This window comes from Streptomyces antioxidans (assembly GCF_000968685.2).
GTDB classification, from domain to species: Bacteria; Actinomycetota; Actinomycetes; order Streptomycetales; family Streptomycetaceae; genus Streptomyces; species Streptomyces antioxidans.
On record NZ_LAKD02000058.1, the window covers coordinates 57,672 to 115,342 of the forward strand.

At 73.4% G+C, this 57,671-nt stretch carries 45 protein-coding genes (2 of these 45 cut by a window edge); 19 read left to right on the top strand and 26 right to left on the bottom strand.

Annotated elements, in window-relative coordinates:
- Positions 1–1,964, top strand: partial view of a 1-deoxy-D-xylulose-5-phosphate synthase gene (gene dxs, locus VT50_RS23345; protein ID WP_046089279.1) — the 3' portion only. Its footprint begins 10 nt before the window's first position; only the last 1,964 of its 1,974 coding nucleotides appear in the window; its start codon lies beyond the left edge, outside the window; it ends in the stop codon at positions 1,962–1,964.
- Positions 1,965–2,197: 233 nt separating this feature from the next.
- Positions 2,198–3,724 carry an amino acid permease gene (locus tag VT50_RS23350; RefSeq protein WP_240529275.1) on the top strand — a complete coding sequence of 509 codons (1,527 nt, stop codon included), beginning with the start codon at positions 2,198–2,200 and terminating at the stop codon, positions 3,722–3,724.
- A 139-nt stretch (positions 3,725–3,863) separates the two neighbouring features.
- Here VT50_RS23350 and VT50_RS23355 read toward each other — a convergent pair whose 3' ends face one another.
- Positions 3,864–4,274, bottom strand: a complete 411-nt coding sequence (locus VT50_RS23355) for a PIN domain-containing protein (RefSeq protein WP_046089280.1) — start codon at positions 4,272–4,274, stop codon at positions 3,864–3,866.
- A gap of 70 nt (positions 4,275–4,344) precedes the next feature.
- Here VT50_RS23355 and VT50_RS23360 point away from each other — a divergent pair, with 70 nt between their 5' ends.
- Complete coding sequence (locus VT50_RS23360) at positions 4,345–5,400, top strand: PLL family lectin (protein ID WP_053048761.1); 1,056 nt, start codon at positions 4,345–4,347, stop codon at positions 5,398–5,400.
- A gap of 162 nt (positions 5,401–5,562) precedes the next feature.
- On the opposite strand, the gene VT50_RS23365 is transcribed toward VT50_RS23360, so the two are convergent.
- The 5 genes from VT50_RS23365 to VT50_RS23385 form a co-directional block, all read right to left on the bottom strand.
- Complete coding sequence (locus VT50_RS23365; RefSeq protein ID WP_046089281.1) at positions 5,563–7,701, bottom strand: 3-hydroxyacyl-CoA dehydrogenase NAD-binding domain-containing protein; 2,139 nt, start codon at positions 7,699–7,701, stop codon at positions 5,563–5,565.
- Complete coding sequence (locus tag VT50_RS23370) at positions 7,698–8,915, bottom strand: thiolase family protein (RefSeq protein ID WP_046089282.1); 1,218 nt, start codon at positions 8,913–8,915, stop codon at positions 7,698–7,700. Before VT50_RS23370 ends, VT50_RS23365 begins: the two co-directional genes overlap by 4 nt.
- A gap of 168 nt (positions 8,916–9,083) precedes the next feature.
- A complete protein-coding gene (locus tag VT50_RS23375) occupies positions 9,084–10,361 on the bottom strand; it encodes a ribonuclease D (RefSeq protein WP_046089283.1) in 1,278 nt (425 codons plus the stop codon).
- Between the two features lie 113 nt (positions 10,362–10,474).
- Positions 10,475–11,134, bottom strand: a complete 660-nt coding sequence (locus VT50_RS23380) for a response regulator transcription factor (RefSeq protein ID WP_014175686.1) — start codon at positions 11,132–11,134, stop codon at positions 10,475–10,477.
- Positions 11,135–11,373: 239 nt separating this feature from the next.
- On the bottom strand, positions 11,374–12,105 hold the full coding sequence (locus VT50_RS23385) for a DUF3000 domain-containing protein (protein ID WP_046089284.1): 732 nt from the start codon (positions 12,103–12,105) through the stop codon (positions 11,374–11,376).
- Positions 12,106–12,196: 91 nt separating this feature from the next.
- On the opposite strand from VT50_RS23385, the gene hemE reads away from it, so the two are divergent.
- The gene (gene hemE / locus VT50_RS23390) at positions 12,197–13,303 is read left to right on the top strand and encodes a uroporphyrinogen decarboxylase (protein WP_046089285.1); all 1,107 of its coding nucleotides are present in this window, start codon (positions 12,197–12,199) and stop codon (positions 13,301–13,303) included.
- Positions 13,304–13,346: 43 nt separating this feature from the next.
- Positions 13,347–14,894 (top strand): hypothetical protein, encoded by a 1,548-nt coding sequence (locus VT50_RS23395; protein WP_078840923.1) that lies wholly within the window; start codon positions 13,347–13,349, stop codon positions 14,892–14,894.
- A gap of 254 nt (positions 14,895–15,148) precedes the next feature.
- Here VT50_RS23395 and VT50_RS23400 read toward each other — a convergent pair whose 3' ends face one another.
- The 4 genes from VT50_RS23400 to VT50_RS23415 all read right to left on the bottom strand — a co-directional run bounded on the left by VT50_RS23400 (position 15,149) and on the right by VT50_RS23415 (position 20,164).
- Entirely contained in the window at positions 15,149–16,543 is a 1,395-nt protein-coding gene (locus VT50_RS23400) for an FAD-dependent oxidoreductase (protein WP_046089237.1), read from the bottom strand.
- Between the two features lie 44 nt (positions 16,544–16,587).
- The gene (locus tag VT50_RS23405) at positions 16,588–18,039 is read right to left on the bottom strand and encodes an MFS transporter (protein WP_046089238.1); all 1,452 of its coding nucleotides are present in this window, start codon (positions 18,037–18,039) and stop codon (positions 16,588–16,590) included.
- Positions 18,040–18,146: 107 nt separating this feature from the next.
- On the bottom strand, positions 18,147–18,986 hold the full coding sequence (locus VT50_RS23410) for an IclR family transcriptional regulator (protein ID WP_046089239.1): 840 nt from the start codon (positions 18,984–18,986) through the stop codon (positions 18,147–18,149).
- The gene (locus VT50_RS23415; RefSeq protein WP_046089240.1) at positions 18,983–20,164 is read right to left on the bottom strand and encodes a 4-hydroxybenzoate 3-monooxygenase; all 1,182 of its coding nucleotides are present in this window, start codon (positions 20,162–20,164) and stop codon (positions 18,983–18,985) included. The genes VT50_RS23410 and VT50_RS23415 overlap by 4 nt, the downstream gene beginning before the upstream one ends.
- A 145-nt stretch (positions 20,165–20,309) precedes the next feature.
- On the opposite strand from VT50_RS23415, the gene VT50_RS23420 reads away from it, so the two are divergent.
- Genes VT50_RS23420 through hemQ form a run of 3 tightly spaced genes read left to right on the top strand, consistent with a single transcriptional unit; the run spans position 20,310 to position 24,710 of the window.
- Positions 20,310–22,247 (top strand): IclR family transcriptional regulator domain-containing protein, encoded by a 1,938-nt coding sequence (locus VT50_RS23420; RefSeq protein ID WP_046089241.1) that lies wholly within the window; start codon positions 20,310–20,312, stop codon positions 22,245–22,247.
- Positions 22,244–23,989, top strand: coding sequence for a protoporphyrinogen oxidase (hemG, locus tag VT50_RS40550; protein WP_046089242.1), 1,746 nt, complete (start codon positions 22,244–22,246; stop codon positions 23,987–23,989). Before VT50_RS23420 ends, hemG begins: the two co-directional genes overlap by 4 nt.
- Before the next feature lie 4 nt (positions 23,990–23,993).
- Complete coding sequence (gene hemQ, locus VT50_RS23435) at positions 23,994–24,710, top strand: hydrogen peroxide-dependent heme synthase (RefSeq protein ID WP_020867857.1); 717 nt, start codon at positions 23,994–23,996, stop codon at positions 24,708–24,710.
- Positions 24,711–24,819: 109 nt separating this feature from the next.
- Here hemQ and VT50_RS23440 read toward each other — a convergent pair whose 3' ends face one another.
- From VT50_RS23440 to VT50_RS23455, 4 genes are all read right to left on the bottom strand, one after another.
- Positions 24,820–26,634, bottom strand: a complete 1,815-nt coding sequence (locus VT50_RS23440; protein WP_046089243.1) for an alpha/beta hydrolase — start codon at positions 26,632–26,634, stop codon at positions 24,820–24,822.
- A 118-nt stretch (positions 26,635–26,752) separates the two neighbouring features.
- Positions 26,753–27,559: a TIGR04222 domain-containing membrane protein gene (locus tag VT50_RS23445; RefSeq protein WP_046089244.1), complete on the bottom strand. Its 807-nt coding sequence runs from the start codon at positions 27,557–27,559 to the stop codon at positions 26,753–26,755.
- 1,255 nt (positions 27,560–28,814) lie between these two features.
- Positions 28,815–29,810, bottom strand: a complete 996-nt coding sequence (locus tag VT50_RS23450) for a TIGR04222 domain-containing membrane protein (RefSeq protein ID WP_053048760.1) — start codon at positions 29,808–29,810, stop codon at positions 28,815–28,817.
- Positions 29,811–29,815: 5 nt separating this feature from the next.
- Positions 29,816–31,141, bottom strand: a complete 1,326-nt coding sequence (locus VT50_RS23455; RefSeq protein ID WP_206269470.1) for an MbnB/TglH/ChrH family RiPP precursor modification enzyme — start codon at positions 31,139–31,141, stop codon at positions 29,816–29,818.
- 434 nt (positions 31,142–31,575) lie between these two features.
- Between VT50_RS23455 and VT50_RS23460 the strand changes: the two genes are divergently transcribed.
- Positions 31,576–33,558, top strand: coding sequence for a transglycosylase domain-containing protein (locus VT50_RS23460; RefSeq protein WP_046089245.1), 1,983 nt, complete (start codon positions 31,576–31,578; stop codon positions 33,556–33,558).
- An 84-nt stretch (positions 33,559–33,642) separates the two neighbouring features.
- Here the strand turns inward: VT50_RS23460 and VT50_RS23465 are convergent, their stop codons facing one another.
- Together VT50_RS23465 and VT50_RS23470 are read right to left on the bottom strand one after the other, a co-directional pair.
- Complete coding sequence (locus VT50_RS23465; protein WP_240529276.1) at positions 33,643–34,893, bottom strand: polysaccharide deacetylase family protein; 1,251 nt, start codon at positions 34,891–34,893, stop codon at positions 33,643–33,645.
- A 141-nt stretch (positions 34,894–35,034) separates the two neighbouring features.
- The gene (locus VT50_RS23470; RefSeq protein WP_053048759.1) at positions 35,035–36,459 is read right to left on the bottom strand and encodes a hypothetical protein; all 1,425 of its coding nucleotides are present in this window, start codon (positions 36,457–36,459) and stop codon (positions 35,035–35,037) included.
- Positions 36,460–36,612: 153 nt separating this feature from the next.
- Here VT50_RS23470 and VT50_RS23475 point away from each other — a divergent pair, with 153 nt between their 5' ends.
- Both VT50_RS23475 and VT50_RS23480 read left to right on the top strand, forming a co-directional pair.
- Positions 36,613–37,896, top strand: coding sequence for a molybdopterin-dependent oxidoreductase (locus VT50_RS23475; protein ID WP_046089247.1), 1,284 nt, complete (start codon positions 36,613–36,615; stop codon positions 37,894–37,896).
- Positions 37,897–37,922: 26 nt separating this feature from the next.
- Positions 37,923–38,534 carry a hypothetical protein gene (locus VT50_RS23480; protein ID WP_420822215.1) on the top strand — a complete coding sequence of 204 codons (612 nt, stop codon included), beginning with the start codon at positions 37,923–37,925 and terminating at the stop codon, positions 38,532–38,534.
- Here the strand turns inward: VT50_RS23480 and VT50_RS23485 are convergent.
- The 4 genes from VT50_RS23485 to VT50_RS23500 all read right to left on the bottom strand — a co-directional run bounded on the left by VT50_RS23485 (position 38,431) and on the right by VT50_RS23500 (position 43,135).
- A complete protein-coding gene (locus tag VT50_RS23485; RefSeq protein WP_063893264.1) occupies positions 38,431–40,086 on the bottom strand; it encodes a glycosyltransferase 87 family protein in 1,656 nt (551 codons plus the stop codon). The genes VT50_RS23480 and VT50_RS23485 overlap by 104 nt on opposite strands.
- Positions 40,087–40,770: 684 nt before the next feature.
- Entirely contained in the window at positions 40,771–41,580 is an 810-nt protein-coding gene (locus tag VT50_RS23490) for a methyltransferase domain-containing protein (RefSeq protein WP_063893265.1), read from the bottom strand.
- Positions 41,577–42,203: a TIGR04282 family arsenosugar biosynthesis glycosyltransferase gene (locus VT50_RS23495; protein WP_046089270.1), complete on the bottom strand. Its 627-nt coding sequence runs from the start codon at positions 42,201–42,203 to the stop codon at positions 41,577–41,579. Before VT50_RS23495 ends, VT50_RS23490 begins: the two co-directional genes overlap by 4 nt.
- 209 nt (positions 42,204–42,412) lie before the next feature.
- Positions 42,413–43,135 (bottom strand): glycosyltransferase family 2 protein, encoded by a 723-nt coding sequence (locus VT50_RS23500; RefSeq protein WP_046089248.1) that lies wholly within the window; start codon positions 43,133–43,135, stop codon positions 42,413–42,415.
- A gap of 116 nt (positions 43,136–43,251) precedes the next feature.
- On the opposite strand from VT50_RS23500, the gene VT50_RS23505 reads away from it, so the two are divergent.
- Both VT50_RS23505 and VT50_RS23510 read left to right on the top strand, forming a co-directional pair.
- Entirely contained in the window at positions 43,252–44,070 is an 819-nt protein-coding gene (locus VT50_RS23505; protein WP_046089249.1) for a response regulator transcription factor, read from the top strand.
- A complete protein-coding gene (locus tag VT50_RS23510) occupies positions 44,063–45,178 on the top strand; it encodes a sensor histidine kinase (RefSeq protein ID WP_046089250.1) in 1,116 nt (371 codons plus the stop codon). The genes VT50_RS23505 and VT50_RS23510 overlap by 8 nt, the downstream gene beginning before the upstream one ends.
- A gap of 90 nt (positions 45,179–45,268) precedes the next feature.
- Here the strand turns inward: VT50_RS23510 and VT50_RS23515 are convergent, their stop codons facing one another.
- The gene (locus tag VT50_RS23515; RefSeq protein WP_046089251.1) at positions 45,269–46,336 is read right to left on the bottom strand and encodes an NAD-dependent epimerase/dehydratase family protein; all 1,068 of its coding nucleotides are present in this window, start codon (positions 46,334–46,336) and stop codon (positions 45,269–45,271) included.
- 304 nt (positions 46,337–46,640) lie between these two features.
- On the opposite strand from VT50_RS23515, the gene VT50_RS23520 reads away from it, so the two are divergent.
- Positions 46,641–47,546, top strand: coding sequence for a class I SAM-dependent methyltransferase (locus tag VT50_RS23520; protein WP_046089252.1), 906 nt, complete (start codon positions 46,641–46,643; stop codon positions 47,544–47,546).
- A gap of 73 nt (positions 47,547–47,619) precedes the next feature.
- On the opposite strand, the gene VT50_RS23525 is transcribed toward VT50_RS23520, so the two are convergent.
- On the bottom strand, positions 47,620–48,420 hold the full coding sequence (locus VT50_RS23525; protein WP_046089271.1) for a peptidyl-tRNA hydrolase: 801 nt from the start codon (positions 48,418–48,420) through the stop codon (positions 47,620–47,622).
- Between the two features lie 194 nt (positions 48,421–48,614).
- Here VT50_RS23525 and VT50_RS39695 point away from each other — a divergent pair, with 194 nt between their 5' ends.
- Positions 48,615–48,767: a hypothetical protein gene (locus VT50_RS39695; protein ID WP_167396624.1), complete on the top strand. Its 153-nt coding sequence runs from the start codon at positions 48,615–48,617 to the stop codon at positions 48,765–48,767.
- Positions 48,768–48,793: 26 nt separating this feature from the next.
- On the opposite strand, the gene VT50_RS23530 is transcribed toward VT50_RS39695, so the two are convergent.
- Both VT50_RS23530 and zapE read right to left on the bottom strand, forming a co-directional pair.
- A complete protein-coding gene (locus VT50_RS23530) occupies positions 48,794–50,188 on the bottom strand; it encodes a PhoX family protein (RefSeq protein WP_046089253.1) in 1,395 nt (464 codons plus the stop codon).
- Between the two features lie 130 nt (positions 50,189–50,318).
- Complete coding sequence (gene zapE / locus VT50_RS23535; RefSeq protein ID WP_075200500.1) at positions 50,319–51,461, bottom strand: cell division protein ZapE; 1,143 nt, start codon at positions 51,459–51,461, stop codon at positions 50,319–50,321.
- 67 nt (positions 51,462–51,528) lie between these two features.
- Here zapE and VT50_RS23540 point away from each other — a divergent pair, with 67 nt between their 5' ends.
- The 4 genes from VT50_RS23540 (at position 51,529) to msrB (ending at position 55,032) form a co-directional block, all read left to right on the top strand.
- On the top strand, positions 51,529–52,449 hold the full coding sequence (locus VT50_RS23540) for a pyrimidine reductase family protein (protein ID WP_075200501.1): 921 nt from the start codon (positions 51,529–51,531) through the stop codon (positions 52,447–52,449).
- A 75-nt stretch (positions 52,450–52,524) separates the two neighbouring features.
- A complete protein-coding gene (locus VT50_RS23545) occupies positions 52,525–53,001 on the top strand; it encodes a hypothetical protein (protein ID WP_046089255.1) in 477 nt (158 codons plus the stop codon).
- Between the two features lie 178 nt (positions 53,002–53,179).
- Entirely contained in the window at positions 53,180–54,610 is a 1,431-nt protein-coding gene (gene murC / locus VT50_RS23550; protein WP_046089256.1) for a UDP-N-acetylmuramate--L-alanine ligase, read from the top strand.
- A 14-nt stretch (positions 54,611–54,624) separates the two neighbouring features.
- A complete protein-coding gene (gene msrB, locus VT50_RS23555; RefSeq protein ID WP_046089257.1) occupies positions 54,625–55,032 on the top strand; it encodes a peptide-methionine (R)-S-oxide reductase MsrB in 408 nt (135 codons plus the stop codon).
- A gap of 25 nt (positions 55,033–55,057) precedes the next feature.
- Here msrB and treZ read toward each other — a convergent pair whose 3' ends face one another.
- Both treZ and VT50_RS23565 read right to left on the bottom strand, forming a co-directional pair.
- The gene (treZ, locus tag VT50_RS23560) at positions 55,058–56,815 is read right to left on the bottom strand and encodes a malto-oligosyltrehalose trehalohydrolase (RefSeq protein ID WP_046089258.1); all 1,758 of its coding nucleotides are present in this window, start codon (positions 56,813–56,815) and stop codon (positions 55,058–55,060) included.
- Between the two features lie 91 nt (positions 56,816–56,906).
- On the bottom strand, positions 56,907–57,671 hold the 3' portion of the coding sequence (locus tag VT50_RS23565) for a GNAT family protein (RefSeq protein WP_046089259.1). Its footprint extends 144 nt past the window's final position; only the last 765 of its 909 coding nucleotides appear in the window; the start codon falls outside the window, past its right edge — the gene reads right to left on this strand; it ends in the stop codon at positions 56,907–56,909.

The following is a 57,671-nucleotide window of genomic DNA, read 5'->3' on the forward strand; positions in this document are numbered from 1 at the left end:
CCCGCATCACGGGACCGCGCGATCTGGACCGGCTCACTCCGGAGGAGCTGGACCAGCTGGCCGCGGAGATCCGCACCTTCCTCGTCGACGCCGTCTCCAGGACCGGCGGCCATCTCGGCCCCAATCTCGGTGTGGTGGAGCTGACCATCGCCCTGCACCGGGTCTTCGACTCGCCCCGGGACAAGGTGCTGCTGGACACCGGCCACCAGTCCTACGTACACAAGCTGCTCACCGGCCGCCAGGACTTCTCCAAGCTCAAGACCAAGGGCGGTTTGTCCGGTTATCCCTCGCGGGCCGAGTCCGAGCACGACATCATCGAGAACAGCCACGCCTCGACCGTCCTCGGCTGGGCCGAGGGCCTTGCCAAGGCCAATGAGCTGCTCGGCAAGCAGGACCGTGTGGTCGCCGTGATCGGCGACGGGGCGCTCACCGGCGGTATGGCCTGGGAGGCGCTCAACAACATCGCCGCCGCCAAGAACCGCCCGCTGGTCATCGTCGTCAACGACAACGAGCGCTCCTACGGCCCGACCATCGGCGGCCTGGCCGACCACCTCGCCACCCTCCGTACCACCGACGGCTATGAGCGCTTCCTGGCCCGCGGCAAGGACCTGCTGGAGCGCACCCCGGTCGTCGGCAGGCCGCTGTACGAAACGCTGCACGGGGCCAAGAAGGGGCTGAAGGACTTCATCACCCCGCAGGGCATGTTCGAGGACCTGGGGCTGAAGTACGTCGGCCCGATCGACGGCCATGACATCGAGGCGCTGGAGTCGGCGCTGCAGCGGGCGAAGCGTTTCGGCGGCCCGGTCATCGTGCACTGCCTCACCGAGAAGGGCCGTGGCTACCAGCCCGCGCTCCAGGACGAGGCGGACCGCTTCCACACCGTCGGCAAGATCCACCCGGACACCGGGCTGCCGATCTCGGCCTCCGGCGCCGACTGGACCTCGGTCTTCGGCGAGGAGATGGTCAAGCTCGGCGAGGAGCGCGAGGACATCGTCGCGATCACCGCGGCCATGCTGCACCCGGTGGGGCTCACCGAGTTCGCCAAGCGCTTCCCTGACCGGGTCTACGACGTGGGCATCGCCGAGCAGCACGCGGCCGTCTCGGCGGCGGGCCTGGCCACCGGCGGCGTCCACCCGGTCTTCGCGGTCTACGCCACCTTCCTCAACCGCGCCTTCGACCAGGTCCTGATGGATGTGGCGCTGCACAAGTGCGGAGTCACCTTCGTGCTGGACCGCGCCGGTATCACCGGCACCGACGGGGCCTCGCACAACGGCATGTGGGACCTGTCGCTGCTCCAGGTGGTCCCCGGTCTGCGGATCGCCGCCCCGCGCGACGCCGACCAGGTCCGCGCCCAGCTGCGCGAGGCCGTGGAGGTGGCGGACGCCCCGACCGTGGTGCGCTACTCCAAGGGCGCGGTGGGTCCGGCGCTCGCGGCCGTCGGCAGGGTCGGCGGCATGGACGTACTGCGGGAGCCCGCCGAGTCCGCGGGGGACGCCCCCGACGTACTGCTGGTCTCGGTCGGCGCGCTCGCCCCGATGTGTCTGGAGGTCGCCGACCTCCTGGACAAGCAGGGCATCACGACCACCGTGGTCGACCCCCGCTGGGTCAAGCCGGTGGACGAGGAACTGCCCGTGCTCGCCGACCTCCACCGCGTCGTGGTCGTCGTCGAGGACAACATCCGGGTCGGCGGTGTCGGCGCGGCCGTCGCCCAGGCGCTGCGCGACGGCGGCTTCGACATGCCGGTGCGCAACTTCGGGATCCCGCCGCGCTTCCTCGACCATGCCTCCCGTAAGGAGGTCATGGCGGAGATCGGGCTGACCGCGCCGGACATCGCCCGACAGGTCACCGGGCTGGTCTCCAGGCTCGACGGCCGCTACGGGAACGAGTCCGCGGACGCGGGCCCCCAGGGCGCCGGCGGCGCCGGTGTGACCCGGCGGACGACGGCCGAGCCGGTGCGCGACTGAGCCACCGCCCCTTTACGCCCGGGCCGCCCCTTGGTGCCTGGACCGCCCCTTTACGCCCGGGCAAGCCTCTTTGCACCTGGGCCGGCCGGAGCGCTTCGTGCTCCGACCGGCCCAGCGTCTGTCGTACCGCACGCCCCCATCGGGTGAATCGGGGACGGCCCCGAGCGTGCATACCTCGACGCCGATCGGTAACCAGAAGCATGAGCCGCACGGCAGGCGTGGAGGTGACACCGGTGAGCGAATCGGAACCAGGCGGAGGCACCGGAGGCAAAGTCCGGCCGCGCTACCTGCGGACGAAGAGCATCGAGCAGTCCATCCAGGACACCGAGGAGCCCGAACACACCCTCACCCGCTCCCTGTCCGTCCTGGACCTCACGGTCTTCGGCGTCGGCGTCATCATCGGCACCGGCATCTTCGTGCTCACCGGCTCGGTCGCCAAGGAGCAGGCGGGGCCCGCGACCGCGCTGTCCTTCGTGGCCGCCGGAGTGGCCTGCGCCCTGGCCGCGCTGTGCTACGCCGAGTTCGCCTCGACGGTTCCGGTCGCGGGGTCCGCGTACACCTTCTCGTACGCCTCACTGGGCGAGCTGCCCGCCTGGATCATCGGCTGGGACCTGGTGCTGGAGTTCGCGCTCGCCTGTGCCGTGGTCTCGGTGGGCTGGTCGGGGTACATCCGCTCGCTGCTGGACAACGCCGGATGGCACCTGCCCGACGCCCTGTCCGGGCCCGAGGCCGCGCACGGCTTCTCCTTCGACCTGCTGGCGTTCCTGCTGGTGCTGGTGATCACCGCGATCCTGGTCTGCGGGATGAAGCTGTCCGCGCGGGTCACCTCCGTGGTGGTCGCGATCAAGGTGGCCGTGGTGCTGCTCGTCATCATCGCGGGCGCCTTCTTCATCCACCCGGGGAACTACCACCCCTTCGTCCCCGAGGCCCAGGGCACGGTCTCCGGCTCGGGGCTGAAGGCGCCGCTGATCCAGCTGATGTTCGGTTACGAACCCACGACCTTCGGCGTCCAGGGGATCTTCACCGGCGCCGCCGTGGTCTTCTTCGCCTTCATCGGCTTCGACATCGTGGCGACCGCGGCCGAGGAGACCCGGAACCCGCAGCGGGACATGCCCCGCGGCATCCTGGGCTCGCTGCTCATCTGTACGGTGCTGTACGTCGCGGTGTCCATCGTGGTCACCGGCATGCAGAAGTACACCAAGCTGTCGGTGGACGCGCCGCTCGCCGACGCCTTCAAGGCGACCGGCCATCCGTTCTACGCGGGCCTCATCAGCTTCGGCGCCGCCGTCGGGCTCACCACCGTGTCCATGATCCTGCTGCTCGGCCAGAGCCGGGTGTTCTTCGCGATGAGCCGGGACGGGCTGCTGCCCAGGGTCTTCTCCCGGGTGCATCCGCGCTTCGGCACGCCGTACCGCTCGACGGTCGTGCTGGGCGTGGTCATCGCGGTGGTCGCCGGGTTCACCTCCATCTCCGAGCTGGCGGCGCTGGTGAACATCGGCACGCTCTTCGCCTTCGTCGTGGTCGCCCTGGGCGTCATCATCCTCCGCCGCACCCGCCCCGATCTGCCCCGCGCCTTCCGCACCCCCTGGGTGCCGGTGCTGCCGGTCCTGTCGGTGGCCGCGTCGCTGTGGCTGATGCTCAATCTGCCCGCGGAGACATGGGTGCGGTTCGGGGTGTGGATGGCCATCGGCCTCCTCGTCTACGCCTTCTACGGGCGCCGCCACAGCCGGGTGAGCGAGGCGGGAACGCGCACGGGGTAGGCGGCGGGTGCGCCCGGGGGATCTTCCCTCTCCCCGCCCCTTCCCGAACCTGGGGCTCCGCCCCAGCCGCCAGCCCCGCCGCAGCCGACGTACTCAGCGCCCTGCCACGGCGAGCTGATCCCGGCGACCGTCGGACCGTCTAGGGCGCCGAGCCGTTCGGGCGGACCGAACGGGGGCCCACCGTCTCCGCGCCCAGCGCCGCCACCCGCGCCCGCAGCCCCTGGTCCGCCGTCACCACCAGGCAGGGGCGGCCCTGCTCACGGGCCGCCACCACGGCCACGATGTGGTCGTCGCCGCTGCCCGGCGCGCTCTCCACCCGTACGCCCGCCACCGGCTCGACGCCCCGCGCCGCGCCCTCGACCACCATCACGATGTCCACCGGAGGCTCCGTGGCCCAGCCGGGCACGCCCGGGCGGCCGGGGAGCCCGGCCCCGGCGAGGACGGCCAGCCGGTCGCGGAGGCGTTCGGCGGCGCCGCGCCGGTCACGCCACCAGCCATCCGGAACCGAACCGACCACATTGGCGGCGTCCACGACCACAACCCCATCCATAGTTCAGGCAAATTACTATGGACATCGTTCGATCAGGTGGAAGGGCTCCGGGAAGGGTTGGCAGCGGGCCATGGCGTTGCGGTTGCTCCGCGGCAAGGACGGCAGGCTCACGGCCTACGCACCGGTGACGGGCGGTGTCGCCCGCTGGACCGAGGACCGCCCCGGAGGGGCGGAGTGGTCGGGGCCGTGGCTGATCGAGGTGTCCGGCCGCCTGGCCGGGCTGACCGTCGTTCAGAGCCCCGAGGGGTATGCGCACCTGGTGGGCCTTCGGCGCCGGCCGGGCGGCGACGGGGAACCGGCGCGCGTGGACGTCGTCCACGCCACCCAGTTCCAGTCCGGCCGCCCGCTGACCGCGTGGCACTCGCTGGGCACCCCGCATCCGAAGGACGCCCGCAAGGCCGAGCGCACCGGACCCCCGGCCGCCGCGGTGGACTCCTCCGGCGCCCTCCGCGTCTTCGTACGCAACGCCGGGGGCGGGGTGAGCGCGCGGCGGCAGGACCCCAAGGGCGCCTGGGAGCGCTGGACCGACTGGAAGGGCATGCACGTCCTGGGCTCCATGTCGGCGGCCTCGACCGCCGACGGCCGGCTCGAACTGCTCGCACCGGCCGGGAAGGGCGCCGCCCTGCGCTGGTTCCAGCCCAAGCCCGGCGCCGCCCCCAAGCAGGGCGAGGACGTCCCCGCCGACGCCCGGCCGGATTCGGCGTCCACGGTGGAGAGCAGCCCCGGCACCCTCACCCACTACTGGCGGGACGCCCGCAGCGGTGAGCTCATGGCCTGGCGGCCGGACGCCCCGGCCCCCGCACCGCTGGGCGGGGCCACCGGCACCGGCCCGGTCGCCGCGGTGCGCGCCCTGGTGGACGGTCACGACTGCACCGTCCTCGCCCACCAGGACCCCGCGGTCGGCGGGCTCGCCGTCGCCGCCCACCCCTGCGAGGACGAGGCGGCGGGGGTGTGGTGGACGCCGTCGGGTGAACAGGGCGCCCACACCCCGGCGCTGGCGCTGGACGCCCAGGGCCGGGTGGTGCTGGCCGCGCTGGCGCTGGAGGGAAAGCTCCTGGTAGCCCGTCAGAAGACCGACGAACGCGGGCTGGCACTCGGGGCATGGACCCGCGTGGGAAGCGCCTGAGCGGCGCCACAGCCCGGCTGAGGGCCAACCCAGCGCGGCGGGCCCGCCCCGGACAGCACGGACGAGCCCTCGGAAGCACCGGGCAAGCCACGGAACGGCCGGGTGCCGGACGGGACTTTGCCCGTCCGGCACCCGGGGACGCCACGCACCGCCGACCCGGCGCTACGCGGGAACGCTCGCCACGCCCTGCTCGAGGAACGGCTTCCCGTTCACCCGCTCCGAGACGCCCTCGCGGTCCAGGTACGGCGTGAGGCCGCCCAGGTGGAAGGGCCAGCCCGCACCGGTGATCAGGCACAGGTCGATGTCCTGCGCCTCGGCGACGACGCCCTCCTCGAGCATCAGCCCGATCTCCCGCGCGACCACGTCCAGCACCCGGGCGCGCACCTGCTCCTCGGTCAGGACGGTGTCGCCCTGCTGGAGCAGCGCGGTGACCTCCGGGTCCAGCTCCGGCTTGGCTGAATTGCCGTCGGCATAGACGTAGAAGCTGCGCTTGCCCGCCTCGACCACGCGCTTGAGGTTCTCCGAGACCGTGAAGCGGTCAGGGAACGCGCCGTGCAGGGTCTCGGAGACGTGCAGACCGATCGCCGGGCCGACCAGCTCCAGCAGCACCAGCGGGGACATCGGCAGGCCCAGCGGCTCGACCGCGCGCTCGGCGACGTCCACCGGGGTGCCCTCGTCGATCACGTTCTGGATCTCGCCAAGGAAGCTGGTCAGGATCCGGTTGACGACGAACGCCGGGGCGTCCTTGACCAGGACGCCGGTCTTCTTCAGCTTCTTGGCCACGCCGAAGGCCGTGGCCAGCGACGCGTCATCGGTCTTCTCACCGCGGACGATCTCCAGCAGCGGCAGGATCGCGACCGGGTTGAAGAAGTGGAAGCCCACGACCCGCTCGGGGTGCTTGAGCTGGGAGGCCATCTCGGACACCGAAAGCGAGGAGGTGTTGGTGGCGAGGATGGCGTGCTCCGGCACGACCGCCTCGACCTCGGCGAACACCTGCTGCTTGACGCCCATCTCCTCGAAGACGGCCTCGATGACGAAGTCGGCGTCGGAGAACGCGGCGGCCTTGTCCAGCGAACCGGTCACCGCGGCCTTGAGCCGGTTGGCCTTGTCCGGGTTGATCCGGCCCTTGAGCAGCAGCTTGTCGATCTCGCCGTGGACATAGCCCACGCCCTTGTCGATCCGCTCCTGGTCGATGTCGGTCAGCACGACCGGCACCTCGAGACGCCGTGCGAACAGCAGCGCCAGCTGCGAGGCCATCAGCCCCGCGCCCACGACGCCCACCTTGGATACCGGGCGCGCCAGCGACTTGTCCGGCGCCCCGGCCGGGCGCTTGCCGCGCTTCTGCACCAGGTTGAAGGCGTAGATGCCGCTGCGCAGCTCGCTGCCCATGATGAGGTCGGCGAGCGCCTTCTCCTCGGCCTCGAAGCCCCGGGCGAGGTCGCCGTTGCGCGCGGCGTCGATGATCTCCAGCGCGCGGTAGGCGGCCGGGGCCGCCCCGTGCACCTTGCCGTCGGCGATGGCGCGGCCGCGCACCACGGCCTCGTGCCAGGCGTCGCCGCGGTCGATCTCGGGCCGTACGACCTCGATCTCGCCCTTGAGGACGGCGGCGGTCCAGATCAGCGACTGCTCCAGGAAGTCCGCGCCCTCGAAGATCGCGTCGGCGATCCCGAGCTCGTAGACCTGCTCGCCCTTGAGCTGCTTGTTCTGGTTGAGCGAGTTCTCGATGATGACCGAGACCGCGCGGTCGGCGCCGATCAGATTCGGCAGCAGGGTGCAGCCGCCCCAGCCGGGCACCAGGCCGAGGAACACCTCGGGCAGCGAGAAGGCGGGCAGCGCCGCGGAGACGGTGCGGTAGGCGCAGTACAGCCCGACCTCGACCCCGCCGCCCATCGCCGCGCCGTTGTAGTACGCGAAGGTGGGCACGGCGAGCGCGGACAGCCGCTTGAAGACGTCATGGCCGCCCTTGCCGATGGCCAGCGCGTCCTCATGGCGCTTCAGCAGCTCCACGCCCTTGAGGTCGGCGCCCACGGCGAAGATGAACGGCTTGCCGGTGATGCCGACACCGGTGATCTCGCCGTCCGCGGCCTCCTTCTCGACCTGGTCGATCGCCGTGTTGAGGTTGGCGAGCGAGGCCGGGCCGAAGGTGGTGGGCTTGGTGTGGTCCAGGCCGTTGTCCAGTGTGATGAGCGCGAAGCGGCCCGCGCCCTGGGGGAGATCGAGGTGGCGGACGTGCGCCTGCGTCACGACCTCGCCCGGGAAGAGCTCTGCCGCTCCCTTGAGAAGCTCTGCGGTGTTGGTCACTTGTTCCCCTCGAAGTGCGGGTTCTCCCAGATCACGGTGCCACCCATGCCGAAGCCGATGCACATCGTCGTGATGCCGTAGCGGACCTCGGGGTGCTCCTCGAACTGCCGTGCCAGCTGCGTCATCAGGCGGACACCGGAGGAGGCCAGCGGATGGCCGAAGGCGATCGCGCCGCCGTACTGGTTGACGCGCTCGTCGTCGTCCGCGATGCCGTAGTGGTCCAGGAACGACAGGACCTGGACGGCGAACGCCTCGTTGATCTCGAACAGGCCGATGTCCGCGATGGACAGACCGGCCTTCGCCAGGGCCTTCTTGGTGGCCGGGACCGGGCCGTAGCCCATCACCTCGGGCTCGACGCCCGCGAAGGCGAACGAGACCAGGCGCATCCTCACCGGCAGGCCGAGCTCCCGGGCGAAGTCCTCGGAGGCGACCAGCGAGGCGGTGGCGCCGTCGTTGAGCCCCGCGGAGTTACCGGCCGTGACCCGGCCGTGCGGGCGGAACGGGGTCTTCAGCGTGGCCAGGCCCTCCAGCGTGGTGCCCGGGCGCATCGGCTCGTCGGCCGTGGCCAGGCCCCAGCCGGTCTCCCCGGCCTCGGGGGAGGTGCGGCGCACCGAGATCGGCACCAGGTCCTGCTGGATCTTGCCGTTGGCGTACGCCTTGGCGGCCTTCTCCTGGCTGCGCACCGCGAACTCGTCGGCGCGCTGCTTGGAGATGTGCGGCAGCCGGTCGTGGAGGTTCTCCGCCGTCATGCCCATGAACAGGGCCGACTCGTCGACCAGCTTCTCCGAGACGAAGCGGGGGTTGGGGTCGACGGCCTCGCCCATGGGGTGGCGGCCCATGTGCTCGACGCCGCCCGCGACCACGGCGTCGTAGGCGCCGAAGGCGATCGATCCCGCGGTGGTGGTCACGGCGGTCATCGCACCGGCACACATCCGGTCGATGGCGTAGCCGGGGACGGACTGGGGCAGTCCGGCCAGGATGCCCGCGGTGCGGCCGATGGTCAGGCCCTGGTCGCCGATCTGCGTCGTCGCGGCGATGGCCACCTCGTCGATGCGCTCCGGCGGCAGATCCGGGTTGCGGCGCAGCAGCTCCCGGATGCACTTGACGACCAGGTCGTCGGCGCGGGTCTCGTGGTAGATGCCCTTCGGGCCCGCCTTGCCGAATGGGGTCCGGACGCCGTCGACGAAGACGACGTCCCTAGCGGTACGAGGCACGTTGGCTCTCCTCCAGGTGCGGGATGGCACTGCTGCGGGCACGCCGGGGGCGCGCCGTCACCCCCTCATGCTACTTATGAGTAACCAAGCTGCCCAGTCCTCACCGCCGGAGGGGCGAACGTCACAGCCGTGGACCGGCGGCGGGGCCGCCGGTCCACGCGCGTCACATCACGCCGGGGGCGTCAGCAAGGCGGCCGTCAGCACCGGGGTCACCTGGTCGACCTGCCAGGCGCGGGCGCCGTGACCTGCGAGAACGGCGGCGACCGCCTCCGTCGTCGGCTCGGCGGGCGGCTCCCAGCACAGCCGCCGGACGGTGTCCGGGGCGATCAGGTTCTCCTGCGGGAGATTCAGCTGTTCGGCCAGCTGGGTGACGGCCGCACGCGCCGAGGAGAGCCGCGCCGCGGCGGCCGGGTCCTTGTCGGCCCACGCCCGCGGCGGGGGCGGACCGGCCACCGGCTGGCCCGGCTGCGGGAGGTCGGCCTCCGGCAGCGCCCGCGCCCGGTCCACCGCGGCCTGCCACTGCTCCAGCTGGCGCCGGTTCATCCGGTGGCCGAAACCGTTCAGCGCGGTCAGCGCCCGGACGTCTCCCGGCAGGGCCAGTGCCGCCTCGACGATGGCCGCGTCGCCCAGCACCTTGCCCGGTGAGACATCGCGGCGCTGGGCGATCCGGTCCCGGGCCGTCCACAGCTCGCGCACCACGGCCATCTGCCGGCGCCGCCGGACCTTGTGCATGCCCGACGTCCGCCGCCAGGGGTCCTTGCGCGGCGGGGCGGGCGGGGCCGCGGCGATGGCCGCGAACTCCTGGTGCGCCCAGTCCAGCTTCTCCTGCCGCGCCAGCTCCTCCTCGAGCTCGTTGCGCAGGTCCACCAGCAGCTCGACGTCGAGCGCGGCGTAGTGCAACCAGGGCTCGGGCAGCGGACGGGTGGACCAGTCGACGGCGGAGTGGCCCTTCTCCAGGGCGTATCCGAGGATGTTCTCGACCATGGCGCCGAGCCCCACCCGGGCGAACCCGGCCAGCCGGCCCGCGAGTTCGGTGTCGAAGATCCGGGACGGGACCATGCCTATGTCCCGCAGACAGGGCAGGTCCTGGGTCGCGGCGTGCAGGACCCATTCGGCGTCGGCGATCGCGGCGCCCAGACCCGAGAGGTCGGGGCAGCCGACGGGGTCGATCAGTGCGGTCCCCGCTCCGGCCCGGCGCAGCTGGACCAGATAGGCCCGCTGTCCGTAGCGGTAGCCGGAGGCGCGCTCGGCGTCGACGGCCACCGGGCCGTGGCCCGCGGCGAAGGTCGCGATGACCTCGGCCAGCGTGTCCGCGTCTGCGGTGACGGGCGGAATGCCCTCGCGCGGTTCCAGCAAGGGGACCGGCGCCGGGGGGAGGTCGTCCGGAGGAGCGCCCCCGGTGGTTCGCAGTGTCGTCTCTGCTGCGGTCTCTTGGGCGTCGGTCACCTGTCAAGGGTAGCTGTGTGCGGGGAGTACGCAGGGCGCCCGTCGACGGAACGTTCCGTCGACGGGCGCGGGGGTGGTGGGCGGTGGCGCGGCGGCCGGGCGGGCGGTACGGGTCAGTGGATGATTCCGGTCCGCAGGGCGACCGCGACCATTCCCGCCCGGTCCCCGGTGCCCAGCTTGCGGGCGATCCGGGCGAGGTGACTCTTGACGGTGAGCGCGGACAGGCCCATCGAGACGCCGATGGCCTTGTTGGACTGGCCCTCCGCAACCAGCCTCAGCACCTCGACCTCGCGGCCCGACAGCTCCCGGTAGCCGCCCGGGTGGCCGGGGGCGCCCGGCGGGCGGCGGTGCATCCGGGCGGCGGCGCCGAGCGGGGCGGCGCCGGGGCGGCCCGGGATGCCGAGGTTGGTGCGGGTGCCGGTGACGACGTAGCCCTTGACGCCGCCGGCCAGCGCGTTCCGTACGGCGCCGATGTCATCGGCGGCGGACAGGGCCAGCCCGTTGGGCCAGCCCGCGGCGCGGGTCTCGGACAGCAGGGTGAGGCCGGAGCCGTCGGGGAGGTGGACATCGGCCACGCAGATGTCGCGCGGATTCCCGATGCGGGGGCGGGCCTCCGCGATGGACGACGCCTCGATGACGTCGCGCACCCCGAGGGCCCAGAGGTGGCGGGTGACGGTGGAACGAACGCGGGGGTCGGCAACGACCACCATGGCCGTCGGCTTGTTGGGGCGGTAGGCGACCAGGCTGGACGGTTGCTCGAGGAGAACAGACACCAGGTCCTCCTGGGTAAGTGGTGGGACGGGTCACCACGTCCTTCGGCACCGATACGGCCGGGCTTTAGAGAATGATCACGATTTGGTGAGTAACAATTCGGGCAATTAGGACGACTGATCGATCGTGGTCGATCTTTTTCAGGACATCAGCGGGCTCGGCTTCAGGGCATCGGCGGGCTCGGCTTCAGGGCATCGGCGGGCTCAGCGTCTTTTTTCGGACATCCCTGATGTTCCGAAGCTCAGCGCGGCTGGGGGCCCCTCCGCTGCGGCAGCGAGACGACCCCCGCCTCCGAGGTCCCCGCCGGAGGCAGGCCCGCGATCTGGCACAGGAGGTCGCACCACGCGGCCAGGTGTCCCGCGGTGTCCGGTACGCCGAGCCGTTCGGCGGCGTCCTCTCCCGTCGGCTCCGGGCGGCGCGGCGCGGGGTGGGCCGGTTCCGGGGGCGGGTGGTCGGACGGGGTCCAGGAGGCGCGGATCTCGATCCGGGTGGACGGCTCCCGCTCGCCCATCGCACCGAAGTAGTGCGAGCTCGCCCGGGTGACCGTGCCGCTGGGCTCCCCGTACGGCAGACCGCGGGCCTCCAGCGCGCCGGTGAGCCAGGACCAGCACACCTCCGGCAGCAGCGGATCCGCCGCGATCTCCGGCTCCAGGTCCGCGTGGACCAGCGTGACCAGGCGGAAGGTGCCGCGCCAGGCGTCGTGCCCGGCCGGGTCGTGCAGCAGGATCAGCCGCCCCTCGGCCAGCTCCTCGTCATCGCCCGCCGCGCCGGTGACCACCGCCTCCAGCGCGTACGAGTAGGGTGCGAGCCGACGCGGGGGTGGGGTCGGATCGAGCTCCACCTCGGGCCGCACCCGCACACCGCGCAGCGCGGTGACGGCGTGCCGGAAGGCGGGAGGGGTGTCCTCGCCGCCCGCGTCCGTGTCGTCGGGGCCGTCAGCACCGTTCGAGAGGTGTCCTTGAACCGCTGCCATGCCCGGAAGACTAGGCGCACTGAGGGCCCTAACCGGGGAGGAACACCCGGGTTGGCGGGTCACTCGTTCGGCCCGTGCGAAAATCTGGGGCATGAGCGCCAACGAGCGGCCCTCGGGCCAGCAGCAGACCGGCCGTGCCGCGGCCAGTGCCACAGCCGATTCGGCTTTCATGCGGGCCTGCCGCCGGGAGCCGGTGCCCCATACGCCCGTGTGGTTCATGCGGCAGGCGGGGCGCTCGCTTCCGGAGTACCGCAAGCTGCGCGAGGGCACCGCGATGCTGGAGTCCTGCATGCGGCCCGACCTGGTCACCGAGATCACGCTGCAGCCGGTGCGCCGCCACCGGGTGGACGCGGCCGTCTACTACAGCGACATCGTCGTGCCGCTCATGGCCATCGGTATCGACCTCGACATCAAGCCCGGTGTCGGGCCTGTCATCGAGCGGCCGATCCGCACCCGCGCCGATCTGGAGCGGCTGCGTCCGCTCGACCCGGACGATGTGAAGTACGTCACCGAGGCCATCGGGGCGCTCGTCGGTGAGCTCGGCGCGACCCCGCTCATCGGCTTCGCGGGCGCCCCCTTCACGCTCGCCAGCTATCTGGTGGAGGGCGGCCCCTCGCGCAACCACGAGCACACCAAGGCGCTGATGTACGGCGACCCGGCGCTCTGGGCCGCGCTGCTGGACCGGCTCGCCGACATCACCGCCGCCTTCCTCACGGTGCAGATCGAGGCGGGCGCCTCGGCCGTCCAGCTCTTCGACTCCTGGGTGGGCGCCCTGGCCCCTGCCGACTACCGCCGCAGCGTGCTGCCCGCCTCCTCGAAGGTCTTCGCGGCGGTCGCCGGATACGGTGTGCCGCGCATCCACTTCGGCGTGGGCACCGGTGAGTTGCTGGGGCTGCTCGGCGAGGCGGGCGCGGATGTCGTCGGTGTCGACTGGCGGGTGCCGCTGGACGAGGCCGCCCGGCGGGTCGGCCCCGGCAAGGCGCTCCAGGGCAATCTCGACCCCGCGGTGCTCTTCGCCCCGCGTACCGCCGTCGAGGCCAAGGCGGACGAGGTGCTGGAGGCGGCCCGGGGGATCGAGGGGCATATCTTCAACCTCGGCCACGGAGTGCTGCCCAGCACCGATCCGGACGCGCTGACCCGGCTCGTGGAGTATGTGCACACCCAGAGCGCATCGCGCGCACCTTCTGTGAAGGTCTGAACCAGCCGGGAACCCATGTGCTGCCCGTGGCGTCGTGTGGGGCATGACCGACATGCCCGCCACCGCGCTGTCAGCACCACAGGAGTCGCCGGAGCCGGAGTGTGTCCACTTCGTCGACGACTGGCACGGCATCCTCCACGAGACCTATGGCGGCGACTCGGACCGGGTCGTCCTGGACTGTGCCAGCCGGCTGGTGGCCGACCCCGCGGGCGAGGGGGCGTACGCCTGGACGCTCGGGCTGGTCATGATGGCCGCGCACATCGGCAGGTTCTCCCGCAAGGACGTCGCGGCGGCGGCCCTGGAGGCGCTCTACGCCACCGACCGGCGGCTGCGCGAGGTCCCCTGCGGCCACCGGACGCATCCGTACGAGAGCGATCTGGACGACCGGATCGACCACTTCGTGGACGATCTGCCGCTGCTCACCAACGGGTTGACCGAGGGTCAGGACCCCGACTGGGAGGACGACGCCCCCAAGGAGCGGTGGTTGTGCCCGCGCGACATCGCCGGGTACGCGCGGGTCGCCATCGACATCATCGCCCCCGGCAGCGTGGGCGGCATCCCGCCCCGGCTCCCGGTCCGCGACGCGCGCCGCGCCGAGGACCTGCGCTCGATCGTCTGGGACTACCCGAGCGCGGCGGTGGACCCCGCCCAGGAGCTGTCCACCTACGCCAGGAACCTGGTCGGCAACCCCCTGGGCTACCACCGCGCCGGGCTCGTGGTCATCCTGCACGCCGCCTGCTGGTACGCGGCCAGCGGCCGGATCCGCGACCGGCGGGTCCTGGACGCCATGGCCGACGCCCTGGAGGCGGTGCTGCCCGGCCTCGGCGGCGCGTCCTGCGCGCACGGCGGGGGCGAGCACCCCGAGGTGGGCCGGGACACCGCGGAGCAGGCCACCGTGGGCATCCATCTGCTCAGCCCCGGCGGCCGGGGCGTCTACCGCCACTGGCACCGCGAGGAGTTGGAGACGGCGCCGCTGGAGGCGTGGCTGTGCCCGGTCTTCCTCGCCGCGATCGCCCGCGAGGCGCTGGACCATCTGCGCACCGGGCGCGAACGGCTCTTCGGGCTCCGGGACACCGCTCACCTGGACGGGGTGCTGCTGAGCCCCGGCGGACGGCTGGACATCGAACGGCTCACCCGCGCCGTGCGCTTCCGCTGCCGGGACGGGCAGGCCGCGGAGGACGCCGGGCTGTGGGCCGCGCGGCGGTTCGCGGCGGGCCCGGCGGATCCGCGCGAGCGGCTGGTGCTGCTGCTGGTGGCCTGCTGGTCGGTGACCTCGGGCGAGGAGGCCCCGCCGGAGGCCGTCCACCGGGATCTGCGGGCGATCCTGGGTGCGGTGCGGACCGGTCCGGCGGCTGGGGCCGGGCCCTGTCCGCATGGGGACGCGCACCCCTGGGAGGTGCTGGGTGAGCTGGCGGGGCGCCGTCACTTCGGCTTCCACGAGGATCCTTACGGCGCCCATCTCAACCATCTGTACGCGCCGGGGGAGTACGGCGCGCCCGAGCCGTCCTTCGGGCTTGAGGTGTGGGGCTGCCCCCGCCATGTGGGCGAGCGGGTGCGGGGGGCGCTGCGGATCATCGACGGCGCGCACTGACCGGCGGCGGGGCTCGGCGCCTGCGGCGGGCTGTTCCCCTACCCGCCCCTTCCCGAACCATGGGGCTCCGCCCCTGGACCCCGGACGCCCTTCGGGCGTGTCCTCAAGCGCCGGACGGGCTGATTCCAGCCCCTCCGGCGCTTGAGGAGCGGGGTCCGGGGCGGAGCCCCGGTTGTGGGAAGGGGCGGGTAGGGGAACAGCCCGCCGCAGGCGTCACGATCCGCCGGACACCCCGGAGAGAGCGCACCGCGCGCTCAGTGGCGCTCCGCCGCCCTCACGGTCGCCGCCGCCTTGCGCGCCGCCACCAGCACCGGGTCCCATACCGGGGAGAACGGTGGGGCGTAGCCCAGGTCCAGGGCCGTCATCCGCTCCACCGTCATTCCGGCGGTCAGTGCCACCGCCGCGACGTCCACGCGCTTGCCCGCGCCCTCGCGGCCGACGATCTGCGTGCCGAGCAGTCGTCCGGTGCGCCGTTCGGCGAGCATCTTCACCGTCATCGGCCGGGCCTCCGGGTAGTACCCGGCGCGGCTGGTCGCCTCGATCGTGACCGCCTCGAACTGGAACCCCACGGCGGCCGCTTCGGCCTCCAGCAACCCGGTGCGGGCGATCTCCAGATCGCAGACCTTGCTGACCGCCGTGCCGACGACACCGGGGAAGGTCGCGTAGCCGCCGCCCACATTGGAGCCGATGACCTGCCCGTGCTTGTTGGCGTGGGTGCCCAGCGGAATGTGCCGGGTGCGGCCGGAGACCAGGTCTAGGACCTCGACGCAGTCACCGCCCGCCCAGATGTTGTCGTAACCGCGCACCCGCATGGCCTGATCGGTCAGCAGCCCGCCGTAGTCGCCCACCGGCAGCCCCGCCTGCTGGGCGAGCCCGGTCTCGGGAGCCACTCCGAGGCCCAGGATCACCAGATCGGCGGGGTATTCGCTCATCTTGGTGGCCACCGCCCGCACCCGGCCGTCCTCGCCCGTGACCACCTCGGTGACCTCCGCGCCGGTCACGGTGTCGATGCCGAGTCCCGACATCGCGTCGCGCACCAGCCGCCCCATATCGGGGTCGAGCGTGGACATCGGCTGGTCACCGCGTTCCAGGACGGTCACCCGGGAGCCGCGCTGGATAAGCGCCTCGGCCATCTCCACCCCGATGTACCCGGCGCCGATCACCACCGCCCGCTCGACCGGGGCCGCCTCCAGGGACTCCAGCAGCGCCCGCCCGTCGTCCAGGGTCTGCACCCCGTGGACGCCGGGGGCGTCGATGCCGGGCATCCCGGGGCGGCGCGGCCGGGCGCCGGTCGCGATGACCAGGTCGTCGAAGCCGTACCACCGCTCGCCCTCGCCGTGCGGATCGAGGTCCCGTGCCAGGACCCGCTGCCCGGCGAGGTCGATCTCGACGACCTCGGTGTGGGTCCGTACGTCGATCCCGCGGCCCCGGTGGGTCTCGGGCGTCCGGGCCACCAGCTCGTCGGGGCCGTTCACCAACCCGCCGACCCAGTACGGGATGCCGCAGGCCGAGTACGAGGTGAACGGGCCGCGCTCGAAGGCCAGGATCTCCAGCTCGCCCCGGCTCTTGAGTCTGCGCGCCCGCGACGCGGCGGACATGCCCGCCGCGTCGCCTCCGATGACCACCATGCGTCGTGCCGCCGCCGTCATGTATGCCCCTCCGCCACTGGAATGTCCGGCTATAGGGCACCACGTTAGGCGCGCGAGGTCCGCTCCCGGATCAGCACGTAGAGCACCGCGCTGACGAGCATCAGCGCGCCGTCGATGTAGACCGCGTGCGTCCAGCTGCCGTAGTGGTCGAAGAGGGTGCCGCTGAGCGCCGGGCTGACCACCGCACCGATCTCCCCGACCAGGTTGAAGAGACCGAAGGCCGCGCCGCGTTCGGCCGCGTCCACCACATCGTTGAGCAGCGCGTGCGCCATGGGCTGCAGCGCGTTGAAGAACAGGCTGGTGACGAAGAGCAGGACGGACATCACCCAGAGGGAGGGCTTCTCATGGGTCTGCAGATACCCGGCGAACACCAGCACCAGCGCCCCCTGGACCACGGTGAACGCGATCAGCAGCGGCCGCCGCCCCCACCCCCGGGCCTTCGCCCGGTCCGAGAGCAGGCCCCCGGCCGGGAAGCCGAGGATGCCCGCGCCCGCGTTGAAGGTGGCCACCAGGGCGGCGTTCTGGAACGAGCTGTGGGCGGCGTCGGCGACGATCGACACCGACCAGAAGCTGAAGAACCACAGATTCCACATGACCGCGATGAAGGCGAAGCTGAGCAGCAGCACATTGCGGTTCCGGGAGACCGAGCCCAGCCGCCCGCTGCGCCGGGCGAAGATCACCCCGATGAGCAGGAACGCCAGCACGCACTCCAGGATCGCCACGCCCCAGCTCGGCATCCCCGCCCCGTCGGCGATCAGATAGACCGCCATGACCGCGGCGCACAGCACGGCCGAGATCCCCAGCAGCCGCAGTGTGGAGCCGGTGGCCTTGAGCGGTCCTCCGATGCGGCGCATATAGGCCGCCGTGGCCGCGCCGAACACGAGCGTCGCGCCGCCCAGCACCAGGAACGGCATCCGCCAGGCGTCCTCCTCGCCGAACACCTCCCCGCCCCAGTCGATCAGATACGGCGCGCTGATGGTCGCGACCGTCAGCCCGATGGACAGTCCGGTGATGGCCACGCCCATGCCGAGACCGGCCTTGGCGGGCGGGGTGCGCTGGGCGATCAGCGAGCGGTCGTTGGAGTAGAAGACGCCCTCGCCGAGCCCGGTCAGCACCCGCAGCACCACGAAGGCGATCAGCCCGCTCGTCAGCCCGCTGGCCAGTGTCGCGACCCCCGCCCACAGCAGCGAGACCGCGAGCATGGTGCGGTGCCCGAAGCGGTCGCCGAGATAGCCGCCGGGGAACTGGGTGAGCATGTAGCCCGCGAAGAAGAGGCTGCCGATCAGACCGCCGAGCGCGTGCGGATGGCTGGCGGAGCCCAGCATGCCGTGGTCGTGTTCGATCAGCCAGGTGACGACCGGTCCGGTGATGGTGCGGTCGGCGTACGAGAAGAGCCAGCCGCCCAGCAGCATGGCCCACAGGGTGTGATACGGCTGCCAGCCGCCGCGGGGCGCCTCCCGGCCCTGCGCGGTGGGCTCTGCGGTCACTTCGGGCATGTCTCCATGTCCCCTCTCGGGCCTGGGTGTTCAGGCTCGGCGGCTCGGTTGGTGCCACACAGGATGTGGCCGGTCATCGGGCGCGGCAAGGCGCGTTCGCGGGTCTTTCATCGACCGGAAGCCTCCGCGACGGGGCCTTGTCCCAGGGCGGCGGCGAGGGTACGGGAGATGCCGTGCGCCGCGACCCGCACGGCAGGGATCAGCCCCGGGGCCCGTCCCTCCGCGGCCGGCACCACCACCGACAGCGAGGCCACCACCTCCCCGCCGGGGCCCCGCACCGGTGCGGCGATGGACAGCCCGTCCGTGGTGATCTGCCGGTCGCTGACCGCGATCCCGGTGCGCCGCACCTCGGCCAGGGCGGTCCGCAGCCGGTGCGGGTCCTGGATCGTCAGCTCCGTGTAGCGGCGCAGCGGGCGGGCGCACACCCGCTCGTACAGCCGTGGCGGCCCGTACGCGAGCAGCACCAGACCGACGCCGGTGGCGTGCAGCGGCCAGCGGCTGCCGACCCGGGTGCGCACCTGGACCGCCGAATGACCCGAGATCAGCTCGACGTAGACCACCTCGAGGCCGTCCCGCACCGCGAGCTGCACGTTCTCGTGGGTGGCCTCGTACAGGTCCTCCATGAACGGCAGGGCCGCCTCGCGCACTCCGACCCCGCGCGGCGAGAGCGTCGCCACTTCCCACAGCCGCAGCCCGATGTGGTACGCCCCGGTGGCGTCGCGTTCCAGGGCGCCCCAGCGGGTGAGCGAGGCGACCAGCCGGTGCGCGGTGGCCAGCGGCAGCCCGGTGCGCCGGGCGAGGGCGGTGAGGGACAGCGAGCGGTGCGAGGCGTCGAACGCGTCGAGGACCGCCAGTACCCGGCCCGCGACCGAGCGGCCGCCGTCCCGGCCGCCGGTGGCGCGGCCGCCCGGCGGGCTGACGGGGGTGAAGGGGCCGGAGGCGGTCATGACAGCGGGAGGCCGACGTAGTTCTCGGCGAGCTCGGCGGAGGCGGTGGGGGAGGAGGCGATCCGCTCCAGCCGCGCGATCCGCTCCCGGTCCTCGAACGGGGTCTCGTCCGGGCGCCGGTGGAGCGTGTCCGTCATGAAGTACGAGAACCGCTCGGCCTGCCACACCCGGCGCAGACAGGTCCGCGAATAGCCGTCCAGCAGTTCGGACGAGCCGGTCCCCTGGTGGTGGATCAGCGCCCGGGCCAGCGTGATCACATCGGTGACGGCCAGATTGAGCCCCTTGGCGCCGGTGGGCGGCACGATGTGCGCCGCGTCGCCCGCCAGGAAGAGCCTGCCGTGGCGCATCGGCTCCTGGACGAAGCTGCGCATCGGGGTGACCGAGGTGGCGGTGATCGGGCCGCGCTCCAGCGTCCGGCCCCCGTCGAGCGCGAAGCGGGCCGACAGCTCGTCCCAGATCCGCTCGTGGGACCACTCGTCCGGGTCGGTGGCATTGGGCACCTGGAGGTAGAGCCGGGAGACCTGTGGGGAGCGCATGCTGTGCAGCGCGAAGCCGCGCTGGTGGCGGGCGTAGATCAGCTCCTCGCAGGACGGTGCGACATCGGCCAGCACGCCGAGCCAGGAGTAGGGGTAGGCGTGCTCGAAAGCGCGCACCCGGTCGGCGGGGATGGTGCGCCGGGCGATGCCGTGGAAGCCGTCGCAGCCCGCCACGTAGTCGCAGCTCAGGGTCTGCTCGCGGCCCTCGTGGCGGAAGCGGACGACGGGCGCGGCGCTGTCCGGCTTCTCGATGGCCAGCGCCTCGGCCCCGAACAGCAGCGGGGGGCCGCCGGGCTCCTCCAGCTGGAGCGCGATCAGATCCTTGACGATCTCGGTCTGGGCGTAGACCATCACCGACTTGCCGCCGGTGGCGGAGGGGAAGTCCACGCGGTGGCCACGGCCCCCGAAGCGCAGCTCGATGCCCTGGTGGGGCAGCCCCTCGCGGTCCAGCCGCCCGCCGGCGCCGCACTCCCGCAGCACGTCCACGGTGCCCTGCTCCAGGATCCCGGCCCGCTGGCGCCGCTCGACATACGCCCGGTCCCGGCTCTCCAGCACCACGCAGTCGATCCCGGCGCGGTGCAGCAGCCGGGCGAGCAGCAGTCCGGCGGGCCCGCCGCCGATGATGCCGACGGTCGTGCGCATCACTTCGTCCCCTTGGTGTGGTGGCTCATGGCGGTGTGGTGATCCATGGCGGTCTTGTGGTCCATGGCGGTGTGGCGGCTCATGTGGCCCGCTTGGCCTTCGACTCTTGTTCGCTGAGTGAAACTTCGTTCATAATCGGCTGGTGATGAGTTTCAGCCCGGTGTCACCACCTGTCAATGGCCCCGTCGGACCTCTCGAGCGCGGCCTCGCCGTGCTGCGCGAGCTGACCCGGCTGGCCGCGCACGAGGGGCGGACCACCGTCCGGCCCGGTGATCTCGTGCGCGGCACGGGGCTCGCCCGGTCCGTGGTCGACCGCGTGGTGGGCACCCTCGAACAGCTCGGGTACGTGAGGCTCGACGGCCGCGACATCGGCCTGGCGGTCCGGCTGATGGAGCTGGGCAACGCGTATCTGGCCGCGAGCGGACTGCCCGCCGCGCTCGGCCCGTTCGCCGAGCGGCTGGCGGACGGGCTCGACGAGTCGGTCTCGGTCGCGGTCCCCGATGGCGCCGGGGTGCGCTTCGTCGTTCAGGTCACCCGCCGCCGCACGATGTCCCTCGCGTTCCGCATCGGGGATCTGCTCCCCGCCGAGCGCTGCTCGCCCGGCGCGCTCTTCGCCGCAGAGTGGTCCGGGGCCGACTGGGCCGCCTGGCGCGCCCGCCGCGCCGAGGACCCCCTGGACACCGCGTTCCCGGCCGTCCCGCCCCGCCACCGGCCCGCCTCCGGCGCGGACTTCGAGGCCCGCGTCAAGGAGGCCGCGCGCGACGGCTGGGCGGTCGACGACCAGCTGATCGAACCGGGTCTGGTGGCGGTGTCCGTTCCGGTGCGGGACGCCTCGGGCCGCGTGGTCTGCGCGGTCAACGTGGTCAGCCACACCAGCCGCCATGACGTGGACTCGCTGCGGGCGGCGGTGCTGGGGCCGCTGGGTGCGGAACTCCCGGCGATGGAGGCGGCGTTGGCGGCGCGTCGGCCACGGCTTGGTGCTTCGGGCGCGTCGGGCGCGTCGGGCGCGTCGGGCGCTTCGGCCGTTTCGGGCGTTACGGGGGCTTCGGGGGTTTCGGGTACGGGGGACTCCGGTGCGGCCGTGGGCGAGGACCCGGCGCGGACGGCCAAGCGGGAGCTGGGAGCGGGGTTTCTGCAGTCCCTCGCGCGCGGATTGGCCGTGCTGCGGGCGCTGGGCGGGGCCGGCCCGGGCGGGGCGGCCTCGGGCGGGGCGCAGGGCGCGGGCCAGGACGAGGTCCACGCGGCCCAGGGCGCGGCCCACCCGGCCAGCGAGGCCCGCACGGTGGAGGACGTGGCGCGCGGTGCGTCCGGCTCCGCCGGGAGCATGGGTCTCATCGGCGCGGGCCGGGGTGGTGGGATGACGCTCAGCGCCGTCGCGGAGGCCACCGGGCTGGCCCGGGCCACTGCCCGGCGCTCGCTGCTCACCCTGGTCGAGCTGGGGTACGCGGCGGCCGACGGCCGGGCCTTCCGGCCGCTGCCGCGCGTGCTGGAGCTCGGCTACGCCCCGCTCGCGGAGCTCGGTTTCACCGATGTCGCCCAGCCGCACCTGCGCGAACTGGTCCGTACCGTCCATGAGTCGGCGTCCCTGGCGGTCCTCGACGGCGGCGACATCCGCTATGTCGCGCGCGTCCCCACCGTCCGCATCATGAGCGTCAACATCACCATCGGCACCCGCTTCCCCGCCTACGCCACCTCCATGGGCCGGGTGCTGCTCGCTGGCCTGGACGCCGACGCCCGCGCCGCCCATCTCGCCGGGGTACGGCCGGAGCCGCTGACCCGGCACACCGTGACCGGCGTGGCCGAGCTGGCGCGCGTCGTGGAGCGCACGGCGGAGGAGGGGCACGCCCTGGTCGACCAGGAGCTGGAGGAGGGGTTGCGGTCGCTCGCCGTGCCCGTAAGGGACGCACGCGGACGCGTGGTGGCCGCGCTCAACGTGGCCACCCACGCCGGTCGCGGCACCGCCGAGAGCGTCCGCGGCGAACTCCTCCCGGCGCTGCGCGCCACGGCGGGCCGTATCGAGGCCGACCTGGCCACGGCCTCGGCGCAGCACGCCCTGGGGGCGGGTGAGAGAGTGGGGACATGAGAGCGGCGAACACCCCGGGGGCGGGGCGCACCGGCCATGTCGTGGTCATCGGCGGCGGAATCGCGGGCCTCGCGGCGGCCCACCGGCTGCTGGACGGCGGGGCGCGGGTGACGGTCCTGGAGGCGTCGGGGCGGCTCGGCGGCAAGCTGCGCTCGGGGGAGATCGAGGGCGTGACCGTCGACCTCGGCGCCGAGTCGATGCTCGCCCGCCGCCCGGAGGCGGTCGAGCTGGCGCGCGCCGTGGGCCTCGGGGACCGGCTTCAGCCGCCCGCGACCGCGACCGCCTCGCTCTGGACGCGCGGTGCGCTGCGCCCGATGCCCAAGGGGCATGTGATGGGCGTCCCCGGCGATCTGGAGCCGCTGGCCGCGTCCGGAGTGATCTCTGAGGAGGGGCTGGCCCGGATCGCCCGCGACCGCGAACTGCCGCCCACACCGGTGGGCGAGGACGTGGCGCTCGGCGGGTATCTGGCGGACCGGCTCGGCCGCGAGGTCGTGGACCGGCTGGTGGAACCGCTGCTGGGCGGGGTGTACGCGGGCGATGTGTACCGCACCTCGATGCGCGCGTCCGTCCCGGCCCTCTTCGAAGTGGCCCGGTCGGGGCGCCCGCTGACCGAGGGCGTCCGAGAGCTGGCCGACCGCTCGGCGCGCCAGCAGGGCGGCCCGGTGTTCATGGGCATCGACGGCGGAATCGGCCGCCTCCCCCTCGCCGTCGCCGACGCCGTACGCTCCGCGGGCGGCGAGATCCGCACCGGCTCGGCCGTAAGAGAGCTGCGCCGCACGCCCGACGGCTGGACCATCACGGTGGACAGCGCGGGCGGCCCGGGCGGCGTGAGCCGTATGGGCGACGTGGGCGGTACGGACAGCGCGGGCGGCGTGGACGGTACCGGCCGTACGGGCGGCACTCGCGCCACCGACGGCACGGGTGGCGCGGGCGCTACGGGTGGCATGCACGGCACGGGCCGTACGGGTGGCACTGACCGTACGGGTGGCGCGGGCCGTACGGGCATCACCGACGGCGCGGGTGGTGCGGGCGTCCCCGGCGACTTGGACGGCACGGGCGTCACCGACGGCGTGGGCGGCGCGGCGGTGGTGGGGGCCGACTTCGACGTGCTGGCGGCCGACGCCATTGTGCTGGCGGTGCCCGCGCCCGCCGCTGCCCGGCTGTTGGCCGCCGCGGTTCCGGCCGCGTCCGCCGAGTTGGCCACCGTGGACTACGCTTCGATGGCGCTGGTCACCATGGCCTTCCGGCGCACCGACGTGGCCATGCTCGCCGAGGGCAGCGGCTTTCTGGTGCCGCCGGTCGACGGCCGGACGATCAAGGCCGCGACCTTCTCCAGCCGCAAATGGGGCTGGCTGCGCGACGCCGGTCCCGATCTCTTCGTGCTGCGTACCTCGATCGGGCGGTTTGACGACGAGGCGGATCTGAAGCGGGACGACGCCGATCTGGTAGGGGCGTCGCTCGCCGATCTCGGCACGGCGGTCGGCCTGGCCGCGAAGCCCGTCGCGAGCCGGGTGGACCGCTGGGACGGCGGACTGCCCCAGTACCCGGTGGGCCATCTCGACCGGGTCGCCCGCATCCGCGCCGAGGTCGCCAAGGTGCCGGGGCTGGCGGTGTGCGGGGCGCTCTACGACGGGGTGGGCATCCCCGCGTGCGTCGGCAGCGCCCGTAAGGCGGCCGATGAGTTGCTGGGCGCCCTGGCGGCCACCCGGGAGCCGGGCGCCGGAGCCGGAGAGCGAGAATAGGGCCATGACTGCTGCACCTGAGAAGACTCCCAACGCCGGTAAGAAGGCCAAGGACCTCAACGAGGTCATCCGCTACACCCTGTGGTCGGTGTTCCGGCTGCGCGATGTGCTGCCGGAGGACCGCACCGGCTACGCCGACGAGGTCGAGGAGCTCTTCTCCCAGCTCGCCGCCAAGGACGTCACCGTGCGCGGCACCTACGACGTGTCCGGGCTGCGCGCCGACGCGGACGTCATGATCTGGTGGCACTCGGAGACCTCCGACGCGCTCCAGGAGGCGTACAACCTCTTCCGCCGCACCCGGCTGGGGCGGCACCTGGAGCCGGTGTGGTCCAACATGGCGCTGCACCGCCCGGCCGAGTTCAACAAGTCCCACATCCCGGCGTTCCTCGCGGACGAGAACGCGCGCGAGTACGTGAGCGTGTACCCCTTCGTCCGCTCCTACGACTGGTACCTGCTGCCCGACGAGGACCGCCGCCGGATGCTCGCGGACCACGGCAAGATGGCCCGCGGCTACCCCGATGTGCGCGCCAACACGGTGGCGTCCTTCTCGCTCGGCGACTACGAGTGGATCCTGGCCTTCGAGGCGGACGAGCTGCACCGGATCGTGGACCTGATGCGCCATCTGCGGGGCTCCGAGGCGCGTAGGCACGTGCGCGAGGAGGTCCCGTTCTACACCGGGCGCCGCCGGGCGGTCTCCGAACTCGTCGCCGGTCTGGCCTGACGCCCTTACGGATCGCCCGGGGTCCATCGAAAGGCGGCTCCGCCGCTGTGCCCCTGGCCCCAGGGCATGAGCCAACCGCCGCCGCGAGCGTCACCCGGCGCCCGCCCTCTCACGGCGTGCCCGGGATCGTCGCAGGCTGCTTGTCCGGCTCCGGCAGCGGGGCCGGTTCCGGCATTGGCACGGGCTCCGGGCGCGGGCCGCAGAAGGCGGACCGCCCCGGGGTCTTCCCGGTCAGCAGATACGTATCCACATGGCGGTTGACGCAGTCGTTCGGACCGCCCCACAGCCCATGCGTCCCCGCCTTGCGCTCGGTCACCAGCGAGGAGCCGGGCAGCCGGTGCCAGAGCTCCTTCGCCCCCGCGTACGGCGCGGCCGCGTCCCGCTCCGCCGACAGCAGCAGCACCGGCGGCAGCGTGACCCGGCCCGGCGCCCGGGGGCCCACGGCCTCCAGGTTCCCCACGTCGAGGGGGCGGCCGGACTTCAGCGGCCAGAAGGCGCACGGCAGGTTCATCGCCACGTTGTCCCAGGTCTCGAAGGGCGCACGGCGGGCGAGGGCGGTGTTGTCGCGGTCCCAGGTGGCCCAGGCGCGCGGCCAGGGCGCGTCGTTGCACTCCACGGCGGTGTAGATGGCGTTGCCGTTCTCGTCGTCGGCGGCCTCCGCCGGATCGGGCGCGGCGAGCTCGATCAGCGGCTCGGGGTCGCCGCGCAGATACGCGGCCAGCGCCCGGGCGGCCGGGTCCCAGTACGCGTCGTTGTAGCCGGTCCTCAGGAACGCGGTCTGGAGCTGGGCGGTGCCGATGACCCCGCCCGCCGGTTTCCGCGCCAGCCGCCGCCGCGCCGTCCCGTACGAGGCGAGCACCCGGTCCGCGGTGGCGCCCAGGTGGTAGACGGCGTGGTGCCGGGCGGCCCAGCGGCGCCAGTCCCGCCAGCGCCGTTCGAAGGCCAGCGACTGGTCGAGGTTGTCGCGGTACCAGATCCGCCCGGGGGCGGGGTTGACCACGCTGTCGAAGACCATCCGGCGCACCCGCCCCGGGAAGAGCGTGGCGTACACGGCCCCGTAGTACGTGCCGTACGAGGCGCCCACGAAGGTGAGCCGCCGCTCGCCCAGTGCGGCGCGCAGCACTTCCAGGTCGCGGGCGTTGTTCAGCGTGGTGTAGTGCGCGAGCGCGCGGCCCGAGCGGCGCACACAGCCCCGGACGTAGGCGCGCGCCCGCGCCACCAGCCGCCGTTTGAAGGCGGCGGTGGGGTGCGGCGGGGAACTGGTCGGTGCCTTGGCGTAGGCGGACGGCCGCTGGCAGGACAGCGGGGCGGAGCGGCCCACCCCCCGTGGGGCGTAGCCGACGAAGTCGTAGGCGGCGGCCACTTTGCGGAAGGCGTCCTCGGCCGCGTACTCGGGGAACGCCATGCTGGAGGCGCCCGGCCCGCCGGGGTTGTAGACCAGCGCGCCCTGACGCCGCGCCTTCGGCCCGGTGGTCAGGATCCGGCTGACGGTGAGGGAGATGTGCTTGCCGCGGGGACGGGCGTAGTCGAGCGGTACGGAGACCTTTCCGCAGGTGATGGGGGCGGCCAGCGCCTCGGCGCGGGGGCAGCGGCGGAAGGCGATGCCGCGCTGCGCCGCGCGCCGGGCGGCGAACGCCACACCGCGGGCCGCGGCCGCGTCACCGGGTCGGGCGGCGACCGGGGCGGATGGGGCGGACCAGGTGGTCCAGGTGGGCGCGGCGGTGGCGGCGGAGGCCGCCGGGGCCGAGTGGGTCGCGGAGGGCCCGCCCGCCGCACCGGCCGGGGGCGTGGCGGACCTGGCGGACGCGGTGTGCGCGGTGGGCGCGGCGAGCGGGCGGCCGGTGGCGGGCGTCGCGAGCAGTGCGCTCATGGCCAGCGACAGGGACAGCGGCCCGAGGATGCCGTACAGCGCTGCTGCTCTCACTGGCCGTCCCTTCGTGCATCGCGGTGCGTCGCGCGTCGTGCATCGCGGTGCACGCGCGATGAAAGGGATATTTGGCGGGCCGGATGACCATGTAAAGCACCGGGCCGCGGTGTCGGGGTCAATGACCCCAATGCGTCTTCAGGGCCGCGCGCAGCGCCGGATCCGGGAGAGCGGAGGTGCCGTGCACGGCGAGCGCGGTGAGCAGGTGGCCGTCGTCGGCACCGCCGCCCGCGTCGCCGCCGGAGCGCTGGGCGAGGGTCCGCCGCGGGGGCACGTCGATCCGGCCCAGCAGCCGCTGACCGACGGGGGAGGCCCACCGCGAGTACGGATGCGCCTCGACCCGGGCGATCAGCAGACAGCTCGCCGTCAGCAGCAGCGGCAGTACGAACCACGCGGCCACCGGACCGCGCCCCGCCGCGGGCGGCACGAGCAGCAGCGCGGCGGCGGCCGTCACCAGCACCAGGGCGCAGGCCGCCCGTACGTGCCGTACCGCGACCGCCACATTGGTACGGGCCGACGCGGGCACCGCCAGCCCCGCCGCCACCAGCCGGTCGCCCAGCGCCCGCACCGGGGCGGCGGTGGTGAGCGCGGCCCGCACCGGCCGCACCTGGGCCTGCCCCTCCGGCCCGATCGCGCTGATCACGGCCCGCTCCAGCGCATCCCGCCCGTCCGGGTCCACCACGGTGACCCAGCCGGTGTGCGCGATCAGCAGCCGCCGCTCCCGGTACATCGTCACGAGCGCCAGATCCCCCACCCGCCGCGGCCCGCCGGACAGGAACGCCGCCTCGTACAGGCTCAGCCCCTTCCCTTCCGCCCGCGGAGCGGCGTCCATCGGCTGTGCGGCCGCCACCGCCGCCATGCACAGCCGCGCGCAGCTGGTGACCGCGGCGCCCCACGCGACGAGCAGGAAGAGGACCCACAACATGGCCGAGTTCTACTCGACCCGGCCGCGACCGCGCCACAGTTTTCACGATATGAACGACTCGCGAGAATGCGGCGACGCGCCGCGCAGCCCCGCGACGGGACGCTGGGGTGTCCGGCGGATCGTGACGCGTGACGCCTGCGGCGGGCTGCTTTCCCCTCCCCGCCCCTTCCCAAAACCGGGGCCCCGCCCCAGCCCCCGCCCGCACGCCCACCTGCGCCCGGCGCTCCCGCCACGCCCGGGCCCCCGCCGGTGCTCTGCGGGGATGTACGGGCTTCCCGGCCGGGGCGGGCGCCCGGGGCTCCGCCGCGTCTGGCGCCCCCGCCGCGTCTGGCGCCCCCCGTCACGCTCGGGGTCCCCGCTGCGTCTGGCGTTTTCGCCGTGGCCCGGGGCTCCCGCCGTGCGCGGGGTCCCGCTGCGTCTGGCGTTCTCGTCGTGCCCGGGGTCCCTGCCGTGCCCGGCGCCTCCGCCGGTGCCCTGTGGGGATGTGCGGGCTTCTCGGCTGGGGCGGGCGCCTGGGGCTTCCGCCGTGCCCGGGGCTCCGCTGCGTCTGGCGTTCTCGTCGTGCCCGGCGCTCCCGCCGCGCCCGGGGTCCCCGCCGGTGCTCTGCGGGGATGTACGGGCTTCCCGGCCGGGGCGGGCGCCCGGGGCTCCGCCGCGTCTGGCGCCCCCGCCGCGCCTGGCCCCCCGTCACGCTCGGGGTCCCCGCTGCGTCTGGCGTTCTCGCCGTGGCCCGGCGTTCCTGCCGTGCCCGGCGCCTCCGCCGGTGCTCTGCGGGGATGTGCGGGCTTCTCGGCTGGGGCGGGCGCCTGGGGCTTCCGCCGTGCCCGGGGCTCCGCTGCGTCTGGCGTTCTCGTCGTGCCCGGCGCTCCCGCCGCGCCCGGGGTCCCCGCCGGTGTTCTGTGGGGACGTGCGGGATTCCCGGCCGGGGCGGGCGGTCGGGTCCTCCGCCGTTCCTGGCGTTCCTGCCGCTCCCGGGGCCTCCGCCGCGTCCGGCGCCCCGTCGCGCTCGGGGTCCCGCGGTGCCTGGCGTTTTCGTCGTGCCCGGGGCTCCTGCCGTGCCTGGCGTTCCTGCCGCTCCCGGGGCCCCTCCGCCTGTGCCCAGGGCCCCGCCCTGCCCGGCGCTCCCGTCACGCCCGGGTCCCCGCCGTGCATGACGTTCCCGCCGCGGGCGGGGCCCCGCCGTGTCCGGGTCCCCGCTGGGGCCCTGTGGGGAGGTCGGGGCTCTCGGTCGCGGCGGGGCCTTCGTCCTGGCGGCTCAGCCGCCGCCCCCGCAGCCGCCTCCGCCGCCACCGCCTCCGCAGCCGCCGCCCCCGCCGCAGCCCGAGCCGCCTCCTCCGCCGCAGGACGAGCCGCCGCATGAGGAGCCTCCGCAGCCGGAACCGCCTCCGCCTCCGCCTCCGCCGCACCACGATCCGCCGCCGGAATCCGCGGGGCCCGATGAGCCCGGCGAACTCGACGAGCCTGAGGCGGCGGGTACCTTTTGCGCGTCCAGGAGTTGGGCCCGGAGCAGCGGGTCGTCCGCAAGGGCGGCCGCGCCGGTCAGCGCGACGGCGACCATCACGGGGACCGTCGCCGGGTGGGCGACCGACCGGGCGTGCCGTGCGCCGATCCCCGAGTCCCTTCGGTACGTCGCCAGCGCGCGTCGCCCGGCGGCGGTCAGTCGGCGCTTGCCCGTACGGGCGCAGATCCTGCCGATGACGAGGCCGATGAAGAGCATCGGGACGATCATCAAGGCCGGCGGATGCCCATCGTCGGCGGCGGAGTCGAAACTGGTCACGATGGCCACGAACACCCCCAGCGCGCACAGCACGACCTGAGCCTGTGCCATACCCCGCCAGAATTGGAGGGCACCCGGCCGCACCATCAGCCCGCGCGCCGCCAACTGGTCGCCGATCGCCTGCACCGCCGGACTGCGCATCAGCTCCCGGCGCAGCCACGTCAGGCCGCCGTGCGGGGAGATGGCGCACAGCCGCAGCAGCTCCTCCTCGACCGGGCCGCGTGCCACCGGCTGCCGTACCGAGACCACGCCCGGGCCGCCGATCGCCAGCCGCCCGTCCGCGTACATCGCACTGATCACGGTGTCCGCCACCCGGCCCGGCCCGCCCGCCAGGAACGCGGCCTCCAGGAGGTCGTACGCCCGGGCGTACACCGGTCCCGGGACGCCCTTGCGCCGGGTCCGGACCGTACCCACGATGAGCACCACCGACGACACGGTGACCAGCAGGTAGAAGAAGCTCACGATCGCGTCCACGCCGCTCACCGCCCCCCGCTCAGCGCGAGCCGGACCCGGCGGGCCAGCCGTGCCGCCGGATGGGACGGCAGGGGCGCGGGCCCGGACCGCTCCTGCCACCACAGCGTCAACCGGCGCCGGGCGGCCGCGTCATCGGGCCGGCCGTCCGCCAGCAGATGCTCGGCGAACGACATCGCGTCGCGGCGGTAGCCGCCGGTCATCGGGCGGCCGTCGGCGTACCGCGCGAACGCCGGGCGGTAGCCGGTGCCCAGGATCTCGGGCAGCTCCGGCGCCACCTTGGCGATCACGGACGCCCGCTTGGCCGTCAGCGCCGCGCTCTGCACCCGCAGCCGCCGCCGGTCGAAGCCCTCGGGCGACGGGGTGCCGCCGACGAGCGCGGAGAGCAGTGCGGTCTGGGCGAGCGCCAGCCGCTCCCGGACGGCGTCCGGCACGGGCGCGCCGGGCCCGGCGGACGCCCCCACCGCGGCTTCGGCCGCCCCGGCCTCCACCGCGGCTTCGGCCGCCCCGGCCCCCGCCGCCGTCACCGCGCGGATCGCGTCCAGTTCGCCCGCCAGCTCGTCCGCCGCCGGGAAGTCCTCGTCGCGCTCCAGCAGCACCCCGGGCGGCGTCGTACGGGCGCACAGCTCGGCGAGCACGTCCAGCACCGGCTGGGTCACCGGATGGGCGTGGCTGTCGTGCCACACCCCGTCCCGCTCCACCCCGCCCGCCACATGGACGTAGGCGATCGCCGACGTGGGCAGCTCATCCAGCGCCTTGGCCGGGTCCTCGCCCCGGTTGACGTGGTTGGTGTGGAGATTGGCCACGTCGATGAGCAGCCGCACCCCCGTGCGCTCCACGAGCTCGGCCAGGAACTGGCCCTCGGTCATCTCCTCGCCGGGCCAGGAGATCAGCGCCGCGATGTTCTCCACCGCGAGCGGAACCGGCAGCGCGTCCTGCGCGGTGCGCACGTTCTCGCACAGCACATCCAGTGCGTCACGGGTCCGCGGCAATGGCAGCAGATGCCCGGCCTCGATGGCCGGTGACGCGGTCAGCGGCCCCCCGGCCCTGACGAACGCGATGTGCTCGGTGACCAGCGGCGAGCCCAGCGCCTCGGCCCGCTCGGCCAGCGCCCGCAGGCGGCCGGGGTCGGGCCGCTCGGCTCCCCCGAGGCCGAGCGACACCCCGTGCGGGACCACCGTGGTCCCGCGCTCGCGAAGCCGCCGGAGCGCGTCCGGCACATGGTCGGGGCAGATGTTCTCCGCCACCACCTCCACCCAGTCGATGCCGGGCAGCCCCGCGATGTCTTCGGCGATCTCCGGTCGCCAGCCGATTCCGGTACCGAGGCGCACCATGGCTCCCCCTCCTCGTTCCGTACCGCGTCCCCCGCGGTGTGTCCTCCCTGTACGGGGTCATGACCCCGTACAGGGAGGACGAATCCCCCGGCCGCTTGGTTCAGAGGTTCATTTGAGCTTCGGGGTGTCACGGCCGGACTTCGGGGTGTCACGGCGGGTACCCCACCCCCAAGGAGGGTGGGCGGTGCGAAAGGTCACCGGGTGGGTGGAGTCCCTGAATATGGCCACTGTTACAAAAAATTGGGGCTGTGTGGCGACAGACGTTCTGAGGGGAAAATAGGATCGGTCTGGTCTGGGGGGATGGAAGAGATCACACCTTTGAGCCGCGCCCGCGCGCGGAGCGAGCGTGGGGGAAACACGTTTTGGGCAGCAGTGACAACGCCATGGGGAAGCACCGCAAGCACCGCCGTAAGCAGCCATCGAGGAGCCGGGGGATGCGGCTGCGCCGCTGGGCGGTCGCGCGGATCCAGCTGGACTACCCCAGGGCGGGGCGGCGCGGTGTGACGCGCTGGCTGCCGTCGTGGCGTCAGATCGCCCTGCTCTTCCTGTTCTGCCTCAGCAGTCTGACCGGTTTGCTGAGCTTTCTGTATCTCCAGACCGACATCCCCAAGAACCTCAACGACTTCGCCACCCAGCAGGACAACGTCTACTACTGGGCCGACGGGTCCGAGATGGCCCGCACCGGTCCGGTCAACCGGCAGGAAGTGCCGTTGCACAAGGTGCCGGAAGACGTCCAGTGGGCGGTCCTCGCCGCCGAGAACGCCAGTTTCTACACCGACAGCGGGGTGTCCCCGAGCGGGCTGATGCGCGCCGTGACGCGGATGGTGACGGGCGGTGAGACACAGGGCGGCTCCACCATCACCCAGCAGTATGTGAAGAACGCCTACCTGAATCAGCGCCAGACCTTCTCCCGCAAGCTCACCGAGATGTTCATGGCCATCAAGCTGGACGACCGGATGAGCAAACGGGAGATCCTTCAGCGCTATCTGAACACCAGCTGGTTCGGGCGCGGCAGCTACGGAATCCAGCGGGCGGCGTACGCGTACTACGGCAAGGACGTCTCGGAACTCAACGCGAGCGAGGGCGCGTTGCTCGCCTCGCTGCTCAAGGGCGCCGGAACCTTCGATCCGACGCTCGGCGCCACGAACCACAAGCGGGCCGTCGACCGCTGGAAGTGGGTGCTGGACCGGATGGTCGACATCGGAAAGCTCTCCAAGGCCGAGCGGGCGCGCTACACGACGTTCCCCGAGCCCAAGGCGCAGCCCAAACCGGAGGGGCTCACCGGCCAGGTCGGCTATCTGGTGGAGACCGCCAAGGCGTATGTCAGCTCCCACACCGACATATCCGACGCCGATTTCGCCCTGGGCGGCTATCAGATCCACACCACCTTCGAAAAGCCGAAGGTCCAGGCGCTCGCCAAGGCGGTCAAGAAGACCCGGGACGGCAACCTCGACCCCGAGCAGCGCCCCGAGGACCGCCATGTGCGCATCGGCGCCGCGTCCGTGGCCCCCGGCGGCGCCATACGCGCGCTGTACGGCGGCCCCGGCTATCTGGAGCAGGGGTTCAACGACGCGAACGCCTCCAACGTCCCGGCCGGCACCTCCTTCACCCCCTTCGTCTACGCGGCGGCGCTGCGCGACGGCGTCCTGCTGGAGCGCAACGGCTCGCGCACCCCCGTGACGCCCTCGACGCTCTACGACGGTGACAACAAGATCGCGGTGCATACGCCCGAGGGCCCGTACTGGGACCGCGGTGGCAAGATCGTGCGGGCCACCAACGACGGCGACGCCTCCTACGGGAAGGTCCCGCTGCGCCAGGCGATCGTGCGGTCCATCAACACCCCGATGATCCAGCTGGGCATGGACGTCGGCCTGGACCGGGTCCGGCGGGCCTCCATCGACGCGGGACTGCTGCCCAGCAGCTTCGGCGCGCGGGTGCCCGCGTTCTCGCTCGGCACCGCGACGCCCAGCTCCATCCGTATGGCCAGCGCCTACGGGACGTTCGCCGCCGAAGGCACCCACTACGCGCCGTACTCGGTGAGCGGGCTCACCCACGGCGGGCAGCGGGTCGAGCTGCACAAGGACCGTGCCAAGCGGGCCTTCAGCGCGGCGGTCGCCGCGCAGGTGGACGACGCGCTGCGCGGCGCGATCCAGAGCCCCGACGGCTCGGCGCGCGAGGCCGCCGTGGCCGGTGGCGAGGTGGCCGGTAAGGGCGGCACGGCACAGGACGGCACCTCTGCCTGGTTCGTCGGGTACACCAAGAAGCTCTCGACGGCGGTCTCGCTGTCCCGGGTGGATCCGAAGTCGCAGGAGCTGATGCCGCTCAAGGGAATGGGCGGGGGAGGCGCCGACACATCGGGCGACACCTACCCCAAGGACATCTGGAAGAGATATATGACGGCGGGGACGACGGAATGAGCGGCCCCGGTGTGAGCCGCAGCCGCGGAATGAATTCCCCCGGCGTGAGCCGCACTCGCGGAAAGCACCCCGCAACGGGACCGCTTACTTGGTCTTGGCGTACGTGGACCAGTCCGGCGATTCCGCCGGGTCCAGCATCCGCAGCTTCGCCAGCACCTTGGGATCCTGGACGTCCAGCCAGTCGGCGAGCTGCTTGAACGACACGCACCGCACTCCGTCGCGGCGGCAGACGCTCCGCATCACGTCCTCGATGGCCTGCATATAGATGCCGCCGTTCCAGGTCTCGAAGTGATTGCCGATGAAGAGCGGCGCCCGGCTGCCGTTGTAGACCCGCTCGAATCCGTTCAGATACCCCTGGCGGGTCAGCCGCTCCCACTCCGCGTATTTCGCCGGATCGCCGTCGGTGCTGTCACCGGACTGGTTGAAGAGGAAGTTGAAGTCCATCGAGAGGACCTGCTTCTCGCTCTCCGGGTACGGCACCAGCTGCAGCGGGAAGTTCCAGATTCCATCGATCTTGGACGGCCAGAGCTGGAAGTCGCCCGGGGAACTCGCGTCATAGCGCCAGCCGAGGGATTTGATCGCCGGAATCAGGGTCTTCTGGCCCTCCAGGCACGGCGCCCGCCCGCCAGCCAGCTCCACGTCATAGTCGAACGGCAGCGGTTTGACGTCGGTGAAACCGGTGTTCGTCTTCCACCGTTTCACAAACGAATATGCCTGCTCCGTTTCGCTCTTCCACTCCTGGGTGGACCAGTCCTCCCCGCCCTTGGCGCCGCAGAAATGGCCGTTGAAGTGGGAGCCGATCTCATTGCCGTCCAGCCAGGCCCCGCGCAGCTGCTCCAGGGTCTCCCTGATGTGCTCGTCGGTGGGGAAGGATATGGCGGCCGAGCCCGGCTTGTGCTGGGGCGGCCGATAGAGGTCGCTCTTCGACTTGGGCAGCAGATACATGCCGCTCAGGAAGAACGTCATGGTGGCGTTGGTCTCCTTGGCCACCTCGCGGAAGCGGGAGAAGAGGTGGTCGTCGTTCTCCAGCGCGCCGTCCCAGGAGAAGACCACGAACTGCGGTGGCTTCTCGCCCGGTTTGAGCCTCTTGGGCTTGAGCTGGTGCGGCTGCGGTCCGGTGTAGGACGTGGAGCCGTCCCCGAGCACCTTGTCCTCGCCGTCCCAATCGGCGTACTTGTCTTCCTTCTTGGGCTCCCTGGGGACCCGGTCCGACTTGGGGGACGCCGCGCCGGCGGGCAGGTCCTGCACGCCCCCCGCGTCCCCCGGCGAGGTCAGGGCTATCAGCAGCGCCACCACGACGGCCACGGCCGTCAGCGCGCCTATGGGCGCGGCCACGCCATAGGCGTTCCTCGCGCTTAAAGCCTTCAACGCCTTTACAATCGTCAGCGCCTTCACGGGTCCCGCCCCCTGGCAACGGTACAGATGTACGCCCCCTCAGTATCACAGAAGTATCACGTGCTCTTCACATCGGGCACCTCACCAACCGGTCAAAAGCAGGTGGTTGACGAGCAGTGGGAGGCAGGCCTGAACCAGGAGCCATCGGCGGCGATCAGGGGCGGGCAACAGTGCGGTGGTCGGCAGCAGCCAGAGGAGGAAGGGAAGCCAGATCCGCTCCGTCTCGGCCTTGCTCATCCCGGACAGATCGGCCACCAGGAGCGCCAGCAGCGCGGCGAAGGTCAGCATAACGAGCCCGTCCGGGGCGCCGGAACCGCCCTGCCTGTGCGGGTCGCCCAGCCCGCCAGGGCGCAGCCGCCGGGCGGCGTCGGGCACCGCCGACAGCATCCGCCGCGCCCCCGCGACACAGGCGGGACCGGCGACCACCGACGCGACGGCCAGATTGGCCCAGACCCAGTACGCGTACGGGCGGTCGGAGGCCACGCCCTGGTAGTAGCGCTCGACCAGCAGGGAGTACCCCTCCCACCACCGGAACCCGGCCAGCGTGAACGCCCCCGCCACCACCGCCACCCCGGTCAGCGCGAAGGGCAGCGGCCGCGCGGTGCGGGCCAGCAGCAGTACGGCGGCGGCGGGCAGCGCCAGCAGCGTCAGCCCGTACGAGAGATAGGCCGTCAGCCCCAGCAGCAGCCCGGAGCCCAGCGCCACCGCCCCGGGCGCCCGGACCGTACGCGTCGCGGCGAGCGCCAGCAGCGCGAGCCCCCAGGCCGCGACGGCCGCGAAATAGCCGTCGGCCGAGGCGCCCACCCACACCGCCCCGGGCGCCAGCACCAGGAACGGCGCGGCCGTACGCGCCGCCCGCTCCTGCCCCAGGGCGCGCAGTGTGACCAGGACCGCGACCGCCGCCGAGCCGCCCACGGTGACACAGAAGGCCCCCGCCCAAGCCCCGCCGCCCAGGCCCAGCCGGTCCAGGCCCACGAAGGTGAGCACGGCGCCCGGCGGATGGCCCGCGATATGGGCGGGCCAGTGGTCGGGCTGGGTGAGCAGGATGTGGCCGGTGAAGCCGCGCAGGGCCGCGCCGATGTCCTGGAACCGGTCGACGCCCCGCAGGTATTCATGGCGCGCCGTCAGCCGCTCAGCCACCCCGCGCCGCCATCCGTCGACCAGCGCCAGTGACCAGATCCAGGCCATGGCCGCCGCCCAGACGGCCGCCAGCAGCCCACGCCACGGCAGCCGTGCCGCCAGCCGGTGGCCGTGGAGCACGACCGCCGCGGCGACGGCCAGGGCGAGGGGCGTACCGGGGCCCACATGGGGCAGCCAGTCGGCGTACAGCGGCGCCCAGTCGACGTACAGGGACCCATCGGCCCGCTGGATCAGGGTGCCGACGACGGCGGCGACGACGAAGACCAGGGCGGCGGCAGCGGCGGCGAGCACGTCACGGCGACGGCCGGTCCGCGTGTCGTCCTGAGTGGGCTGGATATCGACGCCGTTGCGGAGGGGGAGCTTCACGACGTCACGCTATGTCGCCGAGCCCGCCGCCGGACCGCCGCGCCGCTCGATGTCACCGGACCGTCAGATCTTCCCGGCCAGAGCCGGTGACGTCACCGTTTTGTCATGGGCTCAAGGCCCTTGGAGGCGGTGCGGCGGTCCTACGGTCATGCCATGAGCCACCCTCCCCGTACCGACCGTGATCGCCGCACACTGTGGCGCAGCCCGCTGCGCGGCCCCTGGCTGACGTCCGTCTTCGGCCTGATCCTGCTCTTCGGCATCCCGGTGCTGTTCGTGACCGGACTGCTGTCGTACGCCGCCTACAACCCCGATCTCTCCCCGGTCAACGACAAGACACCGGACAAGGGGCTGCTGGGCTTCTACCTCTTCTCCTGGCCGACCGACCCCTCCTGGCTCTACCGCGTCACCCAGGGGGTGCACGTGACGCTCGGGGTGGTGCTCGTTCCCGTGCTGCTGGCCAAGCTGTGGTCGGTCATCCCCAAGCTGTTCGCCTGGCCGCCGGTGCGGTCGCTGGGGCACGCGCTGGAGCGGCTGTCGCTGCTCCTGCTGGTCGGCGGGGGGCTGTTCGAGTTCGCGACCGGCGTGCTCAACGTCCAGCTGGACTACGTCTTCCCCGGTTCCTTCTACCCGCTGCACTTCTACGGGGCGTGGATCTTCATGGCCGCCCTCGTGGTCCATGTGGCGCTGCGGTTCCCGCTCATGGTGCGGACGCTGCGGAGCCGCGAGCTGCGGGCCGAGCTGCGTACCCGCACCGCCGACACCCGGCCGGAGCCGCCGGACGAGACCGGTCTGGTCAGCCCGCGGCCCGCGGCGCCGACCATGTCGCGGCGGGGCGCGCTCGCCATGGTCGGCACCGGCTCCTTCGCACTGCTGGTGGTGACGGCCGGTCAGAGCATCGGCGGCCCGCTGCGCACGAGCGCGCTGCTCGCCCCGCACGGCCGTGACCCGGGCCGGGGGCCGAACGGCTTCCAGATCAACAAGACCGCCGCGGCCGTCGGCGTCCGCGCCCGCGACATCGGCCCCGACTGGCGGCTGGTGGTACGGGGCGCGGCGGGCCGGGAAACCGTCCTCACCCGGGAACGGCTGCTGCGCCTTGACCACCACGGCGCGACGCTGCCCATCGCCTGTGTGGAGGGGTGGTCCACGGCGGACCAGCGGTGGGAGGGGGTACGGCTGGCCGACCTCGCCGCACTGGTGGGCCATGCCGACCGGCCGCCGGAGGTCCTGGTGGAGTCGGTGCAGCGGCACGGCTCCTTCCGGAGCGTCGTGCTGAGTGAGCACCAGGTCCGCGATCCGCGCTCGCTGCTGGCGCTGAAGGTCAACGGCGCGGATCTGTCGCCGGACCACGGCTATCCGGCGCGGGTGATCGTGCCCGGGGCCCCGGGCGTGCACAACACCAAGTGGGTCGGGCGGCTGACCTTTGGGGGGACGGCGTGAGGTTTCTCGGACTTCGGGGGGACGGTGTGCGGTTTCTCGGACGGGGCCGTGCTGGGCTGCGCCGGCTGGACGGGGAGTCGCCGCTGAGGCTGGTGCTGCTGTTGTGCTCCTTCGCGCTGACCGGTTACGCCGGGGTGAGGCTGCTGAGCGGCGACTGGTTCGGGATCGCGCTGTGGTTCGCCGGGGCCGCCGTCCTCCACGATCTGGTGCTGCTGCCGCTGTACGCGCTCGCCGACCGCGTGGTGGCGGCCGTTCTCCCGGCCCCTGCCACGGCCCCGGCCCGGTGGATCAACCATGTGCGGGTGCCCGCCTTTGTCTCGGGGGTGCTGCTGCTGGTGTGGTTCCCGCTGATCCTCGGGCGGCAGGAGCGCCGCTACGAGAACGCGACCGGGCTGAGCGCCGACGTCTTCTGGCCGCGCTGGCTGCTGATCACCGCCGCGCTCTTCGGGGTCTCGGCGCTGTGGCTGGTGATGGAGGTGGCGATCCGGGGGCGGCGGCGTCGCGCGGGAGTTCGGTCTAGAGGGCCTGAAGGGTCTAATCGATCCGATGGGCCTGATCGGTCTGATGGGCCTGATCAGTCTGATGGACCTGAACGATCCGATGGGCCTGATGGGCGCGAAGGGCCAAGCCGAGCATGACCGCCGCAGCGGCGACCGCAAAGCCCAGCGTCCCGACCCACGCACCGTCGTCGACCGCATGGGCCGTCACATACTGGGCGACGCCCGCGAGCGCCAGGCCGAGCCATTCCCAGCGCCCGTCGAGGGCCACCAGCGCGACCACCAGCAGCGCGTACCACGGGTAGCCGGGCGTCATCAGCAGGAACGCGGTCCCGGTCACCACCAGCGCGCCGCGCCAGGGCCGTTGGGGATCGCCGCGCAGCAGCACCCAGGCCACGACCACGAGCAGAACGGCGGCGATCACGGGGAGGGCCCAGGTCTCCGGGTCGGGGTGGAGCAGCCGCAGCAGCGCGTAGCGGTTCTTGTCGTCGGCGGCGGTGGAGCCCGTCTCGTACCCCTCCTCGGCCACATAGCCGGTGAGATAGCCGAGGACGGAGGAGTGGGAGAACAGGACGTACGGGAGGTAGCCGAGCGCGACGACGGCGATGGCGGGCAGCACGATCGCCGCGGCGCGGCGGATCGGCGCCGTCGGGGAGACGGAGGAGGCGGGGCGGAACGGCGCGGCCGGTGCGGTCGGCGTGACGGGACCTTCGGCGGGCCTGGGCCTCTTGAGCGCGGTGCGGGGCTTGGCGGCGGCCGTGGCGAGGACGCCGGAGAGGGCGCCCGGCAGGGTCACGGCGGGCAGCAGCTTGGCCGCGGTCGCCGCGCCGAGCAGCGCGCCGCCCAGGACCCGGCGGCGGGGAACGGCGACGAGGCCCGCGACGGTCAGCAGCACGCCCAGCGCGTCGACATGGGCGTTGTTCACCGCCTCCACCGGTACGGCCGGACACCAGGCCCAGAGCGCGGCGCGGGCGGTCGCGAGGCGCGGATCGCTGCGGCGCCGGGCCGCGGCGAGCAGCACGGCGGTGGTGGCGACGGACAGCAGCGCGCCGCCGGTCTGGAGGGGAAGGAGGGTGGAACCTGACGGCGCCGAGCGGTGTACAAGCAAGAAATAGCCCTCTGCGGCGGGAGGATAGATCGTATGGACCGAGGGGCGGTTCAGGCGCGTGCACTGCGGTTCGGCGGTGGCGCTCGGCGGATGCACGGGCTCCGGTTCGGGGCGCGGGGCGGCGCCGGGCGTGCGGTGGCCGACAGGGGCAGGACGGACACGGGCGCGGTCGGGGCCATGGCAGGCGGAGCCCCGCGGGAAGAGCCAGCTGTCGCGCAGCGAGGCAAGCGCGGGGTCCTCTGGCGCGTGGTCGTAGGGGGACATGCCCGCGGCCTGCACGCGCCCGTCCCAGGCGTAGCGGTAGGCGTCGGTGCTGGTGCGCGGTGGGGCGAGCAGCCCCGTGGCGGCGATCGCCGCGCTGCCCGCGAGCACGAAGACAGCCGCCTGACGGGCACCCAGACGCCGGACCGCCCACGCGGCGGCGGCGAACAGCGCCCAGGCGATGGCGTACCAGCGGGACAGCGTGCCGGGGGCGCTGCGGAAGTCGTCCCGGCGGAAGGTCAGGGCGAGGACAGCGACCAGCGAGCCGAGCAGCGCGGCCAGCACGATCGGCGCGATCCAGCGGCGCACGATCCGCAACCACACGGGCGGACCGGTCCCCGCCTGCGCGGGCGCATCGGGGCGCGCCTGCGTGGGCGGTTCGGTCCGCGTCTGGGCGTGCGGTTCGGTCCGCGCTTGTGCGGGCGGTTCGGGGTGCGCCTGGGCGTGCGGTTCGGGCCGCGTCCGTACGGGCTGATCGGGGTGCGCCTGCGTGTGCGGTGCGGGGTGTGCCTGCGTGGGTTGATCGGGGTGCACCCGCTCGGGTGGCACGGGGCACACCCGCGCAGGCGGTTCGGGCCGCGTCCGCGTGTGCGGTTCGGGGTGCGCCTGCGCGGGTTGATCGGGGCGTACCCGCTCGTGTGGTTCCGGGTGCACCCGCGCGGGTGGATCGGGCCGCGTCCGTACGGGCTGGTCGGGGCGCACCCGTTTGGGCGGATCGGTCCGCACCCCCGTGTGCGGATCGGCCCGCGCCTTCTTGCGCGGACCCGTCCGCGCCTGCGCGGGTTGATCGGGGCGCTCACTCGATGGGGGCTCGTTCGCGTCGTCGGAGGGTGGTGCGGGGCGGTCTTGGGCGGATGGCTGGGGGCCCGGGACGCCTGGGGCGCCCGGGAGGGAGCGTGGCCCAGGGGTCGGGGCCGGGTGTGGCCGGGGCGCCTGAACAGGCGCCCGGCCGGTCCACCGGGCGAGTCGGCCGGGCCGCAGCAGGCGGCGCAGCGATGCGAGCACGGCTCAGCGCTCGGCGCTGGACCGGGGCAGCGGCGGCGTGCGGCGCAGCGATACGAACCCCCGGTCCCGTGCGGTCCACTGCTCGACCGGGTTCCAGCCCACCGCGTGGGCGTGGTGCAGCAGCGCACGGGAGCCGACGCGGGCCCAGGGGAAGGCCGTCCCCACGTCGCCGCGGCCGTCGTCCACGCGCACCCGCACCCGCTCGTCGACGTCCGCCGCGGCGGCCTCCACGATCAGCAACCCCTCGGGGGCCATCAGTTGGGCGACGCGCGTCAGCAGGGCGCGCGGATCGCCGCCGATGCCGATGTTGCCGTCGATCAGCAGCGCCGTGCCCCAGCGTCCCTCGCCGGGCAGCGGTTCGAAGACCGAGCGGCACAGTGCTGGCCCGCCCGCGCGCACCGTACGGGCGACCGCCGCCTGGTTGACGTCGATGCCCAGACAGGGGTGGCCGTGCAGGGCCAGCGCGGCCACCAACCGGCCGGGCCCGCAGCCGATGTCGAGTATCGGGCTCTGGCAGCGCCGCAGCACCGTCCGGTCGGCCGCGTCGGCGTCCGCACACCAGCGTTCGACGTCCAAGGGCAGCATCCAGCCGTCGGCCCGGCGCAGGAACAGCGGCCCTTGGCCCGCGTGGAGCGCCCGGACATAGGGGTCGGCGTGCCAGGGCGCGGCCGCAAGACGAGCGGGCGTCTGCTCGCGCACCGCCACCGCCCCGTCGTGTACGGACCCGTCATGTGCGAATCCCTCGCGCGCCGCTCCATCCTGCGCGGACCCCTCGCGCACCGCACCGTCTCGCACCGTCTCCGCCGTGCTCATCGGACGGTGGCCCGGGACGACAGGCGGGCGAGGGTCCGGGCGAACCGGCCGCCCGGGGCGTCGGCCGCCACCCGTACGGCGTCCTCGGCCGTGTCCACGTCGCGCAGCATCGGCAGGTCGCGCACCCGCAGCCCCGCGTCCGTCAGCCGACGGCGCTGGGCGGCACCGGTGGTGGCGGTGGACATCGGCACGCCACGCAGCAGTTCGGGGTCCGGTTCGGCCAGGCCAAGGGCCCAGAAGCCACCGTCGGCTGCCGGGCCGAACCAGGCGTCGCAGTCGTGCCAGCTCCCCGGGCTCAGCGCGGGGGCGAGAAGAGCGGGGGTGACCTGCGGGGTGTCCATGCCGATCAGCAGGGTGGCGCCCCGGCAGGCGGCGAAGGCGGCGGCGAGCCGTTCGTCCAGACCGCCGTCGCACTGCCCCACCACCTCGAATCCCGGCGGCAGCCACGGCCCGGGCTGTCCGTCGAGCACCAGCACCCGGCGACCGGCGGGCATGGCGAGCACGGCGTGCAGCGTGTCGGCGAGGGACGCCTCGGCGAGTGCGGCGGCCTCGGCGGGGGTGTACGGGGGAGTGAGCCTGGTCTTCACCCGGCCGGGCACCGGCTCCTTGGCGATGATGAGCAGCGTCGTCCCGTCCCCCTGGGCCGCCCGGAAGCCGAGGCCCGTGCGGACGTCCGGACCGGCGCCCGGACGTCCGTCGGCGGTATCGGTACCCGGACACCCGTCGGCGATACCGGCGTCCGGACTCCCGTCGGCGGTACCGGGGCCGGAGTCGGGGCGGTCCGGAGCCGAGGGGGCCGCCGCCTCGTGGGCACCCTCGTGCGGTGCGGCGCTCACCGCGCGGCCCTCGTGGCGGCGGCCAGGTCGCGGACCTCCGGCGGCTGGTGCAGCACGGCGCGCATATCGCGCACCGCGTGCCAGGTGCCCCGCCAGGTGCCGGTCACCTTCGACTTTCCGGTGCGCGGCAGATACGGCACCTCGCGCTCCTCGACCCGCCATCCGGCGTCGGCGGCCCGTACGACCATCTGCAGCGGATAGCCGCTGCGGCGGTCGGTGAGGCCGAGGGCGAGCAGCGGTTCGCGCCGGGCGGCCCGCAGTGGGCCCAGGTCGCCCAGCGTGAGGCCGGTGCGCCGCCGCAGCATGCGGGTCAGCGCGAGGTTGCCGAGCCGGGCGTGCACTGGCCAGGCCCCCCGCTCCTGGGGGCGGCGGCGGCCCAGCACGAGGTCGGCGTCGCCCGCCGCCACGGTCCGTACGAAGGAGGTCAGCAGCCCGGGGTCGAGGGAGGCGTCGCAGTCGCAGAAGCAGACGATGTCGGCCTCGGCGGCGAGGAGCCCGGTGTGGCAGGCGGCGCCGAAGCCACGGCGGGGTTCGTGCACGACGGTGGCGCCGTGGGCGTGGGCGATGGCGGCCGAGTCGTCCGTGGAGCCGTTGTCGACGACGATGGCGCGCCAGCCGTCGGGGATGCGGGCCAGCACCCAGGGCAGGGCGGCGGCCTCGTCCAGACACGGCAGGACGATGTCCGCACAGGGGTTGGTCGAGTTCGTCACCCGCACCACACTACGAAGGAGAAAGCGACATTTCGGGCTTCAGGTTCTTACGAAACACGGACGTCGACCGGGCGGCGGGCTCCCCGGTGCCCCCTGGTGCCGCACCCGGTGTCACGCTGTGGGGCATGCAGCAGAACCCCTCTCCCACCCGCGTGCTCGTCGTCGACGACGACCCGACCGTGGCCGAGGTCGTCGCCGGGTACCTCGGCCGGGCCGGATTCGCCGTGGACCGGGCCGCCGACGGCCCCGGGGCGCTCGCCCGCGCCGCCGCACGCCGGCCGGACCTGGTCGTGCTCGACCTGATGCTGCCCGGCATGGACGGGCTGGAGGTGTGCCGTGCGCTGCGGGACAAGGGCCCGGTGCCCGTCATCATGCTCACCGCGCGCGGCGACGAGGAGGACCGGATCCTCGGCCTGGAGATCGGCGCGGACGACTATGTCACCAAGCCGTTCAGCCCACGGGAGTTGGTGCTGCGCGTGGAATCGGTGCTGCGGCGCGGCCGGACCGGTCAGCGGGTCCCCGGCGCGTCCGGCCCCGGCTCCGGTCCAGGCCCCGGCCCCGGCCCCGGCCAGGGGGAGGTGACCCACCGCGCCGGGATCACCCTCGACCCCCTGGCCCGGCGCGCCGCCCGGGACGGCCGGGAGCTCGCCCTGACCGTGCGCGAGTTCGACCTGCTGGCCTTTCTGCTGCGCCACCCGGGGGTGGCCTTCACCCGCGAGGAGCTGATGCGCGAGGTGTGGGGCTGGGACTTCGGCGATCTGTCCACCGTCACCGTCCATGTGCGGCGGCTGCGCGGAAAGGTCGAGGACGATCCCGCCGCGCCCCGGCTCATCCAGACCGTATGGGGCATCGGCTACCGCTTCGACGCCTCGCCCGAGCCCGATGACGAGGCCGACGGCGTGGGACAGCGGGACCGGGGACGGGGGGCGGGTTCCGATGCGTGATGTGTTCCTCATGGCCGGGTTCGCCTTCCTCGGCGCGGCGGCGGCCGGTCTGCTGGGCGCGCTGGCGCTGCGGCTGGTGCGCGGCCGTTCGGTCGCGGTGTCCCTGGCGGTCGTCGCCGCCGTCGCGGTCACGGCGATGCTCACCGGGACGCTGGCCGTCGCCTGGGCGATGTTCCTGTCCCCGCACGATCTGACGGTGGTCACGACCGTCTGCGCCATGGCCGCCGTGGTGTCCCTGGCCACCGCGCTGCTGCTGGGCCGCTGGGTGGTGGCGCGCAGTAACGCGCTGGCGCTCGCCGCCCGCTCCTTCGGGGACGGCGGGAGCTTCGCCGCCCCCGACGGCCAGGCCACCGCCGAACTCGCCGCGCTCGGCCGTGAACTGGCGGCCACCAGCGCCAAGCTGGCCGCCTCCCGCGAGCGCGAGCGCGCCCTGGAGTCCTCCCGCCGGGAGCTGGTCGCCTGGATCTCCCACGATCTGCGCACCCCGCTGGCGGGGCTGCGCGCGATGTCCGAGGCGCTGGAGGACGGGGTGGCTCCGGACCCGGACCGCTACCTCCGCCGGATACGCACCGAGGTGGAGCGGCTGAACACGATGGTCGGCGACCTCTTCGAGCTCTCCCGCATCCACGCCGGAGCGCTCTCCCTCGCCCCCACCCGGATATCCATCTACGACCTGGTCGGCGATGCCCTCGCCGGGGTCGACCCCCTCGCCCGCGAGCTGGGCGTCCAGCTGATCGGCGACCGGGTGGACCGCATCCCGGTGGAGGTCGACGGCAAGGAGATGACCCGTGTGCTCGGGAACCTCCTCGTCAACGCGGTCCGCCGCACCCCGGCGGACGGCACGGTCGCGGTGTCCGCCGAGCGCCAGGCGGACACGGTCGTGCTGTCGGTCACCGACGGCTGCGGCGGCATCCCGGAGGAGGACCTTCCGCGTGTCTTCGACACCGGCTGGCGCGGCAGCGACGCCCGTACGCCACCGGCGGGCGCCGGGCTGGGCCTCGCCATCGTCCGGGGCATCGTCGAGGCCCACGACGGTCAGGCGGCGGTCCACAATGTCGACGGCGGCTGCCGCTTCGAGGTCCGCCTCCCCGCCGCCGTCACGTCCTGAGTGACCCGCTGAGCGGCCCCCGCTCTGAGTGACCTGCCGGGGACCCGCTGGGCGACCCCGCTCTGAGCGCCCCCGGGCGAGCCCGCCCCCTCACACCCCCGCCCGTTGCGGGGCGTGGGCGAATTCGGCCATGCCCTCCTGGAACGCGACCGCCGGGCGCCAGCCCAGCTGGTCGCGGATCCGGCGGGACGACGCGGTGATGTGGCGTACGTCGCCCAGTCGGTAGCCGCCCGTCACCACGGGCGCGGGGCCGTCGAACGCGGTGGCCAGGGCCGTGGCCATCTCGCCCACCGTATGGGGGTCGTCGCTGCCGGTGTTGTACGCGGTCAGCGCGTCCGGAGCCACCACATCCGGTGCCGCCTCCAGGGCCGCGACATTGGCGGCGGCCACGTCACGGACATGGATGAAGTCCCGGCGCTGGCCCCCGTCCTCGAAGACCGTGGGCGCCTCGCCGCGCGCCAGGGCCGAGCGGAAGAAGGAGGCGACGCCCGCGTAGGGGGTGTCGCGCGGCATCCCCGGCCCGTACACATTGTGGTAGCGCAGCGACACCGCGCGGCCGCCCACCGACCGGGCCCAGGCCGCCGCCAGATGTTCCTGGGCCAGCTTCGTCGTCGCGTACACATTGCGGGGATCGGCCGGTGCGTCCTCGCCCACCAGGCCGGGCCGCAGCGGGGTGCCGCACTCGGGGCAGAGGGGGTCGAAGCGGCCCGCCGCGAGATCCGCCTCGGCGCGGGGCCCCGGACGGACCCGGCCGTGGCGGGGGCAGTCGTAGCGCCCCTCGCCGTAGACGACCATCGACCCGGCCAGGACCAGTTCGCGCACCCCGCGCTCGGCCATCACCGCCAGCAGTACCGCCGTGCCCAGGTCGTTGCAGCCCACATAGGCCGGGGCGTCCGCGAAGTCCTTGCCGAGACCGACCATCGCCGCCTGGTGGCATACGGCGTCCACTCCGCGCAGCGCCGCGGCCACCGCCTCCCGGTCCCGCACATCGGCGTGGATCCACTCCCCGCCCACCGGGGGCGGAGCCGGAGGGGTGGCGGTCGGGTGAGCGGCGGGAAGCAGGGCGTCGAGGACGACCGGCTCATGGCCGTGCTCGACGAGGGCGGTGACGATGTGCGAGCCGATGAAGCCCGCACCCCCGGTGACCAGTACGCGCATGGGGGCGACGCTAGGCCCAAGACGGCGCCCGGGCCCGCCCCCGCGCCGTTCCGTCACCGGTCCGTAAGACCTTGGGCCACCGCTCCCTGAGACCTTCCGGAGGAGGCGTGGTCACAGAATGGTCACAAGGGGGACGGCCCGGCGTTGCCTTTCGCTGCGACCGTGGCGCCCATTCGCGTCCCCCGGGACCCCGTCCCCGAGGCCCGCCCTCCTGGGGCTCCCGGACACGGTCAACCGGACCGGACACCCACAAACAACCGGACACGTCTCTCAAGACCGCCGCCATCGACGAACAGAGAGCCACATGACGGTCACCACCGCCCCCGCGGCCCAGCGTCCCCGCTGCCTCAATGACGTCAAGGGATGGTTCCCGAGCCTTGACCAAGTGATGTTCGACCGCTTCCTGAGCCGCCAGGAGCGGCTGGGACAGCGCGGGGACCTGATGGAGATGGGTGCCTACATGGGCAAGAGCGCCATCTTCACCGCCGCCTATCTGCGGGCGAGCGAGCGTTTCACGGTCTGTGACCTCTTCGACGCCGAGGCGCCGGACGAGAGGAACGCGGCGGAGGCGCGCAAGTCGTACGCCACCCTGACCCGCATCGCCTTCGAAGAGAACTACCTGGCCTTCTGGGACGAGCTGCCGAACATCATCCAGGGCCCCACCTCCGTCGTGCCCGACCACGTCGGAGCGAACACCTGCCGCTTCATCCACGTGGACGCCTCGCACCTGTACGAACACGTGGCGGGCGACATCGACACCGCGCACAACACGCTGGTCCCCGACGGCCTCGTCGTCCTCGACGACTTCCGTTCCGAGCACACCCCCGGCGTGGCCGCCGCGACCTGGGAGGCGGTGTTCACCCGCGGCCTGCGGCCCATCTGCCTGACCACGCAGAAGCTCTACGGCACCTGGGGCGACCCGGAGCCGATCCAGGACGAGATGCTCGCGGACGACGAGTGGCGCAAGGGGATGCACACCAGCGTGCAGGAGATCGCGGGCCGCAGGGTGCTGCGGTTCTCGGGGAAGCCCGCGAACCCGACCCCGCCCACCTCCCGCTTCGCCCATGAGCCGCGCGACCCTGCCCCCGAACCGCGCCCCGCGCCCACCGCACCGGCGCCCGCGGCGCGCCGCCCCACCGCGGTCCGGCGGCTCGCCGCGGATGTCCTCCCGCCGGTCGTCACCCGGGCGATCCGCCGCCGCAGGGGATAGCCCGTGGGCGCGGCGCGGAGCCCGGGGCCGTCCGCGGCACAGGGCTCCCAGGACCCCGGCGCCGCGGACGGCCTTACCGTCGCCGCAGCGCCGGGTGGTCCGCGACGACCGTGCAGGATCCCGGCGCGATCTCGGTGTACCCCGCGTCGCGCACCACCGGCAGCCCGCCCGCGGTGAGCTCGTCCCACCGCTCGGCCGACGCCGTGCGCACCGCCAGCGGGAACCCGGCCTCGCGCCAGGCCGCCCGCGCCGCGTTGTCCAGCTCCCACCAGGCCAGCTGGGCGCCGTGCCCGGCCTGGGCCATCGCCTTGCCCGCCGACATCTCCACATGGGGGCTCAGCCACAGCACCGGACCGGTGGGGTCGGGGGCGGACGGCGGCTCGGGGTCGTCCAGGTCGGTGCCGGAGACCTGGAGCTTGGCCAGTTCCTTGGGCCAGCCGTCCAGCGGCACCGGCGGGAACACCCGCACCTCGGCGGCCACCGACGAAGCCCCGTCCCCGGCCTCATGCCCGTCCTCGGCCGGGGCCGGGGTGGGCGCCCGGCCCGTGACCGTGATGCCCGGCAGCCCGGCCGCGCGCCGCCACTCCGCGCCGCGCGCCCGCCGTACGACCTTGCGGATCCGGGCGTCCTGCCAGTCCCGTACGGCCTGGGCCCACTCGCCGTCGGTGGCCGTCGCCCGCTCGTCCGACAGCAGCGCCAACACCGCGCGCGCCGCCGTCTCCAGGGCGTCCGTACGCGCCGGGGGCGCGGCCTTCTCGATCCGGACCACCAGGGGCAGGACGAACTGCGGCGCGGCGTCCCGGTCGGTCTCGGCGTGCCGGAAGGGGCTGCTGCGGGCACCGGATCCGGCGCTCCGCTGAGCGGTGGTCTGGATGCCGGTCTGGGTGTCGGTCTCGGTATCGGCGTCGGTGCTGGTCACGCGCCCAGTGTGCCAGCACCGACGCCTGTCCCTGCTGCCCCTGGCCCTGACCGGCGCGGTCGCCGCCGGGGCGACCGCGCCGGCCTGCGCGCTGAGCTCCCGCCGGTCATGGGGCGGTCCTGGGGTTCGGCGGACATAGGGTTCGGGTCATGGACGACCGTACGGACCTCCCCGAGGGCCCGCCGTACGCCGACTGCGTGCAGTGCGGCGAGCCCACCGAGCACCCCGCCACCCGCCCCGGGGCGACGCTGTGCCCCCTCTGCGAATGGCAAGAGGCCCAACGCACCGCCTGTTCCGGCTGAATCCGCCGTGCCTCGCCGGACAGGCGCTAGTGACGCCAGGGTCCCGTTACGGCGAACGTCGTGCCCGGGGTGTAGCAGTTCACGTACATCGTGCGGCCGTCCGGGGCGAAGGTGACGCCCGCGAACTCACCCCACTCCGGCTTCTCCGGTGTGCCGATGTTCTGCTGGCCCCGGGCCATCGCGTAGACCTCGCCGCGCCGGGTCACCCCGAAGACATGCTGCGCGCCGTTGCCGTCCTCGCAGACCATCAGGCCGCCGCTGGGGGCGAGGGTGATGTTGTCGGGGGACTCGCCGGGGAGCTGGACATCCGTCTCGGGGCCGAAGACGATCACCAGTGTGAGGCGGCTCCGGGCGGGGTCATAGCGCCAGATCTGGCCGAAGTGGTCGGCCGCCGAGCCCTCCGCGCTCTTGGCGAAGCTGGAGACGAAGTAGACCGAGGTACCGCCCCAGTAACACCCCTCCAGCTTCTGGGCGTGGGTGATGCCCCCGGGGCCGAAGTCCTGGAAGCGGATGGGGGTTTGGCGGGCGAGCGGGTCGGGGACGTCCACCCACTCGACGCGGTCGAAAGTGGTGCCCGGCTCCTGGATGGTGGACAGATCGGGCACCCCCGGCACCCGCAGCGCCTGCAGCTCCCCGCCCGCGCGCAGCGAGCCGATGCCGCCGAGCGGCTTCTTCGGCCGGAAGCGGTAGAAGAGCCCGAAGGGCTTGTCGAAGGCGTCCTCGGTCTCGTAGATGACGCCGCTGCGCGGATCGACCGCGATGGCCTCGTGCTGGAAGCGGCCCATGGCGGTGAGCGGCACGGCGCCGGTGCGGCGCGGATCGTAGGGGTCGACCTCGAAGATGAAGCCGTGGTCCTTGGTGTAGCCGTTGGTACCGGCCAGGTCCTCGGTTTCCTCGCAGGTCAGCCAGGTGTGCCAGGGGGTGGGGCCGCCCGCGCAGTTGACCGCGGTGCCCGCGATGGCCACCCGCTCGGACAGCACGTGGTTGCCGGAGCCGAGCTCCAGGGCGGTGCAGCCGCCCAGGCCCATCGGGTCGTAGGTGAGGCCGTTCACGGCGGGGACGCGGATCGCGGCGTCGTTACGGTTCTCATGGTTGCGGACCAGATGCGTCCGGCCGCGGTGGCGGCCGGACCGGCCCGGGAACGCGGCCATGCCGTCGCAGTGGCTGGGGACCTTGCCCTCGCCCGACCGGAGTTCGTCGCCCTCGCGCGAGAGCACCCGGTAGCGGAAACCCTCCGGGAGGTCGAGCAGTCCGTCGGGGTCGGGGACCAGGGGGCCGTAGCCGTCCCGGCCGAGCGGTGGGGAATCCGGTTCGGCGGCCGCGGCCGTTCCGGCGAAGAGCTCGGAGACGCTGCCGGTGAAGGCGATGGCGGCACCCAGCGCGCCGGTGCGGCCGAGAAGCTGACGTCGTGTCGCTGACATGCGGTAACTCCCTGCTGGCGGACAGAGAAGATGACCGGATGTGTGTATCACGTGCGCGGGTGCGCGGGAACCTTTCGATCAGCGATGCGCGGAACCGGTTCGATCAGCGGTGTGCGGGGAGCCGCCCCGATCAGTGCTCGTCCGACGCGTCGGCCAGCCCCTTCGCGTCCCGGGCCAGCGCGGTGAGCCGGGATATCGCCCGGAAGTACTTCTTCCGGTAGCCGCCGCTCAGCATCTCCTCGCTGAAGAGCCGGTCGAACGGCACCCCGGAGGCCAGCACCGGCACCTCGCGGTCGTAGAGCCGGTCCGCCAGCACCACCAGCCGCAGCGCGGTCGACTGGTCGGGGACCGGGGCGACCCCGGTCAGGCAGACGGCCTGGACGCCGTCGCACATCGCGCCGTAGCGGCTCGGATGCACCCGGGAGAGGTGGTCCAGCAGGGCGGGGAAGTCGTCCAGGGAGGCGCCGGGGACGCGGTGCGCGGCCCGGGCGACCGTCTCGTCGGAGTGCGGGGGCGGGGCCGCGGGCAGACCGCGGTGGCGGTAGTCCTCACCGTCGATGCGCAGCGTACGGAAGCGGGCGGACAGCCCCTGTATCTCGCGCAGGAAGTCGGCCGCGGCGAACCGGCCCTCGCCCAGCTTGCCGGGCAGCGTATTGGACGTCGCGGCGAGCCCCACGCCCGCCTCGACCAGCTTGCCCAGCAGCGTGGAGACCAGCACGGTGTCGCCCGGGTCGTCCAGCTCGAACTCGTCGATGCACAGCAGCCGGTGCCCGCTCAGGGTCTTCACGGTCTGCTGGAAGCCGAGCGCGCCGACCAGGTTCGTCAGCTCCACGAAGGTGCCGAACGCCTTCAGCTCGGGGGCGGCCGGGGTGGCGTGCCACAAGGAGGCCAGCAGATGGGTCTTGCCGACGCCGTAGCCGCCGTCGAGGTACATCCCGCGTGGGCCGGAGCTCGCGGCGGGCTTGGCCTCCCGGCGGAACCGGTGCCTCCGGCGCCCGCCCTTCGCGTCCGCGCCGCCGCCGAGCCGTGCGGCGAAGGCTCTCAGCGCCTCGACCGCCTCGGCCTGGCTGGGCTGGCCGGGGTCGGTGAGGTAGTTGTCGAAGCTCACGGTGGCGAAGCGGGGCGGCGGCACCATCTCGGCGACCAGACGCTCCGCCGGAACCCGCGGCGCACGGGCGGTGAGGGCCGCGGGGGCTTCGGCGGCTTCAGTGGCTTCCCTGGCTTCGGCGGCTGTGCGGCCTGCCGAGCCGGATGCGGTGGTTGGTGCAGACACGGATGTCCAGGGTAGTCGCTCTTCACCCGACCACTGTCCGAGAGGGAGGCATGTCACACTGCGGCCTATGCGACGCCTGTTCCCCGTTCCTGTCCCCGCGCCTGCCGAAACACTCGCCAAAACGCCTGCTGAAACGTCTGCCGAAGGGTCTGGCGCGACGCCTGCAGAAACGTCCGTCGAAACGCCGGTCGAAACGTCCGCCGCGACGCCTGCGGGCATTTCCGCCGAAACGACCGTCGGCGAGGACCGCGAATGGGCCCTTGGGGAACTGGCGGACGCCTATGCGTATCCGGAGCCGCCGCACGGCCCCTCCGGCGCCTATCTGCGGGCCAACATGGTGTCCTCGCTGGACGGGGCGGCCCATCACGACGGCCGGTCGAAGGCCCTGTCCTCCGACGCGGACATGCGGATCTTCGGGGTGCTGCGCGGGCTCGCCGACGCCGTCGTCGTGGGCGCGGAGACCGTGCGCCGCGAGGGCTACCGCCCGGCGCGCGCCCGGGAGGCGTTCGCCGAGCGGCGGGCGGCGCTCGGCCAGTCGCCCGCGCCCGCGATCGCCGTCGTGAGCGCGAGCCTGGACCTGGACTTCACCCAGCCGCTGTTCACCGAGCCACTGGTCCCGACGATCGTGATTACGGGCGCGACGGCCGGGGAGGAGCGGATCGAGGCGGCCCGCGCGGCGGGGACCGAGGTGGTCTTCGCCGGGTCGGGACCCTCGGGGCGGGTGGACGCGGCGGCGATCGTGACCGCGCTCGCGGAGCTCGGCCACACCCGGCTGCTCACCGAGGGCGGCCCCACGCTGCTGGCGGAGTTCGCGGCGGCCGGGGTGTTGGACGAGCTGTGTCTGGCGGTGGCCCCCCTGGTCACCGCGGGCGACGCGAAGCGGATCACGAACGGTCCCGTACTGGGGGAACCGGAACGCTTCACTCTCGCTTCTGTTCTGGAGGAAGCCGGGTTTCTTTTCACCCGCTACCGTCGGATTTACCAATAACTCATAAAAACATCCGTAAACCCGTGAATGGGATCGCGAAGGAGAAGGGCATCCGCCGTGTTCACGAGCGTATTGATGATTGAGAAGCCCCTGACCCCCGCCGACGTGGAATTCGTCACCACCCTGCACGGCGGTGACCCGGTCTCCTTCGTCGTCCTGATGCAGCCGAGGGGCAGTAAGGACCGGCTGCTGCGCGCGATCGACGACATCGCCCTCGGCGAGCTGGAGCAGGCCGCCCAGGAGGGGGAGGAGCCGGAGGGCAAGGAGGCGCTGGAGCCCGCCGAGCGGGCGCTGAACCACTCGGTGGCGGCGCTCGAGGCGGCCGGGAGCCGGGCCCGGGGCCATGTCGTCCAGCGCCGCCCGCTGGAGGTGCTGCGCGGTGTGGTCGAGGAGACCCAGGCCGACGAGGTGATCGTGCTCACCGCGCCGCACTTCGTGGAGGAGTTCTTCCACCGGGACTGGGCCTCGCGGGCGCGCCACAAGGTGGGGGTCCCGGTGCTGAAGCTCTTCGCCCACGCGGTGGACGAGGACCAGCCCTCAGCGGGCGGCTGAGCCCAGGCCCGGCGGGCTGAGCCCAGGCCCGGCGGCTGGGCTCAGCCGCCCGGCCGCCCGGCCCCCGGCCCCGGCCATCGGCTGGGCCCCAGCCCCCGCGGCCATCGGCGGCCGCGGGCCGCCGGGGGTGCGAGAATCGGGCCGACAGGACACACCGCGAACCAGGGGAGACCCGTACATGGCACCGGCCGGCACCGCCTCCGACACGCTGGATCGACCGCACTTCATCGGCATCGGCGGCGCCGGGATGTCGGGTGTGGCGAAGGTCCTCGCCATGCGCGGCGCGCGGGTCTCCGGAAGCGACACCAAGGACTCGCCGATCGTCGGCGCGCTGCGTGAGCTCGGCGCCACGGTGCACATCGGCCACTCCGCAGGAAACCTCGCCGCCGACGCCACCAGCGTGGTCATCTCCAGCGCCATCCGCGACGACAACCTCGAACTGGTCACCGCGCGGGAGCGCGGCATCCCGGTGGTGCACCGCTCCGACGCGCTCGCCGCGCTGATGGACGGCGCCCGGCCGATCGCGGTCGCTGGCACCCACGGCAAGACCACCACGACCTCGATGCTGGCCGTCTCGCTGCGCACCCTCGGCCTGGACCCGTCGTACGTCATCGGCGGCGATCTGGACGCCCCCGGCTCCAGCGCCCACCACGGCGCGGGCGAGATCTTCGTCGCGGAGGCCGACGAGAGCGACCGCAGCTTCCACAAGTACGCGCCCGAGGCGGCGATCATCCTCAATGTGGAGCTCGACCACCACGCCAACTACGCGTCGATGGACGAGATCTACGCCTCGTTCGAGACCTTCGTCCGCCGGGTCAGGCCCGGCGGCGCGCTGGTGATCTCCGCCGATCACCCCGGCGCCCGCGAGCTGACCGCCCGGGTCGGCGGGCGCGGCGGGCACGACGGGCTGCGGGTGCTCACCTACGGTGAGGACGCGGGCGCGGACGTGCGCGTCCTGGCCATCGAGCCGCACGGGCTGACCAGCGAGGTCACCGTACGGCTCGCGGATTCGCTGGGCGGCGCGGAGCTCACCTTCACCGTCTCCGTCCCCGGCCGCCACTACGCGCTCAACGCCGTGGCCGCCCTCACCGCGGGCGCCGCCCTCGACGTCCCGGCCGCCGAGCTGGCCCCCGCCCTCGCCTCGTACACGGGCGTCAAGCGGCGGCTCCAGCTCAAGGGCACCGCGGCCGGGGTGCAGGTGATCGACTCCTACGCCCACCACCCCACCGAGATCGCCGCGGACCTCGAGGCGATCCGCGGCGGCGCCGGGGAGGGCCGGGTGCTGGTGGTCTTCCAGCCGCATCTGTTCAGCCGCACCCAGGAGCTGGGCACCGAGATGGGCCAGGCCCTCGCGCTCGCCGACGCCTCCGTGGTGATGGACATCTACCCCGCCCGCGAGGACCCGGTCCCCGGTGTCACCAGCGCCCTGATCATCGACGCCGCGGCCCGCCACGGGGCCGATGTGACCGCGGAACACGACCGGGACGCGGTGCCCGAGCTGATCGCCGGAATGGCGAAGCCCGGTGACCTTGTTCTCACCATGGGCGCCGGCGATGTGACCGACCTCGGTCCGGAGATCCTCGGCCGCCTGCAGAGCCCGGAGAACTGAGGAGGTCCGTCCCCATGGCGTACGAGATCGACAAGCCGGAGGAGCAGTGGCGCGCGGAGCTGACTCCGCAGGAGTACCACGTACTGCGGGAGGCCGGTACCGAGCGTGCCTTCACCGGTGAGTACACCGACAGCAAGACGGTCGGTGTCTACTCCTGCCGGGCGTGCGGGGCGGAGCTCTTCCGCTCGGAGACCAAGTTCGAGAGCCATTGCGGCTGGCCGTCGTTCTACGACCCGGCGGACAGCTCGGCCGTCGAACTGATCGAGGACCGCTCGCACGGCATGGTCCGCACCGAGGTGCGGTGCACCCGCTGTGGCTCGCATCTGGGCCATGTCTTCTCGGGTGAGGGCTATCCCACCCCGACCGACCAGCGGTACTGCATCAACTCCATCTCGCTGCGGCTGACCCCCGAGGAGAGCTGAGCCTCAGGCTGAGCCTCAGGGCTCATCACCGTGAGCCGCAGCGCAGCACGGCGGCGGTCTCGGGCGGCAGCCTCAGCATGCCGTCCGGGCCCGGCAGCTCGACCCGCCGCCAGGCGGCCACCACCTCGGCGACCTCGCCGGTCCGGGGCCCGAGCCAGGTCTTGACCGGCCGGTCGCAGGGGTTGAGCAGGACCCGCAGCGGGCCGCGCTGAAAGCTGAAGCAGCCGTCCGAACCGGAGGACAGGCCGGTATACGACCAGGTGGGGTCGGTCAGGGCCGGTTCGCTGCGGCGCAGCGCGATCAGCCGGCGGTACCAGTCGAGCAGCGCCCGGTGCGGCTCCCGCTCCGGCTCCCGCCAGTCGAGGCAGGACCGCAGCCGGGTGGCCGGGTCCTGGGGGTCGGGCACGTCCCCCTCCGCCCAGCCGTGGGCGGCGAACTCGCGGCGGCGGCCGGAGCGCACCGCCTCGGCCAGCTCCGGGTCCTGGTGGTCGGTGAAGTACTGCCAGGGTGTGCGGGCGCCCCACTCCTCACCCATGAAGAGCATGGGGGTGAAGGGCGCGCACAGCACCACGGCCGCCGCGCAGGCCAGCAGCCCGGGGGAGAGCCGGGCGGAGAGCCGGTCACCGACCGCGCGGTTGCCCACCTGGTCATGGGTCTGGGCGTAGCCGAGCAGCCGGTACGCGGGGGTGGTGTGGGTGTTCAGCGGACTGCCGTGGCGGCGGCCCCGGAACGCCGAATGGGCGCCGTCGTGGAAGAAGCCGCCCATCAGCGTCTTGACCAGGGCCCCGGGCCCCTCGGCCGCGAAGTCGGCGTAGTAGCCCTGCCGCTCACCGGTGAGAAAGGTGTGCAGGGCGTGATGGAAGTCGTCGTTCCACTGCGCGTGCAGACCGTGGCCGCCCGCCTCGCGCGGGGCGGTGGTGCGCGGATCGTTGAGATCGGACTCGCCGATCAGGAACAGCGGACGGCCGGTGCGGGCGGCCAGCGCGTCCACGGCGGCCGACAGCTCGGCCAGGAAGTGCCGGGCCCGGGTGTCGCGCAGCGCGTGGACGGCGTCCAGCCGCAGCCCGTCGAGGCGGAAGTCGCGCAGCCAGGCGAGCGCGCTGCCGATGAAGTACGCGCGCACCTCGTCCGAGCCGGGTGCGTCGAGGTTGACCGCCGCGCCCCACGGGGTGTGGTGGGTGTCGGTGAAGTACGGGCCGAAGGCCGGGAGGTGGTTTCCGGAGGGGCCCAGATGGTTGTGGACCACATCGAGGACCACGCCGAGGCCGTGCCCGTGCGCGGCGTCCACGAAGCGCGCCAGCCCCTCCGGCCCGCCGTACGGCTCGTGCACCGCCCAGGGCGCCACGCCGTCGTACCCCCAGCCGTGGGTGCCGGGGAACGGGCAGACGGGCATCAGCTGCACATGGGTGATGCCCAACCCGGCCAGGTGCGGCAGCTGTTCGGCCGCCGCGTCGAAGGTGCCCTCATGGGTGAAGGTGCCGATGTGCAGCTCGTAGAGGACCGCGCCGGGCAGCGGCCGCCCGAACCACTCCCGCTCCCAGCGGAAGCGGGAGTGGTCGACCACCGCGCTCAGCCCCTCCGGGCCGTCCGGCTGGCGGCGGGAGCGCGGATCGGGGAGCGGCGGGCCGCCGTCGAGCGCGAAGCCGTACCGCGTGCCGGGCCCGGCCCCGGCCACGGCCCGCCACCACCCGGGGCGGCCCGGGTCGGGCTCCATGGGGCGGTCCCGCCCGTCCACATGGAGCCCGACCCGCTCGGCGTGCGGCGCCCACACCTCGAACAGCACTGGCCTCTCCTCACCTCGGCACCTCGACCTGACTACGGTCCCCGACCATGCTGCGGGACGCGGCGCCGGCGGCGCAGCAGGGCGACATCGGTCAGACGAGGTCGATGCGCTCCTGGGTGACGGGATACCCCGCCCTGGCGAAGTGCGCGGCCATGGGGAGGTTGGGCTGGTCGGTCGCCGCCGCGATCGTCGTGGCGCCCCGTTCCACCAGATCGTGGGTGCACTCCACGAGCAGGTCGTACGCATAGCCGTGGCCGCGCTGCTCGGCGACGACCCCGATATAGCCCACGCACGGGCCGTTGGGGTTGTGCGCGGGCACCTGGATGCCCACCAGCTCGCCCCCGGGCGTCCACGCCAGCCGCCACCACTCGCGCGGCGACGGGCACCAGGAGAGGAAGTCCATCAGCTCCCGCACCGCGGCGTCGACCCCTCCTCGTTCGCTGGCGCGCCGGTCGTGGGCGTCGAGCGACCCCGGCATGATGCGGCGCAGCACCTCCTCGACCGCCGCGTCATCGGGCTCCGGCCGGAACTCCAGCCGCCCCGGGCGGGCGGGCAGTCCGCACTCCGGCGTCCACTCGTAGCGGTAGCGCTCGACCAGGGGCTCGAGCCCGCCCGCCACGGCGGCGTCGATACGGGCCCGGGCGGCGGCCCGCACCTCGGGCCGATCGCGCCAGCCGGGCGGGGCCAGCAGGGAGTACTCGGTGCGCAGCGGTGCGGTGCGCAGCAGTTCGGCGGCGGCGTCGGCCTCGCCCTCGGCGAAGTCGAACCAGTCCAGGGCGATGGGCGCGGAGTCCTCCGGCCCGGCCCACCACGCGGCGCGGGCCACGACCCGCCCCGCGCGCAGCGCCACCCAGGT

What these genes read in the sequence shown, in the direction of transcription:
- VT50_RS23540 (WP_075200501.1), top strand. Translation starts at nt 51,529, where the DNA reads ATGCGACGCCTGTTCCCCGTTCCTGTCCCCGCGCCTGCCGAAACACTC.
- VT50_RS39695 (WP_167396624.1), top strand. Translation starts at nt 48,615, where the DNA reads ATGGACGACCGTACGGACCTCCCCGAGGGCCCGCCGTACGCCGACTGC.
- VT50_RS23445 (WP_046089244.1), bottom strand. Translation starts at nt 27,559, where the DNA reads ATGTTGTGGGTCCTCTTCCTGCTCGTCGCGTGGGGCGCCGCGGTCACC.
- hemQ (WP_020867857.1), top strand. Translation starts at nt 23,994, where the DNA reads ATGACTGCTGCACCTGAGAAGACTCCCAACGCCGGTAAGAAGGCCAAG.
- VT50_RS23385 (WP_046089284.1), bottom strand. Translation starts at nt 12,105, where the DNA reads ATGGCAGCGGTTCAAGGACACCTCTCGAACGGTGCTGACGGCCCCGAC.
- VT50_RS23530 (WP_046089253.1), bottom strand. Translation starts at nt 50,188, where the DNA reads ATGTCAGCGACACGACGTCAGCTTCTCGGCCGCACCGGCGCGCTGGGT.
- VT50_RS23475 (WP_046089247.1), top strand. Translation starts at nt 36,613, where the DNA reads ATGAGCCACCCTCCCCGTACCGACCGTGATCGCCGCACACTGTGGCGC.
- murC (WP_046089256.1), top strand. Translation starts at nt 53,180, where the DNA reads ATGGCACCGGCCGGCACCGCCTCCGACACGCTGGATCGACCGCACTTC.
- VT50_RS23545 (WP_046089255.1), top strand. Translation starts at nt 52,525, where the DNA reads ATGATTGAGAAGCCCCTGACCCCCGCCGACGTGGAATTCGTCACCACC.
- VT50_RS23395 (WP_078840923.1), top strand. Translation starts at nt 13,347, where the DNA reads ATGACCGACATGCCCGCCACCGCGCTGTCAGCACCACAGGAGTCGCCG.
- VT50_RS23420 (WP_046089241.1), top strand. Translation starts at nt 20,310, where the DNA reads ATGAGTTTCAGCCCGGTGTCACCACCTGTCAATGGCCCCGTCGGACCT.
- VT50_RS23490 (WP_063893265.1), bottom strand. Translation starts at nt 41,580, where the DNA reads ATGAGCACGGCGGAGACGGTGCGAGACGGTGCGGTGCGCGAGGGGTCC.
- VT50_RS23405 (WP_046089238.1), bottom strand. Translation starts at nt 18,039, where the DNA reads ATGCCCGAAGTGACCGCAGAGCCCACCGCGCAGGGCCGGGAGGCGCCC.
- VT50_RS23460 (WP_046089245.1), top strand. Translation starts at nt 31,576, where the DNA reads ATGCGGCTGCGCCGCTGGGCGGTCGCGCGGATCCAGCTGGACTACCCC.
- VT50_RS23505 (WP_046089249.1), top strand. Translation starts at nt 43,252, where the DNA reads ATGCAGCAGAACCCCTCTCCCACCCGCGTGCTCGTCGTCGACGACGAC.
- VT50_RS23355 (WP_046089280.1), bottom strand. Translation starts at nt 4,274, where the DNA reads ATGGATGGGGTTGTGGTCGTGGACGCCGCCAATGTGGTCGGTTCGGTT.
- VT50_RS23520 (WP_046089252.1), top strand. Translation starts at nt 46,641, where the DNA reads ATGACGGTCACCACCGCCCCCGCGGCCCAGCGTCCCCGCTGCCTCAAT.
- VT50_RS23410 (WP_046089239.1), bottom strand. Translation starts at nt 18,986, where the DNA reads ATGACCGCCTCCGGCCCCTTCACCCCCGTCAGCCCGCCGGGCGGCCGC.
- hemG (WP_046089242.1), top strand. Translation starts at nt 22,244, where the DNA reads ATGAGAGCGGCGAACACCCCGGGGGCGGGGCGCACCGGCCATGTCGTG.
- msrB (WP_046089257.1), top strand. Translation starts at nt 54,625, where the DNA reads ATGGCGTACGAGATCGACAAGCCGGAGGAGCAGTGGCGCGCGGAGCTG.
- VT50_RS23455 (WP_206269470.1), bottom strand. Translation starts at nt 31,141, where the DNA reads ATGGTGCGCCTCGGTACCGGAATCGGCTGGCGACCGGAGATCGCCGAA.
- VT50_RS23510 (WP_046089250.1), top strand. Translation starts at nt 44,063, where the DNA reads ATGCGTGATGTGTTCCTCATGGCCGGGTTCGCCTTCCTCGGCGCGGCG.
- VT50_RS23415 (WP_046089240.1), bottom strand. Translation starts at nt 20,164, where the DNA reads ATGCGCACGACCGTCGGCATCATCGGCGGCGGGCCCGCCGGACTGCTG.
- VT50_RS23400 (WP_046089237.1), bottom strand. Translation starts at nt 16,543, where the DNA reads ATGACGGCGGCGGCACGACGCATGGTGGTCATCGGAGGCGACGCGGCG.
- hemE (WP_046089285.1), top strand. Translation starts at nt 12,197, where the DNA reads ATGAGCGCCAACGAGCGGCCCTCGGGCCAGCAGCAGACCGGCCGTGCC.
- VT50_RS23360 (WP_053048761.1), top strand. Translation starts at nt 4,345, where the DNA reads ATGGCGTTGCGGTTGCTCCGCGGCAAGGACGGCAGGCTCACGGCCTAC.
- VT50_RS23515 (WP_046089251.1), bottom strand. Translation starts at nt 46,336, where the DNA reads ATGCGCGTACTGGTCACCGGGGGTGCGGGCTTCATCGGCTCGCACATC.